The organism is Nakamurella sp. (assembly GCF_044224575.1).
In the GTDB taxonomy this organism is placed as follows: Bacteria; Actinomycetota; Actinomycetes; order Mycobacteriales; family Nakamurellaceae; genus Nakamurella.
On record NZ_JBGAKE010000003.1, the window covers coordinates 288,358 to 344,305 of the forward strand.

General features: G+C 71.7%; 55 protein-coding genes (2 of these 55 running past the window's edge). 29 read left to right on the forward strand and 26 right to left on the reverse strand.

The features are described 5' to 3' along the window. On the reverse strand, window positions 1-529 hold the 5' portion of the coding sequence (gene coaA, locus ACILSK_RS05185; protein WP_395726163.1) for a type I pantothenate kinase. It extends 443 nt beyond the left edge of the window; the window shows 529 of its 972 coding nt (coding positions 1-529); its start codon is at window positions 527-529; its stop codon lies beyond the left edge, outside the window. Between the two features lie 196 nt (window positions 530-725). On the opposite strand from coaA, the gene ACILSK_RS05190 reads away from it, so the two are divergent. The 5 genes from ACILSK_RS05190 to ACILSK_RS05210 all read left to right on the forward strand — a co-directional run bounded on the left by ACILSK_RS05190 (window position 726) and on the right by ACILSK_RS05210 (window position 4,951). Further along, on the forward strand, window positions 726-1,811 hold the full coding sequence (locus ACILSK_RS05190) for a YgfZ/GcvT domain-containing protein (protein ID WP_395726059.1): 1,086 nt from the start codon (window positions 726-728) through the stop codon (window positions 1,809-1,811). A gap of 95 nt (window positions 1,812-1,906) precedes the next feature. Next, entirely contained in the window at window positions 1,907-2,848 is a 942-nt protein-coding gene (locus ACILSK_RS05195) for a threonine/serine dehydratase (RefSeq protein WP_395726164.1), read from the forward strand. A 56-nt stretch (window positions 2,849-2,904) separates the two neighbouring features. Further along, window positions 2,905-3,498, forward strand: coding sequence for a hypothetical protein (locus ACILSK_RS05200; RefSeq protein ID WP_395726060.1), 594 nt, complete (start codon window positions 2,905-2,907; stop codon window positions 3,496-3,498). A 113-nt stretch (window positions 3,499-3,611) separates the two neighbouring features. After that, on the forward strand, window positions 3,612-4,586 hold the full coding sequence (locus tag ACILSK_RS05205) for an asparaginase (RefSeq protein WP_395726061.1): 975 nt from the start codon (window positions 3,612-3,614) through the stop codon (window positions 4,584-4,586). A gap of 122 nt (window positions 4,587-4,708) precedes the next feature. Then, the gene (locus ACILSK_RS05210) at window positions 4,709-4,951 is read left to right on the forward strand and encodes a DUF3073 domain-containing protein (protein WP_395726062.1); all 243 of its coding nucleotides are present in this window, start codon (window positions 4,709-4,711) and stop codon (window positions 4,949-4,951) included. 88 nt (window positions 4,952-5,039) lie between these two features. On the opposite strand, the gene ACILSK_RS05215 is transcribed toward ACILSK_RS05210, so the two are convergent. Then, a complete protein-coding gene (locus ACILSK_RS05215) occupies window positions 5,040-6,041 on the reverse strand; it encodes a magnesium transporter CorA family protein (RefSeq protein ID WP_395726063.1) in 1,002 nt (333 codons plus the stop codon). Window positions 6,042-6,217: 176 nt separating this feature from the next. Here ACILSK_RS05215 and ACILSK_RS05220 point away from each other — a divergent pair, with 176 nt between their 5' ends. After that, complete coding sequence (locus ACILSK_RS05220) at window positions 6,218-7,594, forward strand: MFS transporter (RefSeq protein ID WP_395726064.1); 1,377 nt, start codon at window positions 6,218-6,220, stop codon at window positions 7,592-7,594. Further along, complete coding sequence (locus tag ACILSK_RS05225) at window positions 7,591-8,829, forward strand: MFS transporter (RefSeq protein ID WP_395726065.1); 1,239 nt, start codon at window positions 7,591-7,593, stop codon at window positions 8,827-8,829. Before ACILSK_RS05220 ends, ACILSK_RS05225 begins: the two co-directional genes overlap by 4 nt. Before the next feature lie 15 nt (window positions 8,830-8,844). On the opposite strand, the gene ACILSK_RS05230 is transcribed toward ACILSK_RS05225, so the two are convergent. After that, window positions 8,845-9,441 (reverse strand): TetR family transcriptional regulator, encoded by a 597-nt coding sequence (locus ACILSK_RS05230; RefSeq protein WP_395726066.1) that lies wholly within the window; start codon window positions 9,439-9,441, stop codon window positions 8,845-8,847. Between the two features lie 95 nt (window positions 9,442-9,536). Here ACILSK_RS05230 and ACILSK_RS05235 point away from each other — a divergent pair, with 95 nt between their 5' ends. Then, the gene (locus ACILSK_RS05235; protein WP_395726067.1) at window positions 9,537-10,442 is read left to right on the forward strand and encodes an oxidoreductase; all 906 of its coding nucleotides are present in this window, start codon (window positions 9,537-9,539) and stop codon (window positions 10,440-10,442) included. Here the strand turns inward: ACILSK_RS05235 and ACILSK_RS05240 are convergent. From ACILSK_RS05240 to ACILSK_RS05255, 4 genes are all read right to left on the reverse strand, one after another. After that, the gene (locus ACILSK_RS05240) at window positions 10,416-11,534 is read right to left on the reverse strand and encodes a winged helix DNA-binding domain-containing protein (RefSeq protein WP_395726068.1); all 1,119 of its coding nucleotides are present in this window, start codon (window positions 11,532-11,534) and stop codon (window positions 10,416-10,418) included. The genes ACILSK_RS05235 and ACILSK_RS05240 overlap by 27 nt on opposite strands. Before the next feature lie 94 nt (window positions 11,535-11,628). After that, the gene (gene purM, locus ACILSK_RS05245) at window positions 11,629-12,711 is read right to left on the reverse strand and encodes a phosphoribosylformylglycinamidine cyclo-ligase (protein WP_395726069.1); all 1,083 of its coding nucleotides are present in this window, start codon (window positions 12,709-12,711) and stop codon (window positions 11,629-11,631) included. Between the two features lie 96 nt (window positions 12,712-12,807). Beyond that, window positions 12,808-14,358: an amidophosphoribosyltransferase gene (purF, locus tag ACILSK_RS05250; protein WP_395726165.1), complete on the reverse strand. Its 1,551-nt coding sequence runs from the start codon at window positions 14,356-14,358 to the stop codon at window positions 12,808-12,810. A 265-nt stretch (window positions 14,359-14,623) separates the two neighbouring features. Next, window positions 14,624-15,028, reverse strand: a complete 405-nt coding sequence (locus tag ACILSK_RS05255; RefSeq protein WP_395726070.1) for a sterol carrier family protein — start codon at window positions 15,026-15,028, stop codon at window positions 14,624-14,626. Between the two features lie 107 nt (window positions 15,029-15,135). On the opposite strand from ACILSK_RS05255, the gene ACILSK_RS05260 reads away from it, so the two are divergent. Beyond that, window positions 15,136-15,789, forward strand: a complete 654-nt coding sequence (locus ACILSK_RS05260) for an alpha/beta hydrolase (protein ID WP_395726071.1) — start codon at window positions 15,136-15,138, stop codon at window positions 15,787-15,789. A 127-nt stretch (window positions 15,790-15,916) separates the two neighbouring features. Here ACILSK_RS05260 and ACILSK_RS05265 read toward each other — a convergent pair whose 3' ends face one another. Beyond that, complete coding sequence (locus tag ACILSK_RS05265; RefSeq protein ID WP_395726072.1) at window positions 15,917-16,702, reverse strand: oxidoreductase; 786 nt, start codon at window positions 16,700-16,702, stop codon at window positions 15,917-15,919. 67 nt (window positions 16,703-16,769) lie between these two features. Continuing rightward, a complete protein-coding gene (locus ACILSK_RS05270) occupies window positions 16,770-17,570 on the reverse strand; it encodes an alpha/beta hydrolase (protein WP_395726073.1) in 801 nt (266 codons plus the stop codon). Window positions 17,571-17,806: 236 nt separating this feature from the next. Between ACILSK_RS05270 and ACILSK_RS05275 the strand changes: the two genes are divergently transcribed. Then, on the forward strand, window positions 17,807-18,796 hold the full coding sequence (locus ACILSK_RS05275; RefSeq protein WP_395726074.1) for a LysR family transcriptional regulator: 990 nt from the start codon (window positions 17,807-17,809) through the stop codon (window positions 18,794-18,796). Window positions 18,797-18,880: 84 nt separating this feature from the next. On the opposite strand, the gene purL is transcribed toward ACILSK_RS05275, so the two are convergent. The 3 genes from purL to purS are packed head-to-tail and all read right to left on the reverse strand — an operon-like array spanning window position 18,881 to window position 22,244. Next, window positions 18,881-21,307 (reverse strand): phosphoribosylformylglycinamidine synthase subunit PurL, encoded by a 2,427-nt coding sequence (purL, locus tag ACILSK_RS05280; RefSeq protein WP_395726075.1) that lies wholly within the window; start codon window positions 21,305-21,307, stop codon window positions 18,881-18,883. Next, window positions 21,304-21,999, reverse strand: coding sequence for a phosphoribosylformylglycinamidine synthase subunit PurQ (gene purQ, locus ACILSK_RS05285; RefSeq protein ID WP_395726076.1), 696 nt, complete (start codon window positions 21,997-21,999; stop codon window positions 21,304-21,306). The genes purL and purQ overlap by 4 nt, the downstream gene beginning before the upstream one ends. After that, window positions 21,996-22,244, reverse strand: a complete 249-nt coding sequence (gene purS / locus ACILSK_RS05290) for a phosphoribosylformylglycinamidine synthase subunit PurS (protein WP_395726077.1) — start codon at window positions 22,242-22,244, stop codon at window positions 21,996-21,998. The genes purQ and purS overlap by 4 nt, the downstream gene beginning before the upstream one ends. Window positions 22,245-22,516: 272 nt before the next feature. Between purS and ACILSK_RS05295 the strand changes: the two genes are divergently transcribed. Further along, complete coding sequence (locus tag ACILSK_RS05295; RefSeq protein WP_395726078.1) at window positions 22,517-23,086, forward strand: NADPH-dependent FMN reductase; 570 nt, start codon at window positions 22,517-22,519, stop codon at window positions 23,084-23,086. On the opposite strand, the gene ACILSK_RS05300 is transcribed toward ACILSK_RS05295, so the two are convergent. Further along, a complete protein-coding gene (locus tag ACILSK_RS05300) occupies window positions 23,059-24,390 on the reverse strand; it encodes an acyltransferase (protein WP_395726079.1) in 1,332 nt (443 codons plus the stop codon). The two genes, ACILSK_RS05295 and ACILSK_RS05300, sit on opposite strands and share 28 nt — an antisense overlap. A 93-nt stretch (window positions 24,391-24,483) precedes the next feature. On the opposite strand from ACILSK_RS05300, the gene ACILSK_RS05305 reads away from it, so the two are divergent. The 5 genes from ACILSK_RS05305 (at window position 24,484) to ACILSK_RS05325 (ending at window position 29,936) form a co-directional block, all read left to right on the forward strand. Then, window positions 24,484-25,230 carry a CPBP family intramembrane glutamic endopeptidase gene (locus ACILSK_RS05305; RefSeq protein WP_395726080.1) on the forward strand — a complete coding sequence of 249 codons (747 nt, stop codon included), beginning with the start codon at window positions 24,484-24,486 and terminating at the stop codon, window positions 25,228-25,230. Window positions 25,231-25,386: 156 nt separating this feature from the next. After that, the gene (locus ACILSK_RS05310) at window positions 25,387-26,019 is read left to right on the forward strand and encodes an MBL fold metallo-hydrolase (protein ID WP_395726081.1); all 633 of its coding nucleotides are present in this window, start codon (window positions 25,387-25,389) and stop codon (window positions 26,017-26,019) included. A gap of 159 nt (window positions 26,020-26,178) precedes the next feature. Then, complete coding sequence (locus tag ACILSK_RS05315) at window positions 26,179-28,275, forward strand: spermidine synthase (protein WP_395726082.1); 2,097 nt, start codon at window positions 26,179-26,181, stop codon at window positions 28,273-28,275. Window positions 28,276-28,455: 180 nt separating this feature from the next. Beyond that, window positions 28,456-29,037: a carboxymuconolactone decarboxylase family protein gene (locus tag ACILSK_RS05320; RefSeq protein WP_395726083.1), complete on the forward strand. Its 582-nt coding sequence runs from the start codon at window positions 28,456-28,458 to the stop codon at window positions 29,035-29,037. Beyond that, the gene (locus tag ACILSK_RS05325) at window positions 29,034-29,936 is read left to right on the forward strand and encodes an RNA polymerase sigma-70 factor (protein WP_395726084.1); all 903 of its coding nucleotides are present in this window, start codon (window positions 29,034-29,036) and stop codon (window positions 29,934-29,936) included. The genes ACILSK_RS05320 and ACILSK_RS05325 overlap by 4 nt, the downstream gene beginning before the upstream one ends. An 85-nt stretch (window positions 29,937-30,021) precedes the next feature. Here ACILSK_RS05325 and ACILSK_RS05330 read toward each other — a convergent pair whose 3' ends face one another. Continuing rightward, window positions 30,022-30,903 (reverse strand): alpha/beta fold hydrolase, encoded by an 882-nt coding sequence (locus ACILSK_RS05330; protein WP_395726085.1) that lies wholly within the window; start codon window positions 30,901-30,903, stop codon window positions 30,022-30,024. 148 nt (window positions 30,904-31,051) lie between these two features. Here ACILSK_RS05330 and ACILSK_RS05335 point away from each other — a divergent pair, with 148 nt between their 5' ends. Further along, window positions 31,052-31,378: a DMT family transporter gene (locus ACILSK_RS05335; RefSeq protein WP_395726086.1), complete on the forward strand. Its 327-nt coding sequence runs from the start codon at window positions 31,052-31,054 to the stop codon at window positions 31,376-31,378. Between the two features lie 142 nt (window positions 31,379-31,520). On the opposite strand, the gene ACILSK_RS05340 is transcribed toward ACILSK_RS05335, so the two are convergent. Next, entirely contained in the window at window positions 31,521-32,402 is an 882-nt protein-coding gene (locus tag ACILSK_RS05340; protein ID WP_395726087.1) for a phosphoribosylaminoimidazolesuccinocarboxamide synthase, read from the reverse strand. Between the two features lie 140 nt (window positions 32,403-32,542). Then, complete coding sequence (locus ACILSK_RS05345; protein WP_395726088.1) at window positions 32,543-33,562, reverse strand: MFS transporter; 1,020 nt, start codon at window positions 33,560-33,562, stop codon at window positions 32,543-32,545. Window positions 33,563-33,825: 263 nt separating this feature from the next. On the opposite strand from ACILSK_RS05345, the gene ACILSK_RS05350 reads away from it, so the two are divergent. After that, window positions 33,826-34,614, forward strand: a complete 789-nt coding sequence (locus tag ACILSK_RS05350; RefSeq protein WP_395726089.1) for a lysostaphin resistance A-like protein — start codon at window positions 33,826-33,828, stop codon at window positions 34,612-34,614. Window positions 34,615-34,953: 339 nt separating this feature from the next. On the opposite strand, the gene ACILSK_RS05355 is transcribed toward ACILSK_RS05350, so the two are convergent. Together ACILSK_RS05355 and ACILSK_RS05360 are read right to left on the reverse strand one after the other, a co-directional pair. Continuing rightward, a complete protein-coding gene (locus ACILSK_RS05355; RefSeq protein ID WP_395726090.1) occupies window positions 34,954-37,005 on the reverse strand; it encodes a M3 family metallopeptidase in 2,052 nt (683 codons plus the stop codon). Between the two features lie 74 nt (window positions 37,006-37,079). Continuing rightward, the gene (locus ACILSK_RS05360; RefSeq protein WP_395726091.1) at window positions 37,080-38,162 is read right to left on the reverse strand and encodes an Acg family FMN-binding oxidoreductase; all 1,083 of its coding nucleotides are present in this window, start codon (window positions 38,160-38,162) and stop codon (window positions 37,080-37,082) included. Window positions 38,163-38,690: 528 nt separating this feature from the next. Between ACILSK_RS05360 and ACILSK_RS05365 the strand changes: the two genes are divergently transcribed. Further along, window positions 38,691-40,262, forward strand: a complete 1,572-nt coding sequence (locus tag ACILSK_RS05365) for a serine/threonine-protein kinase (protein ID WP_395726092.1) — start codon at window positions 38,691-38,693, stop codon at window positions 40,260-40,262. A gap of 8 nt (window positions 40,263-40,270) precedes the next feature. Here ACILSK_RS05365 and ACILSK_RS05370 read toward each other — a convergent pair whose 3' ends face one another. After that, window positions 40,271-40,717, reverse strand: coding sequence for a universal stress protein (locus ACILSK_RS05370; protein WP_395726093.1), 447 nt, complete (start codon window positions 40,715-40,717; stop codon window positions 40,271-40,273). A gap of 282 nt (window positions 40,718-40,999) precedes the next feature. Here ACILSK_RS05370 and ACILSK_RS05375 point away from each other — a divergent pair, with 282 nt between their 5' ends. The 5 genes from ACILSK_RS05375 (at window position 41,000) to ACILSK_RS05395 (ending at window position 45,976) form a co-directional block, all read left to right on the forward strand. Then, complete coding sequence (locus tag ACILSK_RS05375; protein ID WP_395726094.1) at window positions 41,000-42,076, forward strand: histidine kinase; 1,077 nt, start codon at window positions 41,000-41,002, stop codon at window positions 42,074-42,076. Further along, window positions 42,073-42,726, forward strand: coding sequence for a response regulator (locus ACILSK_RS05380; protein ID WP_395726095.1), 654 nt, complete (start codon window positions 42,073-42,075; stop codon window positions 42,724-42,726). Before ACILSK_RS05375 ends, ACILSK_RS05380 begins: the two co-directional genes overlap by 4 nt. Window positions 42,727-42,744: 18 nt before the next feature. Next, window positions 42,745-43,065: a DUF3040 domain-containing protein gene (locus tag ACILSK_RS05385; RefSeq protein ID WP_395726096.1), complete on the forward strand. Its 321-nt coding sequence runs from the start codon at window positions 42,745-42,747 to the stop codon at window positions 43,063-43,065. A gap of 68 nt (window positions 43,066-43,133) precedes the next feature. Next, window positions 43,134-45,425, forward strand: a complete 2,292-nt coding sequence (locus ACILSK_RS05390) for a serine hydrolase (protein WP_395726097.1) — start codon at window positions 43,134-43,136, stop codon at window positions 45,423-45,425. 227 nt (window positions 45,426-45,652) lie between these two features. After that, window positions 45,653-45,976 carry an ArsR/SmtB family transcription factor gene (locus tag ACILSK_RS05395; protein WP_395726098.1) on the forward strand — a complete coding sequence of 108 codons (324 nt, stop codon included), beginning with the start codon at window positions 45,653-45,655 and terminating at the stop codon, window positions 45,974-45,976. A 165-nt stretch (window positions 45,977-46,141) separates the two neighbouring features. Here ACILSK_RS05395 and ACILSK_RS05400 read toward each other — a convergent pair whose 3' ends face one another. Further along, complete coding sequence (locus ACILSK_RS05400) at window positions 46,142-47,140, reverse strand: hypothetical protein (RefSeq protein WP_395726099.1); 999 nt, start codon at window positions 47,138-47,140, stop codon at window positions 46,142-46,144. A 557-nt stretch (window positions 47,141-47,697) separates the two neighbouring features. Between ACILSK_RS05400 and ACILSK_RS05405 the strand changes: the two genes are divergently transcribed. Continuing rightward, window positions 47,698-48,246, forward strand: coding sequence for a hypothetical protein (locus tag ACILSK_RS05405; protein WP_395726100.1), 549 nt, complete (start codon window positions 47,698-47,700; stop codon window positions 48,244-48,246). Window positions 48,247-48,327: 81 nt separating this feature from the next. Here ACILSK_RS05405 and ACILSK_RS05410 read toward each other — a convergent pair whose 3' ends face one another. The 4 genes from ACILSK_RS05410 to purB all read right to left on the reverse strand — a co-directional run bounded on the left by ACILSK_RS05410 (window position 48,328) and on the right by purB (window position 51,597). Next, window positions 48,328-48,840, reverse strand: coding sequence for a DUF6328 family protein (locus tag ACILSK_RS05410; RefSeq protein WP_395726101.1), 513 nt, complete (start codon window positions 48,838-48,840; stop codon window positions 48,328-48,330). 139 nt (window positions 48,841-48,979) lie between these two features. After that, the gene (locus ACILSK_RS05415; protein WP_395726102.1) at window positions 48,980-49,330 is read right to left on the reverse strand and encodes a hypothetical protein; all 351 of its coding nucleotides are present in this window, start codon (window positions 49,328-49,330) and stop codon (window positions 48,980-48,982) included. An 81-nt stretch (window positions 49,331-49,411) separates the two neighbouring features. Continuing rightward, entirely contained in the window at window positions 49,412-50,191 is a 780-nt protein-coding gene (locus tag ACILSK_RS05420; protein ID WP_395726103.1) for an amidohydrolase family protein, read from the reverse strand. Window positions 50,192-50,220: 29 nt separating this feature from the next. Then, the gene (purB, locus tag ACILSK_RS05425) at window positions 50,221-51,597 is read right to left on the reverse strand and encodes an adenylosuccinate lyase (protein WP_395726166.1); all 1,377 of its coding nucleotides are present in this window, start codon (window positions 51,595-51,597) and stop codon (window positions 50,221-50,223) included. A gap of 491 nt (window positions 51,598-52,088) precedes the next feature. On the opposite strand from purB, the gene ACILSK_RS05430 reads away from it, so the two are divergent. Further along, complete coding sequence (locus ACILSK_RS05430) at window positions 52,089-52,730, forward strand: LysE family transporter (RefSeq protein WP_395726104.1); 642 nt, start codon at window positions 52,089-52,091, stop codon at window positions 52,728-52,730. 197 nt (window positions 52,731-52,927) lie between these two features. Here the strand turns inward: ACILSK_RS05430 and ACILSK_RS05435 are convergent, their stop codons facing one another. Both ACILSK_RS05435 and ACILSK_RS05440 read right to left on the reverse strand, forming a co-directional pair. Further along, window positions 52,928-53,710 (reverse strand): SDR family oxidoreductase, encoded by a 783-nt coding sequence (locus tag ACILSK_RS05435; protein ID WP_395726105.1) that lies wholly within the window; start codon window positions 53,708-53,710, stop codon window positions 52,928-52,930. A 62-nt stretch (window positions 53,711-53,772) separates the two neighbouring features. After that, entirely contained in the window at window positions 53,773-54,108 is a 336-nt protein-coding gene (locus ACILSK_RS05440; RefSeq protein ID WP_395726106.1) for a helix-turn-helix domain-containing protein, read from the reverse strand. Between the two features lie 149 nt (window positions 54,109-54,257). Between ACILSK_RS05440 and ACILSK_RS05445 the strand changes: the two genes are divergently transcribed. From ACILSK_RS05445 to ACILSK_RS05455, 3 genes are all read left to right on the forward strand, one after another. Then, window positions 54,258-54,962, forward strand: a complete 705-nt coding sequence (locus ACILSK_RS05445; protein WP_395726107.1) for a GntR family transcriptional regulator — start codon at window positions 54,258-54,260, stop codon at window positions 54,960-54,962. 264 nt (window positions 54,963-55,226) lie between these two features. Further along, entirely contained in the window at window positions 55,227-55,667 is a 441-nt protein-coding gene (locus tag ACILSK_RS05450; RefSeq protein ID WP_395726108.1) for a hypothetical protein, read from the forward strand. A gap of 5 nt (window positions 55,668-55,672) precedes the next feature. After that, on the forward strand, window positions 55,673-55,948 hold the 5' portion of the coding sequence (locus ACILSK_RS05455; RefSeq protein WP_395726167.1) for a WhiB family transcriptional regulator. 78 nt of this gene lie beyond the right edge of the window; the window shows 276 of its 354 coding nt (coding positions 1-276); the start codon lies at window positions 55,673-55,675; the stop codon falls past the right edge of the window.

Genomic DNA, 55,948 nt, shown 5'->3' on the forward strand with positions numbered 1-55,948 from the left:
GCACCTCCGGGGCGCCCGACTTGACCTCGACGACGAACCGGAGCAGCGCCCGCCGGTCGTAGGACTCGGGGAATCCCTTGCGGTGCATCAGGTCGCGCTGCTCGAGCACCGCGTTCGGATACAGGAAGCCGTCGGTGGTGACCAGCTCCACCCGGGGGGTGTCCGGCCAGCGGGCGAGCATCTCCTGCAGCACCCGGGAGGTGGTCGACTTGCCGACGGCCACCGACCCGGCGACGCCGATGACGAAGGGCGTGCGTTCGGTGCGCTCCTTGAGGAAGGTGGTGGTCACCTGGTGCAGCGCATCGACGCCGCCGACATACATGGTCAGCAACCGGGACAGCGGCAGGTAGATCTGCTGGACCTCGTCGAGGTCGATGGGGTCGCCGAAGCTGCGCAGCCGCTCGATCTCGGCCGCCGTCAACGGCAACGGGGTCGACTCGGCCAGTTCGGCCCAGACCGGCCGGTCCATCTCGACGAACGGGGTCACGCCGTGCCCGTTGAACAGCGGAGCCCGCTGCCGTCGAGCCATGCGACGGGACAGCGCGGTCACCGGTGCCACCGGGACATCGCTGTCATCAGCCACGCTGCGCCATTCTGCCGGGCCGGACCGGCACCGGCCGGACTCATCGACCCCCTTCCATGTGACCTGCGCCTCATCCGGCGCTCGGCCACGAGCTGACCCGGTCGAGGCCCGCCACCGGCTCCGGGCTCCTACCATGGGCGGCATGGCGCCACCGCAGGTCCGACCCCCGTCCCCATTGCTCGCCCTCCCGGGGGCGGTCGCCGCCCAGGGCTTCGACGATGGCATCGCCTGGCACTACGGCGACCCGATCGCCGAGCAACGGGCCGCGGAATCGAGCGCGGCGCTGTTCGACCGGTCCAACCGGGAGCTGATCACGGTCACCGGCGACGATCGGCTGACCTGGCTGCACACCCTCACCAGTCAACATCTGTCCGACCTGGCGGACGGGGCGAGCACGGCCGCGCTGGTGCTGTCCCCCACCGGGCATGTCGAGCATCACGCCGTCGTCACCCATCACGACGGCACGGTCTACCTGGACACCGAGCCCGGAGCCGGAGCCGCGCTGGCCGGCTATCTGGACGGCATGCGGTTCTGGTCCAAGGTCGAGGTGGCGTCGACAGGCGACCTCGCCATCCTCACCGTCGCCGGCCCGCGGGCGGCCGCCATTGTCGACGCGGTCGACGCGGCCGCCGGCCACCCCCGGTTCACCCGGCCGACCGCGGAGGGCATCGACCTCGTGGTTCCTCGCGCGGAGCTCGGCGCGACGGCCGCGGCGCTGCGGGCGGCCGGGGCGACCCCGGCCGGCAGCTGGGCCGCGGACGCGCTGCGCATCCCGACCCGGCGCCCGCGCTGGGGCGTCGACACCGACGAGAAAACCATCCCGAACGAGGTCAGCTGGCTGCAGACGGCGGTGCACCTGAACAAGGGCTGCTACCGCGGGCAGGAGACCGTCGCCCGGGTGCACAACCTGGGCCGGCCGCCGCGCCGGCTGGTCATGCTCAACCTGGACGGCTCGGGCGGCACCCTGCCCGAGACCGGCGACCCGGTCACCACCGGCGCCGGCCGCACGGTGGGCCGCTTGGGCACCGTCGCCCAGCACCACGAGCTGGGGCCGATCGCGTTGGCCCTGGTCAAGCGGGCCGTCGAACCTGGCATGCCGCTGCTGGCCGGTGCGATCGACGCATCGGTCGATCCCGACGACACCGCCGAGGGCACCGGCGGCGCCGCGAACGAGGTGCCGCGGTCGGCGATCGACCATCGCGCCTTCAGCCAGATCCGGCGCGGGTGAGACGGGAGCCAGGCTTGCGGAGCGAACCACCGGACCGGTCAGCGGCACCGCAGCCGGGTCACCGGGACCCCGCGGCGGGCGCCGCCCCGCCCGACCTGGTCACCATCGACCTCATCGAGGACGCCGCCACTCTGATCCGGCCGTACGCGGTGCGCACCCCGTTGCTGCCGGCGCCGTGGTCCGGGCTCTGGCTCAAGCCGGAGAACCTGCAGCCGATCGGCGCGTTCAAGATCCGGGGGGCAGTGACGGCGATCGCCCGCCTCGATCCGGCCCGGCGGGCCGGCGGGGTGCTGGCCCACTCGTCGGGCAATCACGCCCAGGCCGTCGCCTACGCCGCCCGCGCGTTCGGAACCCGGGCACACATCGTCATCCCGGACAACGCCCCCCATCGCAAGGTGCAGGCCACCCGCGACCTGGGTGCGACCGTGGAGCTGGTGCCGATCGAGCAGCGGTTCAGCCGGCCGGCGGAACTCGCCACGCTGACCGGCAAGCCGATGATCCCGCCGTTCGACCATCCGGACGTCATTTCCGGGCAAGGCACCGTCGGCCTGGAGATCGCCCAGGATCTGCCCGACGTCGACGTCGTCCTGGTGCCGGTATCCGGCGGCGGGCTCATCTCCGGCGTCGCCGCGGCGATCACCGCGCTCGCCCCGCACGCGAAGGTCATCGGCGTGGAACCGGAGCTCGCCGGGGATGCCGCCGAGTCGTTCCGGGCCGGCCGGCGGATCCCGTGGACACCGGCGCAGACCGCCCGGACCATGGCCGACGGCCTGCGCACGTTCACCGTCGGCGAGCTGCCCTGGGCGCACATCCGGGCTCAGGTCCACGACATCATCACTGTCACCGAGGACGAGATCGCCGACGCCACCCGCCGCCTGATCCTGCAGGCCCGGCTGGTCGCCGAACCGAGCGGAGCCGTGTCGACCGCCGCCTTCCTGCACCACCGGGACCAGCTGCCGGCCGGCCGGACCGTCGCCGTGGTGTCCGGCGGCAACATCGACCCGGCCGTGCTGCGCCGGCTGCTGGAGCAGGCATGACCGGCCGAATCGAGGGGCCGGTTTCCGGCGTTTCCGGACGCGCGGAACGACCGGAAGTGGCCCCTCGGTCGTGGCCGGACCCGACCGGCACGCTGATCAGCGTCGCGCCGGCCGCCTGCGAGCTCGGGCACCTGCTCCGGCTGGCCATCGACGCCGAGCAGGTGGGCGCGACCCGCATCCATCTCGCCGTCGACCAGCCTGACTTCGTGGCCGCCGTCGCCGGGTTGCGCGGCCAGACCGACCTGGTGATCACGGCCGACCCCGACCACGACGGCGCGGACCTCGTCGACCGGGTGCCGCCGGACTTCACCGAGGTCGTCCTCGACGGCGACGACCCGACCACCCTCACCGCCGAGGTGGCCCGGATCGCGGCCGCGGCCCGATCCGAGATCAGCGTCGGCGGGCGTGGGCCGGCGGCGGTGCCGGTGCTGTTCGCGGCCATCGCGGTCGGCGCCGACCTGCTGGTCGGCACTGCACTGTCCCCACCGGAACCGGCCGACCCGGTCGCCGGGATTGCCAGGGCCGCCGGGCAACGGGCCGCCGGACGGGACGACGCGGCGCTGGTCGCCCGGGCCAGTGGGCTGGCCCGGATCGCCGGCCGGGCCCCGACCCAGGGCCGGGCCGCCCGATCGCGGTGGCACGTGGGCTGACCCCCTGGATGTCGGCCGGGGCGGACATGATGCCCGCGACCTGGCCACCGGCGAGAACCCGGCCACCGCCCAGAACGACCACGTCAGAGAACCGACAACCACAAGGAGAACCGTTGACCACCGCCCCGGTCGAGCTGGTCCATGTCCGCCGCTCCGGCCTGCACGAGGGCACCCACTACGGCTCGGTGGTGATCACCGCCGCCGACGGATCGGTCGAGTTCGCCCGGGGTGACGTGACCACCCCGATGTTCCCCCGGTCGTCGAACAAGCCGTTCCAGGCGGTGGCGATGCTGGCCGGTGGCGCCGACCTGCACGACGCCGATCTGGCCCTGGCCGCCGCCTCCCATTCCGGCGAACCCATGCACGTCGACCGGGTGTTCGCCATGCTCGAGCGGGCCGGGCTGACCGAGGACGACCTGGGCTGCCCGCCGGCGCTCCCCCTCAACGACACGGCGCGGGAGGCCGCGCTGCTGGCCGGGGACCGGGCCCGGCGTGTCTTCATGAACTGCTCGGGCAAGCACGCCGGCATGCTCACCGCGTGTGTGCGCAGCGGGTGGTCGACCGCGGACTACCTGGACCCGGACCATCCGCTGCAGCGCCTGGTGGTCCAGACCGTGGCCCGCCTGTGCCGGGAGGAACCCGCCGCGGTCGGCATCGACGGGTGCGGCGCGCCGCTGTTCGCGGTGTCGCTGACCGCCCTGGCCCGCGGGTTCGGCGCGGCGGCCGCGGCCGCGGCGGACACCCCGGAGCGGCGGGTCACCGACGCCATGCGGGCCTACCCGCAGATGGTCGGCGGCACCGGCCGGGACGACACCCGCCTGATGACGGCGGTACCGGGCCTGCTGGCCAAAGGGGGCGCCGAGGGCGTGCACTGCGCCGCGCTTCCGGACGGCCGCTGCGTGGCCATCAAGATCACCGACGGCGGCGACCGGGCCCGGATGCCGGTGCTGGTCGCAGCGCTGCGCACGATGGGCGTCACGCCGGCCACCCCGCAGGCGGCGGCCCAGCTCGACGAATTCGCCGTCGGCCAGGTCATGGGCGGGGGCGAGCCCGTCGGCACCATCAGCGTGCCCACCGGGCTCTTCTGATCGGAGCTGACCCGTCCGGACCCGTCGACTCGCCGGAGATGCCCTCGAGCGGGCCGGCCACACACCTGATTCCGGGGCCGCCGCTCTCGGCCGCCCCGCTTCTTACTGCAAGGGGGTCCGCCATGGGGCGAGGCCGGCAGAAGGCTAAGCAGACCAAGGTCGCGCGAGAGCTCAAGTACCACACCTCGTCGATCGACGTAAATGCCTTGCAGCGCGAACTCACCGGCGGGTCGCAGCACTATCAACCGACCCCGCCGGTCGTCGATGACGACGACGAGGACGACGATCCTTACGCTTCGTACTCCAAGTACGTGGCCGAGGAGGACGACGATCCGGTTCCGAACTACGCAAGCCGCCGTCGCTGACCACCCTGCCGTAGGACCGGGCCGACCTTCGGGTTCGTCCCGGTCCTGTCCGTTGTGGTGATGGAGCGGTTGCCGCCGATGGCGCGACCTACCACCAGCCCTTGCGCTTGGACCAGATCAGCAGGCTGACCGACATCGCCAGCATGATCGCCAGGATGACGGCGAGCTGCCCGTAGTGCGTCTCGTCGTTGACGATGACGTTCATGCCGTAGATCGACGACAGTGCGGTGATCGGCAGGGTGACCGCGGCGATCACCGCGAGCCGCTCCGCCGCGATGGTCATCTTGGTGTTGGTGCGGGCCTGGTAGAACTCGATGGTGCCGACCAGGTAGTCCTTCTGCCCGTGCGCCATGGCCCGGAGCCGAGCGAACTGGTCGACGTTGTCATCGAGCAACTCGGTCCCCCGGCCGGCCCCGAACGCCCCGATCTTGACCATCCGCGCGTAGACCTCCCGGCTCAACGAGGCCATCGTCTCGACCACCAGCAGGCCGTGCCGGGTCTGGAACATCTCCTCCAGGAACGCTTCCGCGTCCCCGAGGTGCCCGCTGGTCACCCGCTGCTCCAGCGTCCAGACCGCCTGGGTGAGCGAGGCGATAGACGCCCGCAGCCGGCCGGTGAGCGAGGACACCAGACCGTGGGACAGCTCGTAGCTGGCGGTGGGTCGCAGCCGCCCGGATTCCAGCCGGTGGATCAGCGACTGGGTCTCGACCGTCATGGCGTCCGCGGGGACCGCCGGGTTGGCCGGGCCGTGCGTGGTCACCAGGTAGTTCGGCCCGATGAACTGGTCGAGTTCGATGTAGTGCACGTGGCCGGCCGCGCCGGCATGGGGGGCGTGCAGCACCAGGAACACGTGATCGGGATACACGTGCACCTTGGGGACCTGGTTGCGCTCCCGGCAGTCCCGGATGGCCAGTGGGTGGAAGCCGAACACCTCGCCCAGGACCCGCTCGGCCTCCTCGTCCCACGAGGGGATGTCGACCCAGGTGATCCCGTCCGTACGGGTCAGCAGCTGCGGCAGCGCATCGACACCGTGCGCGGACAGCACCGTGTCCCCGTCGCCGGCCGATGTCCGCACGAATCTCACGTCCATGTACACACTCCCGATCGGGCCACGCGGATCCGGGGTCATTGCGAGCGGCCCGGACCAGTGTGCGCCGTCGCCTTGGTGACGGTCGCGCGGAACCGGGCGCGCCGATCGGGAGCCGGAGTATCAGGACGTGGCCCACCGGGATCTGCCAGTCACACGCCGAACCCGGGGAGGTGCGCATGGCGCTGTCCGGCGCCCGCCCCGACCGGGCCGCGGCCTACCGGTCCGCCCTGCGATCGAGGACGTTCCGGTTGATGGTGACCGCGCACGGCGTCGGCACCATCGGACAACTGATGCTCACCCTCGCCGTCGGCATCGAGGTGCTCGACCGGACAGGCTCGGGCGGATGGCTGTCGGTGACCATGGCGCTCGGCTTCGTGCCGTACGTGCTGGCGTCCGGCTACGCGGGGATGCTGGCCGACCGGCACTCCCGCAGTGCGGTACTCACCTGGTCGCTGGGGGTGCGCGCCGGGTGCGCGGTCGCGCTGGCGGTGGGGCTGCCGTCGGCCTGGCCCGTCCCGGTCCTGGTGGCGATCGCCGCCACGGCCGCGTTCACCGCCACTCCCGCCTATCCGGCGCTCGCCGCCGCCACCGTGCACAGCGTGCCGGACGACACGCTGCCGGCGGCGAATGCCCTGCTGACCGGGGTCGTCAACCTGACCTGGATGGCCGGTCCCGGCGTCCTGGGGCTGGTCCTGATGGTCGGGGGTGGACCCGCGACCGGGATGTCGGTCGCCGCCGGGCTGTTCGTGGTGGCCGGCCTGCTGGCCGGCCGGGTCCGGCTCGCCGGGCCGGTTCGGACCGGGCCGATCGACGGCGGCTGGTCGGCGTTGCGGGCGGGCGCCCGAGCGGTCGCCCGCGATCCGGCGATCCGGCGGCCGATGACCGTCGCGGCGCTGGACAATTTCCTGTACGGCTTCACGGTCGTGGCAATCGTGCTGCTGGCCGACGAGGCCGGGTCGGGCGCCTGGCTGGTCGGACCGGTCAACGCCGCCCTGTCGGCCGGCGGTCTGCTGGCCGTGCTGTCGGCGACCGTCGTGGCCGGGCGCCTCCGGCCGGCCACCCTGCTGCTGCTCACTGTCGGCACGTTCGCCGGATCGGTCGGTCTGCTCGCCATCTGCCCCTGGTTCGTGCCGACGATCATGCTCGCCGGCCTGGCCGGCGCGACGACGCTGCTCGCCGAGGTCACCGCGGTGACGATGGTGCAACGGGCGACCGCCCACGACTTCACGGCCCGGGTGTTCGGCGTCTACGACCAGGTCAACGTGGGTGCGATCGCCGCCGGTTCGCTGCTCGCCGGACCGCTGGCGGCCCGAATCGGGGCGGGGACGGCGATGGTGCTCGTCACATCCGGCTGCCTGGTGGCCGGAGTGCTGATGACCGCCCGCACCCGGGACGAGGGCCACCGCGGACGGCACGCCGCGGCCCCACATCGGCGGGGGCGTTGGTCCGCGCGGGCCGAGGTATCACGGCCGTCGCCGCTGCGTCCGATGGAGCACCGACCCGACCCGGGAGGACCTTTGCGACGACGCCCGGCGGTCCGGACCCGCCCATGACGACCCTGGCCGCCCGGCCCACCTACCGGTCCGCGCTCCGCTCCCGCGACTTCCGGCTGCTGCTCGCCGGTCACGGTATCGGCACGATCGCCCAGCTCGCGCTCACCCTGGCGCTGGGCATCGAGGTGCTGGAGCGGACCGGCTCGGGCTGGTGGTTGTCGGTGACGGTGGCGCTGGGCTTCGTGCCGTACGTGCTGGCCTCCGGCTACGCCGGCCTGCTCGCCGACCGGCACTCGCGCAGCGCGGTGCTGACCCTGACCTTTCTGACCCGGGCGGGCTGTGCCGCGCTGCTGGCGATCGGGCTGCCCCTGCACTGGCCGGTGCCGGTCCAGGTCGCGATCGCGGCAATCACCGCCGTGCTGGCGACCCCGTCGTATCCGGCGCTGGCCGCCGCGACCGTCCAGTGCATGCCGGACGCGCAGCTTCCACCGGCCAATGCCCTGGTCACCGGGGTGGAGAACGCGGGCTGGATGGCGGGGCCGGGTGTCCTGGGGTTGATCCTGCTGACCGGCGGCGGCCCGGCGGTGGCCGTCGGGGTGGCCGCGGCACTGTTCCTGGCCGCCGCGGCTCTGTCCGGTCGGGTTCGGCTCCCCCGACCGGACCGAACGTCCACCGACGACGACGGGCTGTGGCCCGAACTCCGCGCGGGACTGCTGTTGGTGGGCCGGGTCGCCGCGGTGCGCCGGCCGATGACCGTCGCGGTGATCGACAACTTCCTCTACGGCTACCTGGTGGTCGCGGTGGTGCTGATCGGCCAGGACGCCTTCGGCGACGAGGGGGTCGGGCTGCTGAACTCCGCCGCCGCGCTGGGCGGTCTGCTCAGCCTGGCGCCGGTCGCCCTGCTCTCCGCCCGTGTCCGGCCGGGCGGGCTGTTGCTGGCCGCCATGAGCACGTTCGGGGCGGCGGTCCTGCTGGTCGGCCTGTCCGGTTCGGCCTGGCTGTCGGCCGCTCTGGTGTTCGTCGCCGGCGGCGCATCCCTGCTCGCCGAGGTGACCGCGGTGACGCTGCTGCAGCGAGCCACGCCGGAGGCGCTGACCGCCCGGGTGTTCGGCGTCTACGACCAACTGAACGTCGGCGCGCTGGCCGCCGGGTCGCTCCTGGCCGGACCGTTGGCCGCCGCCCTGGGCGCTGGTGGCGCCATGGTCGCGGTCGCCGTGCTCAGCCTGGTCGCCGGCGTCATCGCGACCGGGCGGCTGCTGGAGCCGCGCCGCCGCGGGCGACACGCGGCGGGGTAGGAGCGCCGAACCGGGTCAGCCGTCCGGCTCGATCAGCCGGGCCACCGCCACCCGCAGGGCCTCCCGACGCCCGGTCACCTCGTCGGCGTCGACGGGGGTCGGGCCGAGCAGGATGCCGCCCTGGGCCATGCCCAGCAGCAGCGGGATCAGCCGCTGCGGGTCGATCGAGTCGCTCACCGCACCGACCCGCTGCGCCGCCACCAGCGCCTCGACCTTGCGCGCGGTCGACGCCTTCGCCTGCGGCAGGTCCTCCAACGACGACGGCCGCTCGAGGCTGTACCAGAGGCCGAGCCGGACCAGGTTCGGGTGGCTCAGGGTGAAGTCGTAGAGCCGGACGGCGTACCCGGGCAGATCGAGGGCGTCGAACGGGACCAGGTCCAACAGTTCGCCGATGATCGCCCGGACCGCCTCGTCGAACAGCCCTTCCTTGCTGCCGAAGTAGGCATAGATCCGTTCCTTGTTCGCGTCGGCGGCGGCGGCGATCCGGTCCACCCGGCCACCCGCCAGGCCCCGCTCGGCGAACTCGGCCGTGGCCGCGGCCAGGATGCGGGCCCGGGTGTCGACTGCCGAGCGGGTCGGTCGGCGGCCGGGGGCCGCGGTCGGGCTCGTCACGATTCACACGATAGTCCAACCAACTGGTTTGTTGACCGGCCCACCGAGGCCAGGCTAGGGTTGACCAACCAACCAGTTGGATTTAGGAGGTACCCATGACGGCTCCCGTCGCCCTGGTGACCGGCGCGTCGTCCGGCATCGGCGAGGCCACCGCCCTCGAGCTGCATCGCCTCGGCTACACCGTTTACGCGGCCGCTCGTCGGCTCGACCGGATGGCCGATCTGGCCGATCTCGGGGTCGTCACCGTGTGCACCGACCTCACCGACGACGGCGCGCTGGTCGATCTGGTCGATCGGATCATCGGCGAGAGCGGACGCATCGACGTGCTGGTGAACAACGCCGGCTACGGCTCTTACGGATCCCTCGAAGACGTGCCGTTGTCCGAGGCCCGCCGGCAGGTGGAGGTCAACGTCTTCGCCCTCGCGCGGTTGACCCAGCTGGTGATCCCGCACCTGCGGGACCGGCGCAGCGGGACGATCGTCAACGTCTCCTCGATGGGCGGCCGATTCGGGGAACCCCTCGGGTCCTGGTACCACGCGACCAAGTACGCCGTCGAGGGGCTCAGCGATTCGTTGCGGATCGAGCTGGCGCCGTTCGGGATCGACGTCGTGGTGATTCAGCCGGGCGCGATCCGCACCGAATGGGGCGGCATCGCCGCGGCCAGCGTGTTGGATCGCTCCGGCGACGGGCCCTACGCCGGGCAGGCCCGGTTGACCGCGAAGGTGCTGGCCGCGGGCGAGAACCAGGGGTCGTCGCCCGCCGTCGTGGCCCGGGCCATCGGTCGCGCGGTCACCGCCCGACGGGCGCGCACCCGGTACGCGGTCGGGTCCGGCGCCAAGCCGATGGTGCTGGCCGCCCGGCTGCTGCCGGCCCGCGCCATGGACCTGGTCATCACCGGGTTCTACCGGGCGGCGGCCCGGTTCGTCCCGGACCTGCCGCCGCATCGCAACCCGGCCGCAGAGCCTTCGCCGGCGTCAGACCGGCCGACCCTCCGCGGGTGACTCCGTCAACGAGGTCGGGCAGCCGAGGTACCGGCCGTAGTCCTGGACGGCCCGCTCGACCGCCCGGCGCTCGGCGGCCGACCAGTCCCGGATCGGCTCGACCTGGACGGCCGCGTCGCGGGCCATCAGCCGGTGCCGCCAGTGGCCGGCCAGCACGCCGTCGATCAGCACGGCGTGCAGGTAGTGGTCCTGGTTCAGGACGGGCAGCGCGGCGCCGTCGGGCAGGATGACCGAGCGGCTCTCGCTGTAGGACATGATCAGCTCGTCGTAGCCCTGCACCAGATCGGCCCGGGGCCGGCGCGGCACCGGCGGCACCTCCGGCGCGCCGTCTGACGGGACGAACATCGTCATCCCGTCGCGATCCTCGGGCCGGCCGCCGGCCGCCTCCAGCCCCGCCCGGGCCTGGGTGATCGTCAGGCTCGCCCAGCCGGCGAAGTCCCGGGCCGTCGCCGGAGCCCGAGCGACCATGTACCGGGCGGCCAACGCGGCCAACGCGGCCTCCGCGTCGAAAGGCCGAGCGTCCGGCGGCACCCGCTCGTCGAACGCCGCGTAGGTCTGTTGCTTGCCCGCCATCGCCCCGCTGATCAGCACCTCGTCGAACTCGGCGTGCGACAACAGATGGCCCAGCCGTTGCCCGCCGCCGGGGATCCCGGCCGCCTGAAGCGCGTCGGCCAGTTGAATCCGGGTGCGGTGCCGCCCGCCGGCAACCTCGGCCGCCAGGATGGCCTGCGAACGGTCGAGTTCGGCCCGGTCGACGGCCATTCGGCGATCGAACTGAATCATGGTCCGGCGCAGCCGCGGGCGGGTCAGCCGGAGCATCGCGCGCACGTCGCCCGGGAGCACCAGGTGCCAGGTGGGCCGCAGGACGTGCGTGCGCAGGATGTCACCGCGGTTGAACGAATCGAGCAGATCCGCCCGGTTCGGCCGGGTATCGACGCCGACCCGTTGGGCCAGCGCCCAGAGCGCGTAGGCGAACTCCTGGCCCTGCATCGCGCCGAGCCCGCGCAGCGCGGAGACGGCGTCCGACGCCCCCGTGCCCCAGAGGCCGTGCCGGTGCAGCCGGATCGGGAGGAGCGGAGCACCGGTCGACATGGATCCCATGGTGGCATCGGTTGCGGTCAGGTTCTGTCCGCTTCGACGACCGAACGCCGGGGACGGTCACTGACCGGCCGGCGCCGGCCGGTGGTCAGAACCGCGGGTGATCTCCGCACAGGGTGACCCGGTCGGTCCGGTCACCGGACTCCTCGACGGTGCCGAGCACGACGGACCACACGTGCCGGGCGGTCAGCACGGCCATCGCCCGGTCGACGTCCTCCGGGGGGAGCACGGCGACCATGCCGATGCCCATGTTGAACGCCTTCTCCATCTCGTCCCGGGGCACCCGGCCGTGGGACGCGATGTACCCGAAGACGGGCAGCGGGCTCCACGAGCGGCGGTCCAGGGCGGCGGTCAACCCGTCCGGGATGACGCGGGCCAGGTTGTTCGCCAGCCCGCCCCCGGTGATGTGCGCGTACGCATGCACGTCGGTCTCCCGCATCACCGCGAGGCAGTCCAGCGCGTAGATCCGGCAGGGCTCGAGCAGTTCCTCGCCGAGCGTGCGACCGAACTCTTCGACGTGCCCGTCCAACGGGAGGCGGGCGATGTCCAGCAGGACGTGCCGGACCATCGAATAGCCGTTGGAGTGCACCCCGGACGAGCCGAGCCCGAGCACCACGTCGCCGGCCCGGATCCGGTCGGGGCCGAGCACCTCATCGGCCTCGACCACCCCGACGCCGGTCGCGGCCAGGTCGTAGTCGTTCGGATCCATCAACCCGGGATGTTCGGCGGTCTCGCCGCCGACCAGGGCGCACCCGGCCAACACGCAGCCGTCCGCGATGCCGGACACGATCGACGCGATGCGTTGCGGTTCGAGCTTGCCGCACGCGATGTAGTCCTGCAGGAACAGGGGCTCGGCCCCGCTGGCCACCAGGTCGTCGACCACCATCGCGACCAGGTCGATGCCGATGGTGTTGTGCACGTCCATGGCCTGCGCGATCGCCACCTTGGTGCCGACACCGTCGGTGGACGAGGCCAGCAGGGGCTCGCGGTAGCGGTGCAGCGGCAGCCGGAACAGGGAGGCGAAGCCACCGATGCCGCCGACCACCTCGGGGCGGCGAGTCTTGGAGGTGAACGGCTTCATCAGGTCGACGGCGGCCTCACCCGCGGCGATGGACACCCCCGAGCCTTCGTAGGTGGCGCCGGAGCCGATCGGGTGGCGGGTGTCGGTCATGGAATTGCTCGTCTCGCTCTCGGCCCGGTGCTGCCCTCGGCCGGGTTGGTCATCCGCTCTGCTTTGAACGGTTGAGGCATGGGGTGGAACGGAGGATCACGGCCGGCTCAGTGCGTCCGCGGCCCCGTAACCCTGGGCGGCGACCGGCTCCCGGCCGTTGATGTGCGGAGGGGCGGCCACACCGCGTGCGATGCCCTCCAGGACGTGCTTGCCGATCTGGTCCGGGATGGCGATCGGGTAGTCGCCGGTGAAGCAGGCGGTGCACAGCCGGTTCTTCGGCTGCTCGGTGGCGGCGATCAGCCCTTCGAGCGAGACGTAGGACAGCGAGTCGGCGCCGATCGAGCGGCGCACCGCGTCGACGTCACCGGCGTTGGCGATCAACTCGGCCCGGGAGGCGAAGTCGATGCCGTAGAAGCAGGGCCAGCGGACCGGCGGCGAGGCGATCCGGACGTGCACCTCGACCGCGCCGGCCTCCCGGAGCATCCGGACCAGCGCCCGCTGGGTGTTGCCGCGGACGATGGAGTCGTCGACGACGATCAACCGCTTCCCGCGGATGACGTCGCGCAACGGGTTGAGCTTGAGCCGGATGCCGAGCTGCCGGATCGTCTGCGACGGTTGGATGAAGGTCCGGCCGACATAGGCGTTCTTGACCAGCCCCTGGCCGTAGGGAATGCCGGATGCCTGGGCGTAGCCGATGGCCGCGGGCGTGCCCGACTCCGGCGTCGGGATCACCAGGTCGGCCTCGACCGGGTCCTCCAGGGCGAGCCGGCGGCCGATCTCGACCCGGGAGGCCTGCACGCCGCGGCCCGAGATCGAGGTGTCCGGGCGGGCCAGGTAGACGTACTCGAAGACGCAGCCCTTGGGGGTGGGCGCGGCGAACCGCTCGCTGCGCAACCCGTCGGCGTCGATGGCCAGCAATTCCCCCGGCTCGACCTCGCGGACGAACGAGGCGCCGACGATGTCCAGGGCCGCGGTCTCCGACGCGACGACCCAGCCCCGGTCCAGCCGGCCCAGCACCAGCGGGCGGACGCCGTGCGGGTCGCGGGCCGCATACAGGGTGTGCTCGTCACAGAAGACGACGCTGAACGCGCCCTGCAGGTCGGGCAGCAGTTCCATGGCCGCGGCCTCCAGGCCGGCGTCCGCCGAGCGGCTGGCCAGCAGCCGGGTGATCACGTCGGAGTCGGTGCCGCACTTGCCCCGTCCGGCCCGCCCGGGAAGCGCGGAGACGCGTGCGGCCAGCTCCACGGTGTTCACCAGGTTGCCGTTGTGGCCCAACGCGATGCCCGACCCGACGTCGGTGATGGCGAACGTCGGCTGGGCGTTCTCCCAGGTCGTGGAGCCGGTGGTGGAGTACCGGCAGTGGCCGACCGCGATGTGCCCCACCAATGAGGACAGCGTCTGCTCGTCGAAGACCTGGGAGACCAGGCCCAGATCCTTGAACACGACGATCTGGGATCCGTCGGCGACGGCGATGCCGGCCGCCTCCTGGCCGCGGTGCTGCAGCGCGTAGAGCCCGTAGTAGGTGAGCTTGGCCACATCCTCGCCCGGCGCCCATACACCGAAGACGCCGCACTCCTCGCGGGGCGACGGGTCACGTTCGGGATCGAGCGCCGGATCGAGGGCGGCGGTGGGGTCGCCGGTTCCGATGTGCCGCACCGTCGGCAACGGCAGGGGCGTGGGTGCGGACCGGGTCGCGCGCGCAGGCGGGCCAATGACCACGTAACCGTGCTCCTCTGATGAACGCCGTGAGCGGGAACTGTTCGAGGGAATCAGCGGTACCCCACTGTACCTGGTTGGGCTGGGGGTGTTTCGCGTCGAACCACCCGCGGCGCCCCCCTTCCCGCGCGGATCAACTGCGCCGGCGCGGACGAACTCGCCGGGTGTGTGACCGGTGTGACAGGTGCGCACCACTTCAGCCGCGCGGCCCGGGCGGGTCGTCGAGCCCGACCTCGGCGGCCCGGTCGGCCAGCGGCAGCAGCAACGACAGATCGGCCCGGGTCCCGCTGGCCGTGACCCGCCCGTCGGCCAGGGCGTCGTCCCAGGTCGTCGCGCCGGTGACGAGTCCGATCCAGGTGGCCGGGTCGGTCTCCACCACGTTCGGCGGGGTGCCCCGGGTGTGGCTCAACCCGCCGACGGCCTGGACGGCGGCGAACGGGGGCACCCGGATCTCCACCGCCTTGCCCGGGTGCTGCTGGGCCAGCCACCGCAGGCTCGCGCGGACGGCCTCCGCGGTGGTGGCCCGATCCGGATCGGGCCCGGCGGCGTCGATCGCCGCGAGCGCGGCGGCGAGCTGGCGACGGGTGACGGTGCGGGCCATGGTCGGCAGCGTAGGCGGCCCGTCCGGGACCCGACCTGGACCCGAGCGGGACGCGACCGCCGGCGCACCACCCATCCGGCCCAGCCCCGGCTCCGGATACTCGTGGTGTGAAGGTTCAACGTTCGTCCGGCGCGATGCTGTTCCGTACGTCGGCGCCGCGCGACCCCCGGTTCGCGGTCCTGGTCCTGCACGGCGGTTCGGCCGACTCGACGGCAGCCGTCGGCCGCTGGAGCCTGGCCGCGCTGCGGCTGTGGCCGGTCGCCCGATCCGTCGCCCGGTCGATGCCCGGCGCCGCGGTGTACCGGCTGCGCAATTCCGTGCGCGGCTGGAACGGCGACGGCGCGGCCGTGCTGGGTGACGCACACTGGGCGCTCGACCGGATCACCGCGACGCACCCCGGCGTCCCGCTGATCGCGGTCGGGCATTCGCTGGGCGGTCGGGTGTCGGCCCACCTGGCCGAGGCGGGCGCGGTGGCCGGCCTGGTCGGGCTCGCCCCCTGGTTCAAGCCGGACGACCCGGTGACGGGGCTGCGCGGGGTACCCGTCGCCGTGGTGCAGGGCACCCGCGACCGGATGGTCCCTACCCCGTCCACCGAGCCCTGGCTGGCCCGGGCGCAGGCAGCCGGAGCGGTGGTCCGACGCTCGGTGGTGGACGGCGGCGAGCACGCGATGCTGCGGCACTATCGCCGGTGGGACCGGCTGACGGCCGAGTCCATCGGCTGGGTGTCGGACACCACGCAGCACTGCGTCCGCACCCGTTGAGCCGTCACGCGCGCACCTCCGGCCGCGGGCGCCGGCTGACGTCACTCCCCAGGAGCGAACCCGTCGCCCGGGTCGACCAGGAGTTCCGTTCGCCCGACCGGAGCTACCGGCCGCCCGTGGCCGGACGTCACAGGGTGGTGACCAGACCGCCGTCGATCGTGACGTCCGTCCCGGTCATGTTGGCGGCGCGGTCGCCGGCCAGGAACGCGACCAGCTCGGCCACCTCCTGCGGCCGGGTGAACCGCCCGGTGACGCTCCCGGCGGCGGCTTGGGCGGCGACGGCGGCCGGGTCCGCCCCGGTGGCCGCGGCGATGGTGGCCGCGACGCCGCCGCTGCCGAGCCAGAGGTCGGTCGCGACCGGACCCGGGCTCACGCTGTTGACCCGGATGCCCTGACCGCCGACCTCCTTCGACAGGGCCTTGCTGAAGTTTGTCAGGGCCGCCTTGCCGGCGCAGTAGTCGATGACGGCAGGGTCGGGCAGGAAGGCGTTGACCGAGCCGACGTTGACGATGCTGCCGCGCCCGGCGGCCAGCATGGTGGGCAGCACGACCCGGGTGACCCGCACGGCGGCCAGCAGATTCAGGGTGAGCGAGGCCAGCCACTGCTCGTCGGTCACCGAGAGGAAGCCACCCGGCCGCGGCGTGACCGCCCCGACGTTGTTCACCAGGATGTCCACGCCGCCGCGGGCCAGCGCCGCGGCCAGCAGGGGCTCGGCCGCATCGGTCCCGGCGAGGTCGACCGCGACGAACTCGACCCCACCCGCGTCCGTCAGGTCGGTCAACTCGGCCGAGGTCCGCCGGGCACCCGCGATCACGTGGGCGCCCTGGGCGGCCAGGGTCCGGGCGATCGCCACCCCGATGCCCCGGCTGGCACCGGTCACGACGGCGACGCGGCCGTCCAGGTCGCCGCTCACCCGGTCACCGGAGCCACCCGCGTTACGCCACCGGCACCGTCCCGGGGCCGGGTCGACCGGCCCGTCGTCACAGCCCGCACCCGCGCAGCCACTCCAGGACGGCGTCGGCCACGTCCTTCCAACCCCGGTCGATGGTCAGCGAGTGGCCACGACCCTCGAACTTCTGCAGGTGCGTCACCGCCGTGGAGTCGCGGTACCGCTTGAAGGTCGAGTTGGTGACGACGTCGGGCACGGTGTGGTCGGCGGTGCCCGAGATCAGCAGCAGCGGGCCGCGGGTCTGGTTGCCGGTGTCGACCGCGGCCTGCGAATGCATGACGAAGTTGGCTGCGGCGGCCTGGAACAGCGGACGAGCCGGTGACGGGATCGTCCACGCCCGGAACAGCTCCGACGACTCCTCCTCGGTCAGCGCGTTCCCGAACCCGTACCGGAACTCCTTCTCGGTCAGCGTCACCGAGCGGTGCAGGTTCGCCGGATTGCCCAGCGCCGGCAGGCCGGACCGCAACTGGGCCAGCGGGAGCGGCAGCACCCCCTTGATCTGCGCCGGATCGATGGCCACCCCGGCCGCCCCGATGCCCTGACCCAGCAGCTTCTCGGTGATCAGGCCGCCGAAGGAATGGCCGATGATCACCGGCGGGGTGGGCAGCTCCTTGATGATCTCGGCGTAGTGGTCGGTGACGTCGTCGATGCCCAGGTTCGCGACCAGGTCGGGTTGCTCGCGGGCCTCGTCGACCGTCGCCGGTTCGCCCGGCCAGCCCGGCGCGATCGGGTCGTACCCGGATTCGCGGAACAGGTCGATCCACGGTTGCCAGCTCGTGGCGTGCAGCCACAGGCCGTGGATGAACACCACCGGGGTGCCGGACGGGGTCATGGGCGTCCCTTTGCTGATGTGGGGGTGGCTTCCCGGCCGGACGGCGTGCGCGCGCGTCGAGCCGACGGCAACGCGGGTCCTCTCGTTGCCGGATTCCACCCAACACCAGGCCACCGGCGCCGTCCAAGATCCGCCGGGACCGGATTGATAACCCCGACGGCCTTTCGGCGCCGGATGGCGGGCTACCGTGGGGCGCGCGGTCGGCCGCCCGTCCCGGACGACCCCTGGAAGGCGTCATGGACCTGGACCTGCGACTGGTGCGCTACTTCGTGGCCGTCGCCGACGAGCTGCACTTCGGGCGGGCCGCCGCGAAGCTCTACATCAGCCAACCGGCCCTGTCCAAGCAGATCCGCCGGCTGGAGGAGCAGGTCGGCGCTCAACTGCTGGTCCGGGACACCCGGCACGTCACCCTCACCGCGCGCGGGCAACAGTTCCTGGCCGAGGCGCGGCGGCTGCTGGCGATCGCCCGGACCATGCAGCAACCGGCCCGGGCGAACACCGTGCGGATGGCGCACGTGTTCGAACTGGACACCAGCCGGGAGGTCGCGGACGCCTACGCCGCGCGGTTCCCGGACGTGGCCCTGACCGAGCACGCGTTGGACAGTGCCACCCAGTTGGAGGCTCTGCTCCAGTACCGCCTCGACGTCGCGATCCTGCGGATCACCCCCCGCATGCTCGTCGAGCATCCCGCCGGCTGGGAACACCGCCTGCTTCGGCTGGAGCCGTTGGTGCTGGTCGGCGGGGACGCTGACGGCAAGTCCGGGCCGGGTACCGCCTCGCTGCACGACGGCCCACTCGACGTCTTCGGTGACCCGCCCGAGTCGGGCAGCTACAACGCGCACGGGGACTTTCTGAGCGCCGCGGAACGGGACCTGGGCCTCGAATTGCGCTGGCTCGGCACGCCGGGGGCATTCAGCCACTGTCTGGCCCGGGTCACCCGGTCGGCCGGCCGCAACCGTTTCCTGGAGTTTCACAGCTACGCCAGCCGGTACGCCGAGCATGGTTTCGCCCTGCGCTGGCCGCGGGAGGCCCAGCCCTATTACCCGTGGTCGCTGGCCTGGCGGTCCGAGCCGCCGACGTCGGCACTGGCCGAGTTCCTGCGGGTGGCCCGCGCCGAGTCCGCCGGCCAGGGGTGGCTGCACCCCGCCCCGGCCGCCGCCGGCCCACCCTGGCTGCCCCCCGACGACCCGGTCCGACGCGAGGACGGGTTCGCCGGCGGCCGGTGAGGCTCATGGCTGCTCGGCCGGGACGGCCCCGGGGGACATCGGGCCGTCCGACGCGACGCGATGATCCCCGGGCGCCGGGACCGGTCAGCCGAACAGCGCCGGCAGGGTCCCCTCGAACGCCTCACGCAGCTCGGCCAGGGCGAACGTGGCCACGCCCTGGATGTCCAGCCGCTGCTCGTCCGGGGCGCCGGTGTCGCCGCGGTCGACGACGCCGATCTTGACCAGCGGCTGCTGCCGCACCGAGCACATCTCGGTGAATCGCAGCTCTTCGGTGCGCGGCACGGCGACCACCACCCGGGCGGTCGATTCGGCGAACAGCAACCGGAAGGCGTCGGCGGCTACGTCGTCGGTGGGCAACACGATCCGCGCACCGGACTCGCCGGACAGGCACATCTCGACCAGCGTCTGGATCAGGCCGCCCTCGGACACGTCGTGCGCGGCCGAGATCATGCCGTCCCGGGACCCGGCGACCAGGATCTCGCCCAGCGTCCGCTCGGCCTCCAGGTCGACCGCCGGCGGGCGGCCGCCCAGGTGCCCGTGCACCACGTCGGCCCAGGCCGAGCCGTCGAACTCGTCCCGGGTCTCGCCCAGCAGCAGCAGGGTCTCGCCGGTGTCCTGGCCGATACCCGGGATGGTCCGCCGGCGGACGTCATCGATGACGCCGAGCACGCCGACCACCGGCGTGGGCAGGATGTTCACCCCGGCGGTCTGGTTGTAGAGCGAGACGTTGCCGCCGGTGACCGGGATGCCCAGCTGCGCGCAGCCGTCGGCCAGACCGCGGACGGCCTGCTCGAACTGCCACATCACCGCCGGGTCCTCGGGCGAGCCGAAGTTCAGGCAGTCGGTGACGGCCAGCGGCACGGCGCCGGTCGTCACGACGTTGCGGTACGCCTCGGCCAGGGCCAGCTGCGCGCCCGCGTACGGGTCGAGCAGGGTGTACCGGCCGCTGCAGTCGGTGGCCATCGCCAGGCCGCGCTCGGTCTCGGTGGGGTCTTCTGACACCCGGATGATGCCGGCGTCGGCCGGCTGGGCGAGCACCGTGTTGCCCCGGACGTACCGGTCGTACTGGTTGGTCACCCAGGCCCGCGAGCACAGGTTCGGCGAGCCGATCATCCGCAGGATCAGCTCGCGCAGCTCATCGGTGGACGGCCGGGCCAGCGATGCGGTGGTGTCGGCCTGCAACGCGTCCTGCCAGTCGGGCCGCTGCACCGGCCGCCGGTAGACCGGGCCGTCGTGCGCGACGGACCGCGGCGGCACGTCCAGCACGATCTCGCCGGCGAACTCGATGGTCAGCCGGTCGCCGTCGGTGACCTCACCGATGACGTCGGCCTGCACCTCCCACTTGGCGCAGACGGCCAGGAACTCCTGCACCTTGTCCGGCGTCACGACCGCGCACATGCGCTCCTGCGACTCGCTGGACAGGATCTCGGCCGCCGTCATGCCCTCGGCGCGCAACGGCACGTCGTCGAGCACGATGTGCATCCCGCCGTCGCCGGCCGAGGCCAGCTCGGAGGTCGCGCAGGACAGCCCCGCGCCGCCGAGGTCCTGGATGCCTACCACCAGGCCGGCGTGGAACACCTCGAGGGTGCACTCGATCAGCACCTTCTCCGCGAACGGGTCGCCGACCTGGACCGACGGCAGCTTCTTGCGCGCCTTCCCGTGGCCGGAGCCGGACTCGGAGTCACCCGCGAAGGTGTCGGAGGCCAGCACGGACACCCCGCCGATGCCGTCGAGGCCGGTCCGCGAGCCGTAGAGGATGACCTTGTTGCCGGTGCCCGACGCGTGCGCGGTGTGCAGGTCCGAGGCCCGCAGCACGCCGATGCAGGCCGCGTTGACCAGCGGGTTCCCCGCGTACGACGGGTCGAAGATGACCTCGCCGCCGATGTTGGGCAGGCCGAGGGAGTTGCCGTAGCCGGAGACGCCGGCGACCACGCCCGGCACCACCCGCTGCGAATCGGCCGCGTCGGCCGGGCCGAACCGCAGCTGGTCCATCACCGCGACCGGCCGGGCGCCCATGGCCAGGATGTCGCGGACGATGCCGCCCACACCCGTCGCCGCACCCTGGTACGGCTCGACGAACGACGGGTGATTGTGCGACTCGATCTTGAAGGTGACGGCCCAGCCGTCGCCGATGTCGACGACGCCGGCGTTCTCGCCGATGCCGGCCAGCATCTTGGCCTGCATCTCCGGGGTGGTGGTCTGCCCGAAGTAGGCCAGGTGCACCTTCGAGGACTTGTACGAGCAGTGCTCGGACCACATCACCGAGTACATGGCCAGCTCGGCGTCGGTCGGCCGCCGGCCCAGGATCTCCCGGATCCGGGCGTACTCGTCGTCCTTGAGCCCGAGCGCCCGGTACGGCTGCTCGATCTCCGGCGTGGCGGCGGCCCGGGCCACGGTGTCCAGCTCGGGACCCTGGTCGACCAGGTCGACGGCGCCGACCGGGTCGGTGATGTCCAGCAGGTCGGCCTGGGTCGGACGAGCCGGGTGGGCCACCTGATCCTGACTCGTCATGCGGACACCCCGATCGCGTCCAGCACCGAGTAGAACAGCCCGAGCCCGTCGTCGGTGGGCCCGGTGAGCGGGTCGATGGCGTGCTCGGGGTGCGGCATCAGGCCGGCGATCCGGCCGTCGGCCGAGCAGATCCCGGCGATGTCGCGCATCGCGCCGTTGGGGTTGCCCTGGTGCGGACCGTCGCCGACATACCGGAACAGCACCCGGCCCTCGCCCTCGAGCTCGTCGAGCACCGCGTCGGCGGCGACGAAGCAGCCCTCGGCGTTCTTCATCGGCACCAGGATCTCCGCGCCCTGGTCGAACCGGGACGTCCAGGCGGTCGCCGAGTTCTCCACCCGCAGCCACTGATCACGGCAGATGAACCGCAGGCTGGCGTTGCGGATCAGCGCGCCGGGCAGCAGCCCCGCCTCGCACAGGATCTGGAAGCCGTTGCAGATGCCCAGCACCGGCATGCCGGACCGCGCGGCGTCGACCACGGACCGCATGACGGGCGCCTGCGCGGCGATCGCGCCGGCCCGCAGGTAATCGCCGTAGGAGAAGCCGCCGGGCACGACGACCGCATCCACCCCGCGCAGGTCGGCGTCGGCGTGCCAGAGCGCGACCGCCTCCGCGCCGGAGTAGGTCACGGCGCGCGCGGCGTCGACGTCGTCCAGGGTGCCGGGAAAGGTGATGACGCCGATCCGGGCGCTCACCCGGCCACCTCGGCCAGGCGGGTGACCGTCCACGTCTCGATCACCGGGTTGGCCAGCAACGTGCCGGCGATCTCCTCGAGCTCGGCGTCGGTGACGGAGTCGTCCACCTCGAGGTCGAAGTGCTTGCCCTGGCGGACCGCGGTGATCCCGGCGTGCCCGGACCGGCCGAGCGCGGCGAGGATCGCCTTGCCCTGCGGGTCGAGAATCTCCGGCTTGATGACGACATCGACGGCCACGCGAGCCACGACATACCCCCAAGGGTTCGGCGTTCGGGACGGCCGCACACCGGGGCCGCGGCGCTGCGGCTCGCGAACCTGACCCGGTTCGGCCGCAGTCGAGCTTAGTCGGCCCGACGGGTTCGACCGGCACCGTACGGGCAGGGGTGCGGGAGGGGACGACAGAAGGGTGAACGGGGCAGGACGGAGCGTGACCATCGCCATATGGACGGCGGAATGTTGACACGTCATCCTTAGTTGAGACTTCATATATGAGCCCCGCAAACAAACCAGGAGTTCCGATGAGCACCCTGAAGATCGTCATTGCCTCCACCCGCCCCGGTCGCCTGGGTGAGCCGATCGGGCATTGGTTGGCCGATCGGGCCCGTGAGCAGGCTGCGTTCGATCGCGTGGAGATCCTGGATCTGGCCGAGATCGATCTGCCGATGTTCAACGAGCCGCACCACCCGCGGACCGGCACCTACCTCCACCCGCACACCAAGGCCTGGTCGGCGGCGGTGGACGAGGCGGACGCCCTGATTTTCCTCTCGCCGGAGTACAACGGATTCCCACCGGCGACGCTGATCAACGCCGTCGATTACCTGCACGCCGAGTGGACCGGTACCCCGTTGGGCGTGCTGACCTACGGGGCCGGCGGCGGCGGGGCGCGCGCCCGGGCGCAGCTGGAGCTGCTCGGCAGCTACTTGAAGATGCCCGTTGCCCAGGCGAACTTCGGCCTGGCGAACGTGTTCGGGCAGGTCGTCGACGGCCACTTCACCCCGACTGCGGCCGATGACGAGGCCGCGTCCGCGCTCGTCGACGAACTGGGTGCGCTCGCCCGGGCTCAGGAACTGGTCGGCGAAGCGGCCTGACGACGCGGTCCGTCGTCGGCGTCTCCGGCCGGCCCGGCCGGCGTGCGGTGGACCGGCCGGTCGCCCCGACGGGAGCGGGCCGGCTGCGGCCGGGGGGTGTCTCCGCCGTCGCCGACCTCGTCGTCTTCGACCGGGAAGATCCGCGGCGGCGGCGCGGTGGTCTGGGTCTCCCAGCGGCGACCGAACAGATAGATCACCGGCAGGGTGGCCAGCAACGGCCCGATGACGGACACCGGCCGCAGCAGCCACCACATCAGCGTCGGCTCCACGGCCTCGGTCTGCGGGCCGAAGATGGACCATTCCACGCCGCGGGACAGCGCCATGCCGGTGGTGTGGAACAGGAACAGTGGCAACGCGAACCGGGTGAACACGGTGGTGGCCTTGGCGAAGGCGCCGCCCTTGCCCAGCGCGTGCAGGACGGCGGGCCGCAGCAGCTCGGCGACCCCGACCTGGAACACCATCAGCGCGACGATGCAGACGGTCGGCGGCGCCATGTTCGAGTCCTCGCCGGGCACGCCCACCATCGAACCCGGGTAGAGCCCCGAGAACACCAGACCGACCAGCGCGAACAGACCGGCCGCGGTCATCACCTTGGCCTGCTGGCGGAACCGCGGCGCCTGATAGGCCCAGTCCATGCGGCCGTCGGCATACCTGGGCGCTGCACCGACGCCGGAGATCCGGTCGTAGAAGTAGCCCAACTGGAAGCAGAAGCCCCAGACGAAGATCATGTTGATCCACTCGATGCCGGGGATGTCCACCCGGAAGCGCAGGATGTCCACGATCACCGCGAGGCCGGCCAGCACGACCAGCACCAGCAGGTCATAGCGCCGGTGCAGCCACACGGTGAGCGGCATCAGGCAGACCAGCAGCAGGTAGACGGCCACGAACCACAGCGGCGAGAGCACCATGAGGATCGCCTGCCAGGCCCACTGGATGTCCCAGACGCTGGTGACGATGATGCCCAGCACGATCCAGGTGCCCATCAACGCGGCGCACGGGATGGCCAGCGACTTGGCCTGCCGGAGTGCGAAGTGCACGAGGCGCTCGCCGCGCGCCGCGGCCCGCTCCCACGCCTTGAGATGCACGTAGGCACCGATGTAGAAGAACAGCGGCATGACCTGCAACAGCCAGGTCAGGATCCACAGGCCCGAGGTGAACCCGAGCGGGCTGGTCGCGTACGGACCGTTGTCGTTCCACACCAGGATCGTGAACGACCAGTGCCACAGGATGACGATGAGCAGGGAGAAGGCACGTAGGAAGTCGGCGTACGGGTTGCGTTGCACGCGCTTGACCGGACTGGCCATCGGGCACCTCCCCTCCTCGACTCACCGGTCGGTGTGACCTGCGACCGAGCTGTTTCCATGGTGCGCCTGCGGGATGAGGTCCACGATAGAAGGATGAACACCGCAGTTCAGCCGCGACCCGCGGTCCGCCACCACCGCGCGCGGCGTCGGCGGCTGATCGCCCTGGCCGTGGCGATCGTGCTGCTGGTGATCAGCAACATCGTCGCCAATCGGGTCATCCCGCAGTGGGCCTACGTGCCCTGGAACCTGTCCGTGGCGATGCTGCTGCTCTACATCTCCACCCGGGGCGGCGCCGGACCGGTGGCGATCGGACTCAGTATCCGGCACTGGCACCGACCGGTCGGCGTCGGACTGCTCCTGGTCGGCGGCACCGCGCTGGTGTTCGCGCTGGTCATGATCATCCCGGCCACCTCGGGGGCCTTTCTGGACAGCCGGATCGGCGGGGCGAGCCTGCCCATGATGCTGTACGCCGTCTTCGTCCAGATCCCGCTCGGCACCGTCGTCCTGGAGGAGATCGCGTTCCGCGGGGTGCTGCCCGCATTGATGGGCGCCGCCCCGGCGATCCGCTGGCGGTGGGGCCCGGTACTCGGCGCGTCGGTCCTGTTCGGGCTGTGGCACATCCTGCCGTCGATGGGCATCGGCCAGGCGAACGCCGCGGTCGGCGGGACGATCGGCACGAATCCATGGATCACCACCACGGCCGCGGTGGTGTCGATGATCGCCGCCGGCGTGCTGATGTGCGTGATGGCCCGGCTCGGCAAGGGCATCAAGACCACGATGCTGCTGCACTGGGCGACCAACTCCCTCGGCTTCTTCGCCGCCTGGCTGCTCCTGCAGTAGCCCCCCATCGCAGTTGATCATGGTGTCCTGGCCGTGTGGCGGGCCGGCGAAGCGGCCGGCAGGCCATGATCAACACCGGTCGCGGCGGGGGCATTCGGAGGCCGGCGGCGGTGCCGCCTCACCGGGCGGTTCCCGGGGGCATAGCCTGGCCGCACTATGCGGATCACCAAGTACGGCCACTCGTGCCTGCACATCGTGGACGAGCAGGCCAGCATCCTGACCGATCCCGGTGTCTTCTCCGGGCCGTTCGAGCGGCTCACCGAGCTGACCGCGGTGCTGCTCACGCACCAGCATCCCGATCACGTCGATCCGGAGCGGCTCACGGCGGTGCTCGCCACGAACCCCGACGCTCCGGTGTACGCCGACCCGGACACCGTTGCCGCGCTCGCCGAGCACGGCATCGAGGCGACCGCGGTGCAGACCGGCGACGTGCTGGACGACCTGGGCACCCAGGTGCAGGCCTGGGTGGTCGACCACGCCATCATCTACGGAGACCTGCCCGGCATCACCAATGCCTGTTACCTGGTCGGTGACCGCCTCTTCCTGCCCGGCGACTCGTTCACCCTGCCGGGCCGGGACGTCGACATCCTGGCACTGCCGGTCTCGGCACCGTGGATGGCCGTCAAGGAGGCCATCGACTACCTGCACGAGGTGGCGCCCGCCGTCGCGGTGCCGATCCATGAGAAGGTGCTGGCCAACCCGGCCATGGTCTACGGGTTGATCGACCGGCTGGGACCGGAGGCCACCCGCTGGGTGAACCTGGACGACGGCCAACCGCAGGAACTGTGAGCGAGGCTTGCCGAGCGAACCATCACCACCCGAACGACCGTCGTCTTCGGACCGCCGAGCGCGCGAGGCGGTCCGGAACGGGGGTCGTGCACGATCGACCACTCCTCACCCCCTGAAAGCAGCCGGCCACAGCCTTGCGGGGCCGGCGGAGGATCTCGGATGACGGACGCCGACCAGGAACCCACCGCCAACACCGGCGGCGACGCCGCCGCGGCCACCACCTCGGAGCGACCCGGACGGATGTGGCTGCGTCGACGTACCGACGAGGCCCCGGAGAAGCCCGACTACCGGGTGGTCCGGCGGCTGGTGCTCGGTTCGGCGCTGATGCTGTTCCTGGAGCTGGCGCTGATCCGCTGGCTCGGCGCCAACGTCGTGCACCTGAGCTACTTCTCCAACTTCGTGCTGCTCGGCTCGTTCCTGGGCATCGGCCTGGGCTTCCTGATCGCCCGGCACCGCTGGTCGGTGCTGCCCGCCGCGCCGATCATCCTGGCCGCGTTGGTCATCCTGGTGTTCCTCGAGCCGGTGACGATCGACCGGGCCGGCGACGACGTCATCTACTTCACCTCGCTGCACACCTCCGGGCCGCCGGCCTGGGCGGTGCTGCCGGTGATCTTCGTGCTGGTCGCGGCCTGCCTGGCCGGACCGGCCGAGGCCGTCGGCCGGTGCTTCCCGCACCTGCGCCCGTTGACCGCGTACCGCTGGGACCTGGTCGGCTCCCTCATCGGCATCCTGAGCTTCACCGCCATGTCGTTCCTGCGCGCACCGTCGGTGGTGTGGGGGATCGTGGTGACGATCGGCTTCGTCCTGCTGATCGACGGCTGGAAGCGCTGGCTGTCGGCCGCCTGCGGGCTGGCCATGGTGGCGTTCCTGCTGGTCGAGACCCTTGCCCCGGGCATCTCCTGGTCGCCGTACTACAAGGTGCACACCGAGGACCGGGTGCTGGCCGACGCGCCGATCACCGACATCTCGGTGAACGGGGTGCCCCACCAGATCATGCGACCGGCGCAGGTGCGGCTGGCCGAGGAGGCCCAGTACGGACTGCCGTACCAGCGCTCGCCGCAGAACCCGCTGCGGAACGTGCTGATCATCGGCGCCGGGTCCGGCTCGGACGTGGCGATCGCGCTGTCCAAGGGCGCCCAGCACGTGGACGCCGTCGACATCGATCCGCGGATCATGGAGATCGGTGTCGAGAAGAACCCCGACCATCCGTACGCCGACCCGCGGGTGACCCGCTACGTCAACGACGGCCGGGCGTTCCTGGAGACCACCGACAACAAGTACGACCTGATCCTGTTCGCCCTACCCGACTCGCTCGCGCTGGTCACCGGGGCGTCGCAGATCCGGCTGGAGAGCTTCCTGTTCACCGAGCAGGCGCTGACGGACGCCCGCCAGCACCTGACCGACGACGGCATGTTCGCGATGTACAACTACTACCGCGAGGACTGGCTGATCGACCGGCTGGCCGGCACCGCGGCCGCCGCGTTCGATCACACGCCCTGCGTGGACAAGGTCGGTGGCGGGCAGGCCGTGGTCAGCGCGGCGTTGAACGAGTCGAACCAGTCGTGCGGTGAGGCCTGGGTGCCGGCCGGCGCGGTGATCGCGCCGGCGACGGACGACCGGCCGTTCCTGTACTACCAGGGCGGGTCGATCCCGGCGATCTACCTGTGGACGCTGGGCGGCATCCTGCTGATCTCGCTCATCGCGGTCCGCGCCCTGGGCGGGCCGTTCCGGGCAATGCGGCCCTACGCCGACCTGTTCTTCATGGGTGCGGCATTCCTGCTGCTGGAGACCAAGAACATCGCGACGTTCGCGTTGCTGTTCGGCACCACCTGGGTGGTCAACGCCATGGTGTTCGCCGGGGTGCTGGTGATCGTGCTGGCCGCGGTGGAGACCACCCGACGATTCCGGACGCCACCCCTGCCGCTGGTGTTCGTCGGGATCGCGGCGTCGTTGGCCGTCTGCTACTTCGTCGAGCCGGACTGGCTGCTGACGCTGCCGTTCTGGCCCAGGCTGATCGTCGCGGTGCTGCTCGCGTTCATCCCGATCTACCTGGCCAACGTGGCCTTCTCCAAACGGTTCGGCGCCTCGGACGACTCCCGCGCCGCATTCGGGCTCAACCTGCTCGGCGCGATGCTCGGCGGCACCATGGAGTACCTGGCCCTGCTCACCGGCTACCGCAACCTGCTGCTGATCGTCGCCGCCCTGTACCTGTGCGCGTTCCTGCTCGCCCCCCGCAAGGGCCTGGTCACCGTCTGACCCCCGGTGCACCCACCCTCCCCTTGCCGCGCGGATCATCGACGCCGGCGCGGATGAAATCGCACTCATCCGTCCCACCCGTCACATTCGGGGTCGGATGACCCGCGCGGTTGTCCACACTGCGGCCGGTCACATCCGGCGGGCCGGTCACACTTCCCGGCCCTCCGGTGTCCCATGGGCATGACCACACCGACGCTCACCCACTCCCCCCGCGCCCGCGTCCCCCTGAACCCACCACGGGGCTGGTTCGCCAAGCAGTTCGACCGCGTGATCGCGCGCCGGTTCGGCGGCTCCGCCGACCCGCTGCGGGCGATGTGGCACAACCCGCGGGTGCTGCGCGCGGATCTGGCGCTGGAGGCGGGGGTCTCGCGGTTCCGGACACTGCCGCCGCATCTGGGCAAACTCGCGGAAATGACGGCCGCCATCCGGATCGAATGCGACTGGTGCATGGATTTCGGCTACTACCTCGCGCACGCTGACGGCATGGAACCGGCCAAGCTGGAACAGGTGCCGACCTGGCGGACGAGCGATGTCTTCAGCCCGCTGGAACGCCGGGTCATGGCGTTCGCCGAGGCGGCCACGGCCACGCCGCCCGAGGTCACCGACGCGATGGCCCAGGCGCTGCGCGCCGACCTCGGTGACGCCGGGCTGGTCGAACTGACGATGCTGGTCGCCGTGGAGAACCTGCGGTCCCGGTTCAACTCGACGCTGGGCCTGTCGTCCCAGGGGTTTTCCGAATCGTGCCGGGTGCCGACGGCGTGACTGGCACCAAGCCGGCGGTCGACGAATTCGTCCGGCACCGCGACCTGCTGTTCACCATCGCCTACGAGATCACCGGGTCGGTCGTCGACGCCGAGGACGTGGTGCAGGAGAGCTACCTGCGCTGGCAGGAGGCGGCCGGCACGACCGAGATCCGCAATCCGCGGGCATACCTGGCTCGGATCGCCACCCGCCAGGCGCTCAACCGCAATCGGGGCAACGCCCGCCGCCGCGAGGACTACGTCGGCCCCTGGCTGCCGGAGCCGCTGGTCACCGTGCCCGACGTCGCCGAGGACGCCGTGCTCGCCGACTCCGTCTCGATGGCCATGATGGTCGTGCTCGAATCGCTGACGCCCGACGAGCGGGCCGTGTTCGTGCTGCGCGAGGTCTTCGCCTTCGGGCACGACGAGATTGCCGAGGCCATCGGAAAGACGCCGGTGGCGGTCCGGCAGATCGCCCATCGGGCCCGGTCCGGGGTGCAGGCTCACCGACCGACGCTCGACGCCCCGGCCGCGTCGACCCCGCAGGCCCAACGGCTCACCGAACGCTTCCTGCGCGCGGCGACCACCGGCGACCTGCGGGATCTGCTGGACGTGCTCGCCCCCGACGTCGTGCTGACCAGCGACAGCGGCGGAAAGGTGCGGGCCAACCGGCGGCCGATCCGCTCCGCCGACAAGGTCGGCCGGTTCCTCATCGGCATCCGCGAGAACTACACCGCCGGCGACGTCCGCTTCGATCTGGCGCTGGTGAACGGCCGGCCGGGCGTGCTCGGCTACGTGGATGACGTCCTGGACACGGTGACCACCTGGGACGTCGTCGACGACCGGATCGCCGCCATCTACCTGGTGCGCAACCCGGACAAGGTCGGGGCGGCCGGGACGGTGCGCACGGTCACCCGCTGACGCTCCACGAGCAGCGATCGTGCAAGGGCGTTACGCCGATCCCGCATCAGTCGGATCGGCCCGAGGTCGACCCTTCGATCCCGGCTCAGGCGAGGAACGCGCGGATCTCGGACTCGATCTCATCCGGAAGCTCCTCGGGCAGGTAGTGGCCGCAGTCGACCGGCCGCCCGCTGACGTCGGCGGCGACGCCGCACCACAACGCCAGCGGGTCGAACAGCCGGCCGATGATTCCGCGCTCGCCCCAGAGCACGCGCAATGGCGCGGTGATCCGGCGGCCCGCGGCCCGGTCGGCCCGGTCGTGCTCCAGATCGATGGTGGCGGCGGCCCGGTAGTCCTCACACATGCCAATGACCTTGTCGGCGCCGGTCAGCGCCTCGACATAACGGTCGAGCACCTCGGGCGGGAACGGCGTCAGGCCCGCGTGCCGGCTGCCCATCACCGCCTCGACGTACGCCCGCGGGTTGGCACCGATCAACGCCTCCGGGGTCGGCGCCGGCTGGATCAGGAAGAACCAGTGCCAGTAGGCGGCGGCGAACGCCCGGGTGGTGCTCTCGTACATGTCCAGGGTCGGCGCGATGTCCATCAGCATCACCCGGCCGACCCGGTCCGGGTGATCCGCCGCGAGCCGGGCCGCGACCCGGGCGCCCCGGTCGTGCGCCACCACGTCGAAGCGGCGGTGGCCGAGGCGCGCCATCAGCTCGACGCAGTCGCGGGCCATCTCCCGCTTGCTGTACGACGAATGGTCGACGGTCGCCGGCGGGCGGCCCGAGTCGCCGTAACCGCGCAGGTCGGGCATCACCAGAAAGAAGTCCGCGGCCAACGACGGGGCCATTTTGTGCCAGATCAGGTGCGACTCCGGGTGTCCGTGCAGCAGCAACACCGGCGGCTTGGCCGGATCGGGGCCGACCCGGCCCCGCAACCGCACCCCGTTGACCGAGACGTCCAGCTCGGGGAAACCGTCGAACATGTCCCTCCTCGATCAGGCCGGCCGCCGGCCCGAGCCACCCGCCGACGGGCCGTCGAGATCATCCCCGGGCCGGGGCGCCGCGCCCTCTCACCGTGCCATGGGGCCCTACCCGCGGCGAGCGGGAATCGGCGCTGCCAGACTCGCGGGCATGGCATGGGTGATTCTGATCGTGTCCGGGCTGCTCGAGGCCGGCTGGGCGTTGTCGCTGAAGGCGTCGGACGGCCTGTCCAAGCTGTGGCCGTCGGTGGCGTTCGTCGTGCTGCTGGCGGCGTCCATGGCCGGCCTGATGATCGCCCTGAAGACGCTGCCGGTCGGTCCCGCGTACGCGGTGTGGGTCGGCATCGGCGCCGTGGTGACGGCCATCGTCGGGATGATCGCCTTCGACGACCCGGTCAACGCGCTGACCATCGGGTCGATCGTGCTCATCATCGCCGGCGTGGTCGGCCTGCAGCTCGCCGGCGGCAGCGCGCACTGACCGTCGATGAGCCCCGGCCACGGTCAGGGCCGCCCCCAGGTGAGTCGACTCGCCTCATCCGCAGGTTCCTGGGCCCGGGAAACCTGCGGATGAGGCGAGTCGGCGTGGTACTGAACGGCCCGTCCGCGGGCCCTGGGTCGGCTCAGCCGATCCAGTCGCTGAACCGGCGTCCGGAGATCAGCTCGTAGGCCTCGATGTAGCGGTTTCGGGTGGCGCCGATGACGTTGTCCGGGAGCGCCGGCGGCTCCTGCCCGGAGTGCCGGTCCCAGCCGGATGCGTCGGAGGTCAGCCAGTCCCGGACGTACTGCTTGTCGAACGAGGGCTGCACCTGGCCGGGCCGGTACCCGAACGTGGGCCAGAACCGGGACGAGTCGGGGGTGACGAGCTCGTCGCCGAGCACCACCTGGTCGCCGAGCAGGCCGAACTCCAATTTGGTGTCGGCGACCAGCACCCCGCGGGTCAGGGCATGCGCGGCCGCGCGCTCGTACAGCGTCACGGTCAGGTCGCGGATCCGCTCGGCCAGCGGCCGGCCGATCGTCTCCACGACCCGCTCGAAGGAGATGTTGTCGTCGTGCTCGCCGATGGCCGCCTTGGTGGCCGGGGTGAAGATCGGCTCCGGCAGCATCGACGCCTCGATCAGACCGTCCGGCAGCGGAATGCCGCAGACCTCGCCGGTCGCCTGGTAGTCGGTCAGGCCGGAACCGGTCAGATACCCGCGAGCCACGCACTCCACCGGCAGCATCTCCAGCCGGCGGACCAGCAGGGCCCGACCGCGGACCTCGTCCGGAATCCGCGGGTCGTCGTAGGCGACCAGGTGGTTGGGCACGACGTCGCCCAGCAGATCGAAGAAGAACGCACTCGTCGCGGTGAGCACGCGGCCCTTGTCCGGGATCGGCGACGGGAGCACATAGTCGTAGGCGCTGATCCGGTCGGTCGCGACCATCAGCAGCAGCTCGTCGTCCACCTCGTACAGTTCCCGGACCTTGCCGGTGGACAGGTGGCGGTAGTCGGAGAGAGTTGGCACGCCCGCACGTTACTGGCCCCGGGACCGGAACGCGCGACCGTCACCGCCCCGCCCGGCTGTTGGTCATGACAAACACGCCCTCATTCCGCGGAACCGAGGGCGTGTCCGTCATGATCAAACCCGATGGGGGATCCGGCCCGTCAGTGCCCGACGGTGCCGGTCACCCGGCCACCGCGGCCGCCGGGCGTCGGCCGAGCGGGCGAGGCCGCCATGGAGCGCCGTCCCAGCCGCCACGCCACGGCGATGAGCCCGGCGGCGATCCCCGCGGCCAGCGCGAACGCGATGAAGATGGAGTTGACGCCGAGCCCGGCGGCCAGCAGGAGACCGCCGACCTGCGGGGCGGCGACGGCGCCGACCCGGCCGATGCCCGGCGCCCAGCCCAGCGCGGTGCCGCGCAGGTGATCCGGGTAGTGGCCGGCGACCGCGGCGATGACCAGGCACTGGGTGCCGTGGGTGCCGATGCCGGCCAGCACCAGCGCCACATAGACGACGCCGACCGGCGGCGCGGTGACGATCGTCAGCAGGGCGGCGGCGGCGATCGCGGCCGCGACGACGCCGGTCGGCAGCGAGCCGAACCGGTCGCCCGCCCAGGCGGTCACCACGGACCCGATGACCGCGCCCAGGTTGAGGGTGAGCGCGACGGTCAGCGCCGAGCCGAGGTTGTCGCCGGCCTGCTGCATCAACCCGGGTAGCCAGGTGGCCAGGCCGTACCAGGCGAACAGGGTGGCCATGGTGGCGACCGCAAACACGATGCTGATCAGCAGGTGCGGCGCGCGCAGGATGGCCCGGAAGCCGGTGTCCTGGTGCGGCGCGGCGACGGCGCGCAGGTCGGGCAGGTACTTCAGGCCCAGCGGGACCTGGAGGATCAGCGGCAGCACGCCGACCAGGAACATGCCCGGCCACCCCCACGCGGGGATGACGACGATGCCGGTCAGCGCGGCGATCGAACCGCCGATCGGCACGCCGGACATCATCAGGGTGGCCACCGTCGCCCGCCAGCGGGCCGGCACGACGTCGGCGGCCAGCGCGTCCGGCAGACCGGTGCGATGGTGCTCGTCCGGCCCGACCGGTACATCGCCGCGGTGCTGCCGCTGCACGCGGACGAGGCGTTGACCGACTTCCTCGCCGAGATCCTGGTCGAGGCCGGCTGACGCGGTCATGACCGGCGGACGGCCGACGAGACCACGGCCCGGGGAGTCACGGCCCCGGGGCCGTTTTCGGCCGTCGATTCGCCAGACCGGCAGGTTCCAGGGCCGCCGGACGCCGCCGGTCGGGCGAGTCGGCGGATGCCCGGGCCGCGGGCCGCGGGCCGGTGGCCGGTGGCCGGTGGCCGGTTGTGGCACCATGGTCGGCTTCCAGCCGCTGCAGCGTCGCCGTGGAACCCGGGCGTCAGCACCTTCTGTCGCCGATCGAAAGGCTCACCATGACCGACTCCTCGATGCGACCGGCGCGCACCCTCCCGATCTGGGGGTACCTCCTCCTGGTCATCGGGTACCTCGCCGCTGTCCAGCTGATGCCACGGCTCACCGCCCCGGGCAGCGACGCCTATGCGTCCTTCCCCACCACCGACGCGGTTGTCCGGAGCCTGTGGGTCACGGTCGGCGTCGGCACGCTGATCGGGCTCGTCGCGGTCGCCGTACTCGGCTGGTGGCGGCCGGTCTTCGTCGACACCCGGCGGCTGCCCCGGTGGACCTGGGCGTTCCCGGCGCTGATGCTCGTCACGGTGCTCGTCGGCATCAACTACGGCAATCTTGCGGACCGGGGCCTCACGTACACCGTCCTGCTGCTCGTCGGCTGCCTGTTCATCGGCGTCAGCGAGGAGCTGATGTTCCGCGGGATCGGGGTCACCGCGTTCCGGCGGGCCGGCTTCTCCGAGGGCAAGGTGGCCCTGTGGACCTGCGTGCTGTTCGGCCTGGCCCACTCGACGAACCTGTTCACCGAAGGCATCGGCGCGTTGACCCAGGTGCTGGTCACCGCGGTCGCCGGGTACTTCTTCTACATCACGCTCCGGGTGTCCGGTCTGCTGATCGTCCCGATGATCGTGCACGGGCTCTGGGACTTCGGCGCCATCACCAACACCCTGAGCAACCCGCCCTCGCTGGGGGCGAGCGCGTTCATCATCGCCGACATCGTCCTGGCGATCCTGGCGATCGTGACCATCCGCAAGGTCTTCCCCCGCCGGACCGCGACCCCGACCCCGACGGCCGGCTGACGAGCGCCGCCCCGCCCTGCCCCCCGGGGCCGGGGCGCCCGGGCCCGCTGTTGATCATGAAGAGCGCGCCCTCGTTCCGGCGGGGAGTGAGGGCGTGTCCTTCATGATCAACTCGGCGTCTGACTTCAGTAGACATTGATGTGTCCGCGCGTGCCTTCCGGTGACAGGCGGGTCAACCCGGCCCGACGGCCGGCGCTCCCTTGAGCCGCACGCCTGGTGCTCGCTCAGCCGGCGCCGGACTTCTCGGCCGATGCAACCCGCGTCAACCGGACCCTCAGCCCGGGTACGGCGGCCTGCTCACTCCGGCCGGCTCACTCCGACCAACTCGCTCCGGCCAACTCACTCCGCCGGGAGCAGCCCGCGCCGGCGCAGCAGCGGCTCGATGTCGGCGTCCCGCCCGCGCAGGTTCCGGAACGCGTCCAGGGCGTCCACCGACCCGCCGACGGACAGCAACGTCGCCCGCAGGTGGTCGCCGTTGGCCCGGGTCAGGCCGCCGTTGTCGGTGATCATGTCGACGGTGTCGGCGTCCAGCACCTCCGACCAGATGTAGGAGTAGTAACCGGCCGAGTAGCCGCCGTCGAAGATGTGCTGGAAGTAGGTGCTGCGGTACCGGGGCGGCACGAGGGGCAGGTCGATGCCGGCGGCGGCCAGCGCGGCCGTCTCGAACGCCACGACGTCGGCCGGCACCTCGTCCGGAGCGATCCGGTGCCAGGCCTGGTCGAGCAGCGTGGCGGCCAGGTACTCCACCGTGCCGAAGCCCTCGCCCCACAGCTGCGCGGCCTGGATCCGGCCGACCACCTCGGCCGGCAACGGCTCGCCGGTGTGCACGTGCCGGGCGTAGTCGGCCAGCAGCTCCGGCCAGAACACCCACATCTCATTGACCTGGCTGGGGTACTCGACGAAGTCCCGCGGCACGCTGGTGCCGGAGAACCGCGGGTACCGCACGTCGGAGAACAGCCCGTGCAGTGCGTGCCCGAACTCGTGGAACAGGGTGCGCAGCTCGTCCAGGGTGACCAGGGCCGGCTCCCCCGCGGCGGGCCGTGGGATGTTCAGGACGTTGACGATCACCGGCCGGGTGCCGTGCAGGTGGTTCTGGTCGACGAACGAGCTCATCCAGGCGCCGCCGCGCTTGCCATCGCGGGCGAAGTAGTCGCCCAGGAACAGCCCGATCGGCTCACCCGATGCGTCGCGGACCTCCCAGATCCGCACGTCCGGGTGGTAGCCGGTCAGGTCCGCACGGGGCACCATCTCGATGCCGAACAGCCCCCGGGCCGCGGCGAACACGCCGTCGGTCAACACCCGGTCGAGCTTGAAGTAGGGCCGCAGCGCGGCGGTGTCCACCTCGTACCGGTCCCGGTAGATCCGGTCGCTGTAGTAGGCCCAGTCCCAGGGTTCGAGCTCGGTGACGCCGTCGGCCGCGGCCGCCTCGGCCAGCTGCTGCGCCTCGACCCGAGCGTTGGCCACGGCCGGCCCGACCACCCGGCCCAGGAATTCATCCATCGCGGCCAGCGATCCGACGGTCTGGTCGGCGACCGTCGCGTCGGCGTGGGTGCCGAAGCCGAGCAGCCGAGCCCGCTGCGCCCGCAGCCCAACGATCTCCAGCAGCACCGGCCGGTTGTCGTGCTCGCCGCCTTCGGCCCGGTGCACCGACGCCTCGAACAGGCGTCGCCGCACGTCCCGGTTGCGCAGCACCTTGAGCAGCGGCTGCCCGGTCGGCAGGACCAGGGTGATGAGGTACTTGCCAACCAGCCCGCGGTCGGTAGCGGCCGCGGCCGCGGCCCCGATCGCGTCGTCGGACAGGCCGTCGAGGTCGGCGACGTCGTCGATCACCACGGCCGCCGCCTCGGTGGCCTTCAGCAGGTTCTGCCCGAAGGTGGTGGTCAGCGTGGAGAGCCGTCCGTTGAGTTCGGCCAACGCGCGCCGCCCGTCGTCGTCGAGTCCGGCACCGGCCAGCACGAAGTCCAGGTGGTACCGCCCCAGCAGTTGCGCATCCTCACCGGTCAGCGTGGGCGACGCGGCTTCGGCCCGGTGCACCGCGTCGATCCGGGCGAAAAGGGCCGGATCGAGCCGGATGCGGTCGTTGTGGGCGGTCAGCGCCGGCACCACCCGCGCCTCCACCGCGCGCAGCGCCTCGGTGGACATGCTTCCCGTGAGGTTGAAGAAGGTGCTGGACACCCGGCTGAGCATCGTGCCGACCCGCTCCAGGTGCAGCACAGTGTTGTCGAATGTCGGTTCGTCCGTCCGGTCGGCGATCCACCTGACGGCGGCGAGATGCATCTGCATGCCCGTGTCGAAGGCCGGCTCGAAATCCTCGACGCCGATCTCGGCGAACGGCGGCAGCTGGAACGGCAGGGTGGACGGTTCGGTGAAGACGGACATGCCGCCGATCATCCCTGAGCCGGGCGCGGGCCGGCCGGGAGCCCGTCGGGCGCCGGCCAGGCACCGGCCGGACGCAGGAGGGGACGTCAGGCCTCGTGCGCGACCACCTGATGCGCGGCCCGGCGGGGTGAGGCCTTGCCGGGCCGGGACGGCCAGCCGACCCGGAAGACACACAGCGCACGGCCCGCGTCCGCACCGAGGATCTGGGCCAGCCGTTCGGCGATGCCGCTGGGCCGGCCCGCCGCCCGGTCGCGGTCGATCCGCTCGGTGATCTGGTTCATGTGGTGCAGGGCGAGGTCCATCGTCGTGGCGGTCAGGTGCACCCGCTGGGCCAGCCGACCGCCGGCCAATTGATCGGCCCGGGCGGCCGGGTCGTCGACCAGCACCACGCCGTAGGCGGCCGCAGTCTTGGTGTGCACGTTCTTCGTCTGCTTCACCCAGGCGGCATCGGCCATGGAACGGGAGGCCAGCGACGGGACCAGCTTCGCGGCGGCCCGCACCGGTGCGGCCAGGCCCTGGCCGTCCAGGGTGAGCCCGTCGCGGTGCGCGTCGATCGCTGCCTCGGTCGGCCGGAACCAGGAGTAGCCGTCCCGGGACATCGCGTCGTCGTCGGCGACCGCCTGCGCCGCGTCGACGAGCAACTCGCCGAGCGCCTGCCGGGCACCGGCCTCGACGACCCACCGCACGGACGCGGTGATGTCGCCGGCGTCACCGAGTTCGGCGAGCAGTTCGGGGGCGACGGCGTCGGGCCGGTACGGCCCGCGGTTGGTGCGCCGGTTCGGGATCGCCTCGGCGAGCGGGGTCAGCTCGACATGGGCCGGACGCACCTCGATGCGGGCCATCAGCGCGGACTCGGGGCCCTCGGGCAGCAGGGTGACGGTGGGCACCAACCCCTTGGCCGGTGCGGCCACGACCGCATTCTCGATCGCCGCGCCGAGCGCGATGGTGCGCTCGCGCCGGTACGGATCGACGGTCGGCATCACCCGGGCGTCGTCGGCGTACACCAGCAGCCAGTCCGGACCGGTGGAGAATCGCCACGGCTGGGTGTTGTGCGGGCTCGGCGCCAGGATCGCCGCCGCGACCAGGCCGAAGATGCCCTGCGCGTCGGCCTCGGCCTCCCACGGGTGCAGGCCCGCGCCCCGAAGTACCCCTGTGGCAGCGTTGCCCATGATGACGACCTCTCTGTCCTTGTGGCATCTCCCGATCCTGGCGTCACGCTAGGTTGACGCGCTGATCACGGAGCAGAGTCGAAGGTCCCGTGCGCCCGGCCTCACCCCACCGCCCATCGATGTCGATCACCAACCATCGCGCGGTTGGCCACTCGCCCATGGGGTGAGATCCCTGGTGGACGGCCCCGGGGGTGGTCGACCGCAAGAAAAGGGGCCGGCGCGCGCACCCGGAGGTGCTCGCGCCGGCCCATCGACAGGCGGTGCTCTCGCGAGCACCGATCCCCCTGGCCGGATCCGCACCGGGAGCTGGGCTCTGTCCCCGCCGCGGGACGTGAACCGGTGTGATCCGACGGGCATCGTTCCTGTCGAACAAGGTTAGGCTAACCTACGCTCGGCGCGATCCGCAAGCCCTCCGCCAAATTTCATCACAGATGGCGAGCGGAATTCTTCCGGGGCGATCCGGGCCGGACACTGCCGTGGGGTCGCTTCACAGGGTCCACCCATCTCGGTGCCGATAGGCTGACCCGCGTGCCGGACCAGGATCAGCCCGCAGGTGGCGGTGAGCCGCTCGATCGGACCCGGCGCATCGATCCGCCGCAAGGACCGACCGGCGAATCCCCCGGCGGGCCGCCCGGAGCAGGGCAGCCCATCGACGAGTCACCGCACGACCGCCCGGCGGACGACGGCCCGCCCACCCAGCAGGGCGCCCCGCAGGATTGGTTCGACGACGAGACCGCCGGTGACGCGACCACCGGCGATCGCACCGCCGGTGAGTTCACCCGGCCGTACGACCCGTCCGCCGATCCGACCCCCGGAGTCGTGCCCGGCATCGTGCTGGACAACCGGTACCGGCTGGAGGAACTGCTCGGCCGGGGCGCGACCGCCGAGGTCTACCGCGGCCTGGACGAGCTGCTCGGCCGCCGGGTCGCCATCAAGGTGTTCCACCGCGGGTTGAGCGACCCGACCACGGTGGCCCGGCAACGGACCGAGATGCAGGTGCTCGCCAAGCTGCATCACCCCAACCTGGTCACCGTCTACGACGCCAAGCTCGGTGTCGAGCCACCGCCCGGCGCGCCGCCGGCCGCCGACGACTCCGATCTCACCTACCTGGTGATGGAACTCGTGCAGGGCGGCACCCTCGCCAACCGGATCACGCCGACCGGGATGGCGCCGACCGACGTCGCCCGGATCGGTGCGGCCGTCGCCGGGGCCCTCGCCGCGGTGCACGCCCACGGCCTGGTGCACCGAGACGTCAAACCGGCCAACATCCTGATGTCCACCGAGGGCGACGTGAAGCTCAGCGACTTCGGGATCGCCCGGGAGCTGGCCGCGGAACGCCTCACCTCCGCCGTCGACGTCATCGGCACGGCGGCCTATCTCAGCCCGGAGCAGGCCCGGGGGGCCGAGGTCGGCCCGCCGACCGACGTCTACGCCTTGGGCCTGGTCCTGCTGGAGGCCCTGACCGGCCGACGCGAGTTCCCCGGGCAGGCCGTCGAATCCGCGGTCGCCCGGCTGCTGCGCGACCCGGTGGTGCCGGATTCGTTGCCCGGTTCGTGGCCCGCCCTGCTGCGCGCGATGACCGGCCAGGACCCGGTGCGGCGGCCGTCGGCGGCCCAGGTCGAGGCGACCCTGACCGGGCGTGGCCAGGTCCCGGTCGCGCCGGCCCCGGCCGCGACGGCGACCCTGCCGCAACGGGTGCCGCCACCCCCGGCGCCGCGGAAGTCGAGCGCGGGCAAGACGTTCGCCATCACCCTGCTGATCCTCGCGGTCGCCGCGCTCGCCGTGGTCGGAGTGATCGCCCTGATCCAGCGCAACTCCGAGACCGAGACCCCGACGGTGCCGACGCCGACCAGTTCCAGCTCGCCGCCGGCCACGGTCACCGAGACGACGACGAAGCAGGAGACCCCGACCACTCGGACGACCCCGTCGACCACGACGACGCCATCGACCACGACGACTCCGTCAACCTCCACCACCCCGACGACACCCACCACCCCGACCACACCCACCACCCCGACAACACCCACCACCCCGACGACGCCGACCACGACCGGCGAGCCGCCCCCGCCACAGACGGCGACCGGCGCCCCGACACCCTGACGGCGCGTTCAGTTCGGCGTCTCCGGCTCGTGGTCCGGCGGGCGCCAGGGCACCACCAGCACCGGGCGATGCGCGACCTTGAGCAGGTGGCCGGTGAACGAACCGGTGAACAGCCCCGCGACTGCGCCCTTCCCGTGGTTGCCGGTGACGATCAGGTCCGCGTCCTGGACCTCGGCGAGGTCGGCGATCAGTTGCGCAGGGTGACCGCCGTCGTTGGTGGTCACCATCAGGTCGGCGTCGATGCCGTCGGCGAGCAGATCGTCGACCCGCAGGCGCAGTTCCTGCTCGATCGGTCGATGGTCCTCGATCAACACAGGACGATGACCGATGTGCCAGTCGCGGTGCACGCAGGCCACCGTCACCCCGGCGCCGGTCGATGCCACCAGGTTCCTGATCACCGGCAGGGCGCGGCCGGCGGCCGGCGTTCCGTCATTTGCCCAGATGATCCGCTTCACGATGCCTCCGATCGGACCCGGCGACCGCACCGGGGGCGGTCGAGGAGTTGGCCGGCCGCGTTCGGGCGATTCGCCGTTGAATCCCCACGAACGCCGGCCGTGACTGCAGTCTGCGGAACGACCGGGTCTCGAACAATCGGGTCCAGCACCCATTTATCTGCGTCACGCACCGGGTGCTGCGGGTCGCTTTCAGGTTGCTACAGGCTGCTTCGGCGGCGGGTCGCGGCGAAATGGTGGGTGTCACCCATGGACACCCCGCCGATGCGCGGTAACCCTGGGTACATGACCGTGACCATCGATCGGCGCGCCGGCGTCGCCGGGACCGCGCTCCCGGCGGCCCGCCGGGCGACCACCCTGTATCAACGGTTGCTGCTGTTCAACGCGGCCGTGGTCGTGCTCGGCGGCCTGTTCCTGACGCTGGCGCCCGTCACCGTGTCCGACCCGGTGCTGCTCACCGAGGTCGCGGTCCTCGGCGTCGGCGCGATCATGATGGTCGCGGTCAACGCGATTCTGGTCCGGGCGACCCTCCGGCCGCTCGACCGCTTGACGGCCCTGATGGAGCAGGTCGACCTGCTCCGGCCCGGGCAGCGCCTGTCGATGCCCGCCGACCGCGACATCGGGCACCTGGTCAGCGAATTCAACCGAATGCTGGACCGGCTCGAGCACGAGCGCAGCGTGAGTAGCGCGCACGCGCTCGCCGCCCAGGAGGGCGAACGGCAGCGCATCGCACGCGAGCTGCACGACGAGATCGGGCAGAGTCTGACCGCAGTGTTGCTCCTGCTCAAACGAGCCGTGGACCGCGCCCCCGAACACCTACGGGACGAGTTGCACACGGTCCAGGAAACCATCCGGACCTGCCTGGACGAGGTCCGAATGGTCGCCCGCCGGCTGCGCCCGGGCGTGCTGGAAGACCTCGGCCTGCGCAGCGCGCTGATCGCGCTCGTCGGCGAGTTCTCCCGCGCCGGTGCGACCGAGGTGACGGTCGAGGTAGATCAGCGGCTTCCCGACCTGGGGACCGATGCCGAGCTGGTCGTCTACCGGATCGCCCAGGAGGGCCTGACCAACGTCGCCCGGCACGCCGCGGCCGATCGGGCCGAATTGGTCGTGGTCGCCGAGCCCGGCGGGGTGCGGTTGACCATCCGCGACGACGGCCATGGCATGGGCGAAGGCGCCAACGGCATCGTCGAGGGCGCCGGGATCCGCGGGATGCGGGAACGGGCGATGCTGGTCGGAGCCACGCTCTCCATCGGCCCCGAGCCGGGCGGGGGCACCCGGCTGCAGCTGCTGGTGCCCGACCGACCGAGTCCGGCGGCCGCCGCGGACGGGCCGGCGGCCGGAGCCGGCGGAGACACACGATGACTGATGCCACCCGGATCCTGCTGGCCGACGACCACACGCTGGTCCGCCGCGGATTGCGGCTGATCCTGGACGGCGAACCGGACCTGCAGGTGGTGGCCGAGGCCGGTGACGGCGCCCAGGCCGTCGACCTCGCGACCCGCGGCGACGTCGACCTGGCGATCCTGGACATCGCCATGCCACGAATGACCGGGTTGCAGGCGGCCCGCGAGCTGGACCGCCGGGGTAGTCGGGTTCGGGTGCTGATGCTGTCCATGTACGACAACGAGCAGTACTTCTTCGAGTCGCTGAAGGTCGGGGCCTGCGGGTACGTGCTGAAGTCGGTGGCCGACCGGGACCTGGTGCAGGCCTGCCGGGCGGCGGCGCGCGGCGAACCCTTCGTCTACGCCGGTGCGATGTCCGCGCTCATCCAGGACTACCTGCGCCGAGAGCGCACGGGGGAACGCATCCCGGACCGCATCCTGACCGTGAGAGAGGAAGAGGTGGTGAAGATGATCGCGGAAGGGCATTCCTCCCGGGCGATCGCCGACACGCTCGTGATCAGCGTGAAGACGGTGGAACGGCACCGGGCCAACGTGCTGCAGAAGCTCGGCCTGCACGACCGGCTGCAACTGACCCGTTTCGCGATCCGGGCCGGGCTGATCGAACCGTGAGCACCCGAGGAGATGACGATGCCGCTGTCGAACGATGAGAGACAGAAGCTGGCCGAGATCGAGCGGGAGTTGACCCGGGCGGACCCCGAACTGGCCCGGACGATCGCGTCGGGCCGCTTCCCGCTGCTGGTTCCGCTGCTCTACGCGGCGGCGTTCGTGGCCGCCGCGGCGGTCCTGGTGGGCGGACTGGTGACCACCCACGCCTTCCCGATCACCGGGGCGATCGTCGCCGTGGCCGGCGCGACGCTGATGGCGTGGTCGGCCCGCCGGCTGCTCCGGGAGGTCCGGGGAGTGCTCCCCGCGGACCCGACGGCGCCGGGCCGGTCCCGCCGGCCGTGAGAAAGGCCACGTTCCGGTGAGCGGGGATCGGCGCTGGTAGCCGGGCCGGTCGGGTCAGCATGGAGGGGATGCCTTCGCCGACCGCCCGCCCCGCCTCGGGGGACCCATCGGTTCCGCCGACCGCGCCCCGCTCGCGCGATCCGCTGGTCGACGCGCTTCGTTCCGTCGCGCTGGCCCGCGTCGTGCTCTGGCACGCGTTCGCCGCCCCGTGGCTGAGCTGGATCTTCCCGGCGATGCCGATCATGTTCTTCCTGGCCGGCGCGGTGCTGGCCGGGTCGTCGACCGGTGGCCGGTCCGCCGGCGGGGTGCGCACGCTCGGCCGGCGGCTGGTCCGGCTCCTGCTCCCCTTCTGGGTGTACTCGGCCGCCGTGGCCGCGGTGACCGTCGTCCGGCCGTCCGCCTTCGCGGTCGACGACGGCACCTGGCTCTCTCTGCTGGTGCCGCTGCCCCAGCCGACCGGCACCGACCGGGACTGGCTCACCGGCCACCTGTGGTACCTCACCGACTACCTCGTCCTGCTGACCCTGGTGCCGCTGGCCGCGCTACTGGCCCGGCGCATCGGCCTGGTCATCGGCGGCGCCCTGCTCGGACTGGCCACGCTCGAGCTGGCCCCGCTGGCCGGCCTGCCCTCCCTGGTCGGACCGGCGCGGATGGCGGTCGGCGACCTGCTCTGCTACGGCCTGTTCGCCGTGTTGGGTATCGCCTGGGCCACCCGGCGGCCGGCTAAAGGAGGTCGCGCGGACGGCGGCACGGTCGCCGGCCGGACCACAGCCGGTCTGGCCGCGGCCGGTCTGGCCCTGATCGCCGCGACCGTCCTTGCCTCGGCCGTGGTGCCGTTACCGCGCGGCTCGCTCAACGAGTCCTATCTGCTGCTGGCCGTCGCCGCACTGGGCTGGCTGCTGCTGATCGGCGCGGCGCAGCGACCGCTGCGCCGGCTCGCGCAGTCGCCCCGAGTCGCTCCGGCCGCCCGCGCGGTGAGCGCACGGGCCCTGACCATCTATCTCTGGCACCCGGCGGCGATCCTGATCGCGCTGGCCATCGCGCCCGACACCAGCCCGGCCGTCCTGCTGTTCACCGTGCTGCTCACGGGCGTCGCGGTCGTCGCCTTCGGGTGGGTCGAGGACGTCGCCGCCCGTCGTCCGGCGCGCTGGTGGCCGGGACGCTCCCGCCGTGGCGGCTCCGGGCCGGCGCGGGTTCCGTTGCGCATCGGCCTGGTGGGCGCGGCGCTGGCCGGGGTGACGCTGATCGTCGGCGGTGTCTCGGCGGTCACCGCCAACGGGACCGAGACGGCGGTCGCCGCGATTCCACCGCCGTCCGACCGCACCGCGCTGGCGGACACTGCGTTCGCCGCGGCCGCCCGTGAGCTGCGCGAACAGGCTCCGGCCAAGCAGCTCAGGGGGGAGCAGCTGCAGACGGCGCTGGAGCGGTGGATCGCCGGACAACCCGAGATCAGCGACGCCGTGGTCAGCGTGGCCGCAGGATCGGAGGTCTGGAGCGGGAGCGCCGCCCGGTCCGACGGTGAGCCGCGCGCTGCCGACTTCAGTGTCGGCATCGCCTCGATGACCAAGACGTTCACGGCATCATTGGCCGTCCAGTTGGCCGAGGAGGGGCGGCTCGACCTCGACGCGCCCGTTCCTGAGCTGGCCGACGTCGTGCCGCTGCCGGACGCCGGCACGGTCGTCACCCCGCGCCAGCTGCTGCAGCATTCCAGCGGGCTGATCCAGTACACCGACGCGCCCGGGTACGACGCCGGCCGGGTGTACACGGCCGGCGAGCTGGTGTCGCTGTCCACCCAGGCGCCGCTGCAGCATCCCCCCGACGCAGGGGTCACCTACAGCAACAGCAACTACCTGTGGCTGGGGCTGATCCTGGAGTCGCTGACCGAGTCGTCCTACGGCACCCTGCTGGCCGATCGCATCGCCGGACCGCTCGGCCTGTCCACCGTCGACCTGCCGGTCGACGAGCGCACCGGCTGGGTGGGTTCTGCCTCCGGCGGGATCTCGTCGACGCCCGCCGATGTCGCCCGGTTCTTCGACGCCCTGGTCAACCGGGCCGAGCTGCTGCCGCAGGACGCCCTGCACCGGATGACCGACCTGAACCACCTCAACGGCGGGCTCGGCATCTGGCCGTTGTGCCCATGCGGGCAGACGGACGACGGCGTCAAGTGGGCGACCGGCCTCGGACACTTCAACGGCGACGGCGCGGCCTTTGCGTTCCCCGACGACAAGCTGGCCGTCTACCTTCGGATCGGGGGCCCGGGGGACCCGCCCGTCGCGGGCGATCGGATGGTGCAGATGCGCGACGAGCTCATCGAGCTGATCCGGACGACGGCGATCCGGGCCGACGACGTCGAGCACTGACCTGCTCCCCTGCTCCCCTGCTCCCCTGCTCCCCTGCTCCCCTGCTCCCCTGCTCCCCTGCTCCCCTGCTCCCCTGCTCCCCTGCTCCCCTGAAGTTGATCATGGCGTTCTCTGCTCCGTTCTCGGCGCGTCGCCGGCGTGTCGGACAGAGTTCGCCATGATCAACTCGGAGTGGGTGGAAACGGCGGTCCCGACGGACGGTTCACTCGCGGATGTACCCTGGCCGGGTGCAGACCCTGACACAAGGGGAAGTCCTCGCCCGGTTCGGGGCGGCCCTGTCGGACCCCACCCGGGCCCGCGTCCTGCTCGCGCTGCGGGACTCGCCCGGGTATCCGGCCGAGTTGGCCGCCGACCTCGGCGTGTCCCGGCAGAGCTTGTCCAACCACCTGGCCTGCCTGCGCGGATGCGGACTCGTCGTGGCGGTGCCGGAGGGCAGACGGGTGCGCTACGAGCTCGCCGACCCACGGCTGCGGCATGCGCTCACCGACCTGCTCGGCGTAGTGCTCGCGGTGGAAGCCGGCCACGTGCCGACCCCACCGTCGGCGAGCTGAACGGGCCGCGGATCCGGCAGCACGGCCACGTTCGAGGTCGGATCTCGCCCGCTGCGGGCGCCCGGACGCCGAACCCGCACCGATTCGCGATACGGCTCCGCGACGACAAACGCCGCCCGGACCGTGGGTCCGGGCGGCGTCGGCCGTGCATGTTCTGCCGATCGTTCAGTCGGCGGCGCGCAACCGTTCCCGGAGCTCGGCGACGTTGCCGGACTTGGGCAGACCGCGGTTGACCAGCTCCTCCTGGAGCTGCACCTTGGTCCAGCCGTCGTAGGCCTCGGCCTCGTCGGCGGCGTCGTCCGCCTCGTCGGCGGCATCCTCGGCCTCGTCGGCGCCTTCGGCTACCTCGTCGGCGGCATCCTCCGCCGCCTCGGTGGCATCCTCGACGGCCTCGGTCGCCTCTTCGGCTGCCTCGTCGACGGTCTCGGTGGCTGCACCCGGCGTGACCGCGGCCAGCGCCTGCTCGCCCGCCTTGGTCATCTGTTCGGCGATGTCCGACAGCGGGGCGGAGAGCGTCTTGGCCTGCTTGCGGGCCAGCTCGAGGATCTGCTCGGCCTGCTGGCGAGCGGCCGCCAGCACCGCCTCCGCCTGATCCTTGGCCTGCTTGCTGGCCGCCTCGGCGCGCTGCTTGGCCTCCTCGAGGATGGCCTCAGCCTGCTGACGGGCAGCCTCGGAGCGAGCGGTGAAGTCCTCACGGACGGACTCGGCCGCCCGGCGGGCCGCATCGGTGCGCGCCTCGACCTGGTCACGGACCTTCTCGGTCGCCGATTCGAGCTCGTCTCGGGCGGCTTCGCCGACCTTCTCCGTCACGCCGAGCATCCGGTGGGCGAACTCGCGCTGGCCCTCGAGCATCTTCTCGGCGAAATCGAAGACCTGGTCGATCACGTCGTCGGGCTTGGGTGCCCGACCCGGCGTATCGCCGATCTTGCCGAACGCATCCTGGGTGATCTTCGTCCAGGTTTCGACGGCATCAACAGCCTGCGCCTGGGTGGAGCGCACGGCTGCCGCGAACTGTTCCTGAGGGGAGGACATCACGTTCCTTCCGGTCGACGCCGCATCGTGCACAACACCGTGGCGCGGCTGAAGAATCAAAGGTGCTGGCCCGGACAACGCTATCGAGAATTCGGCGGGGCGAAAACCATCTGAACCCACCCGGTCGACCAATTCGGCCGCAGCCCTCCGCCCGCCACCGGTGGCGAGGCGTGACGACGCGCGATCCGCCCTCGCACGCCGACCGGCCGAACCCGCCGCCGGTGCCAACCTCGAACGCACCCGAGGGAATCCGTGCGCCCCTCCGATCCGGGCCGGGCCGACCGTCCGGCCGTGGCCGGTCGCCGGCGGGTTGCCGGACCGGCACCGAAAGAGACCACTGACGAAGCCGTTTCACATTGATCGGCGATCGACCGGCGATGGACCGCCGGCCGACGCCGGGCCGGCGGCCGGGCGGCCCGGCCGACTGCACCACCGGCCCGCCGAATTCGGCGCGAAATCGACTCCGATCTGCGCGCCACGTTGCCGCGACGCCGGGGCAACGAACGTCGTCGCTCGTCGAGGGTGGTGCGCGTCACGATTCCGAAAAGCCGCACCCGGGAATGGCGTGTCCGTCGCGCCGGTGTCCGGTGTCACAAGCCCGTTTGTTAGCTAGTTAGCTGGGTATCAGCTAACGTTGCTAACGAGGGCGCCGGGCTGGCCGGTGTCTGCACAACGTTGAGGAGTGCCCAATGGCTACCGCCACCAAGGCTGCGGCCGAGAAGGCCGAGAACGCCGTCGCGCAGGTCACCGAGACCGTGTCGTCCACCGTCTCCAAGGCCACCGCCGTCGCGAACGACCTGGTCACCAAGACCACCGATGCCTTCGCGCCGATCGTCAAGTCCGCCGAGGAGAAGACCCAGGAGCTGACCGCCGCCTTCGCCGACGAGGTGAAGAAGGCCGAGGCCAAGGGCCAGGAGCTGACCGAGCAGGTCGCCGCCGAGTACAAGAAGGCGGAGGCCAAGGCGCAGGAGCTGGCCGAGGCGTGGACCGAGGAGTACAAGAAGGCCGAGGCCAAGGCCAAGGAGTACACCGAGAACTTCACCGCCGAGGTCAAGAAGGTTGTCGTCATCTCCGTCGACACCTACGCCGAGGCCGTGCAGAAGTACCTCGACCTGACCGTCGAGTTCGTCGAGACCTTCAAGAACGACGCGGTGCTCGACCTGACCAAGAAGAACGCCCAGGCCATCACCGACCTGGTCGAGGCTTCCGTCAGCCAGACCAAGGACCTGCTCAAGTAAGCAGTCCGACAAGTCCCTGAAGGGGCGGGTGGCATCAGCCACCCGCCCCTTTCGGCACGTCCCAGGACCGCCGGCCGGCGATCAGCCCGGCGGACCCGGCGACCGCTCCCGGATCACCAGGGGAAGTGCGCCCCACAACACGAACAGCACGAGCGCAGCGCTGCCACCCGCGATCGCTCCGGCACTGCCACCCAGCACGAGATCGAAGATCAGCAGGACAACCCCGACGATCGACGTGCCCAGCAGCACGATGCCGATCTGCGCCAGCCGGTGGGCGACGTCGACCGTGACCTGCCGCGCGTGCCGCCGGAACAGCAGCCGGTGCAGGCTGACCGGGGCGATCAGGAACCCCATCGCGAGCACGGCCAGGCACAGCGTGATCAGGTAGATCGTCGTTTGGGCGGCCGTCAGTTGCTCGAACCGCGCCTGGAACGGCAGCACGACCAGGAACCCGGTGAGGATCTGCACCCCGGTCTGCACCACCCGCAGCTCCTGCAGCAGATCGACCCAGTTGCGGTCCAACCGCTGCAGCGGAGTTTCCTGACGCTGGTCGTCAACACTTTCCGGCTCCGGTGTCGCGTCCGCGCCGACCATCTCGCCATTGTGCGCCCCGGCCGGCGTCACGCGCATGAGCCGCCGAGAGGCATGCGGACACCCGCTCGGTCCGGGACGGGCGGCCGTCGCCGCCCACGGGGCAGCCGGCCGATCGTTGCGGACGTGGCTCGGGCCCCACTCAGGCCAGATGGAGCGAAGCCTCCTCGGCCAGCGAGGCGAGCGGCCGGGTCGGCAGGAAGCCCTGATCGCCGACGACCCGGCGCTCCGCCCGGGCCGCGGGCCGGCCGAAGTCGTCGCGACGCCACTCGCCCGTCCGGGTCCAGCCGGCGGCGTGCAGCGCGTCGTCCGCGGCTCGGTCGCCGGGCACCGTCATCGCCCTGTCGGCGACCCGGGCCCCGGTCCGATCGAGCACGAAAACTCTTCCTCGGTAGTGCGCGTCGGAGGACGGCTGGTCGAACACCGGCCAGTCCATGGCAAACGACGCGGGGTCGTCCTGCACCGCCGTGAAACGGCAACTCGCACGACTCATCTCGGCTCCCTTCCGACCTGACACCACCCCACCCGCTCGCCCCGGCAAGCAGCAGCTTTCGCCCATTTCAGGCGGTGACGGTCACAGTACCCTCGGTGATTCCGCCGAAGGAAGACGGTCGGCCCGATACCACTCGAAGGCGTTGGCGAAGAGCACCCGATCAAGGTCCTCGCCCACCGCATCCGCGACGAGATCGACGTCGCCGGGCGTGAACGGCCGGGGCGCCCGGGTGCCGGGTAGATCGGTACCGAACATGAGCGCGGCCGGATCGATCCGGTGGACGCGCCGCATGACGTCCACCACCTGCGTCGCCCCACCGGCCCACCGGCCGAAGCCGGTGGCCTTGATCCGGACACCGCCGGCGGCCAGGCGCAGCAGGTCAGCCAGGCCGTCCGTGGTCAACCCGAGATGATCGATGCTCGCCCGCGGGAGCCGCTCGATCACCGGGCCGACGGTCGCGAGATCGTCACTGCGGACATAGAACTCGCTGGACCAGCCGGCGGTGTCGTAGGCCAGCCGGCCGAGCGTGTCGACGTCGTCCGGTCCGGCGGAGCCGCCGCGGACCAGATTGAACCGGACCGCCCGCACCCCCGCGGCATCAAGACCGGCGATCGTCTCCGCAGTCGTGTCGACCGGCAGCTGGGTGACGCCGACGAAGCCCGGACCCAGCGACGCCAGGGCGTCCAGCAGGTAGGTCTGATCGAAACCCTGGAAGGACCCGGACACCACGGCGCCACCCCGCACCCCCAGACCGTCCACCGCGGCCCGGTAGTCGGCGACGGTGAACGCCTCGGGCAGGTACCCCTGATTGGGGATCAGCGGGAACCGCGGATCGACGATGTGCAGGTGGCTGTCGAACACGGCGAGTCCTCCCGGCCGGAACGGGCGGGCTACAGGATGTCGCCGGGCCGGTAGCTCGCGGCCTCCGGGTGCTCGCCGCGCAGCTCCCCGATGCGGCGGATCATGGCGGCGGTCTGCCGACCGGCCAGCCCGGTGAACGACAGCGGGTCGGCCAGCAACTCGTCCAGCTCGGTCCGGTTCAGCGGAAGCCTGGTGTCCGCGGCCAGCCGGTCGAGGAGATCGTTGTCCACCTGGCCCTTCTCGCGCATGGCCAGGGCGACGGCGACCGCGTGCTCCTTGATCGCCTCGTGCGCGGTCTCCCGGCCGACCCCGGCCCGGATTGCGGCCATCAACACCTTGGTGGTGGCCAGGAACGGCAGGTACCGTTCCAGTTCGCGTTCGATGACGGCCGGGTAGGCGCCGAAGTCGTCGAGGATCGTCAGGAACGTCTCGATCAACCCGTCGATGGCGTAGAAGGCGTCCGGCAGGGCGACCCGGCGGACCACCGAGCAGAACACGTCGCCCTCGTTCCACTGCGCGCCGGCCAGCTCCCCGGCCATCGACGCGTAGCCCCGCAGGATCACTGCCAGACCGCAGACCCGTTCACAGGAGCGGGCGTTCATCTTGTGCGGCATCGCCGACGAGCCGACCTGACCCGGCCGGAAACCTTCCGTGGCCAACTCGGCGCCGGCCATCAGCCGGATGGTGGTGGCCAGGGACGCCGGACCGGCGGCCAGCTGCACGAGCAGTGAGACCACTTCGTAGTCCAGCGACCTCGGATACACCTGCCCGACGCTGATGAGGGCCCGCCCGGACGGCGAGATCTGCCGCACCACCTTGGCTTCCAGCAGGTCGACATCCTCGGGCTCGCCGAGCAGGTCGAGCATGTCCTGGGCGGTGCCGACCGGACCCTTGATGCCGCGCAGTGGGTATCGCTCCAGCAGTTCGTCGACCCGCTCGTAGGCCAGCACCATCTCCTGGGCGGCCGAGGCGAACCGCTTGCCCAGGGTGGTCGCCTGCGCCGGGACGTTGTGCGATCGGCCGGCCATCACCACGTCGGTGAACTCCGCGGCCCGCCGGCCGAGCCGGTCGAGCACGGCGACCGTGCGGTCCCGGATCAGCGCGAGCGACCGGACGATCTGCCCCTGCTCGACGTTCTCGGTGAGGTCGCGGCTGGTCAGGCCCTTGTGCACCTGCTCGTGCCCGGCCAGCGCGTTGAACTCCTCGATCCGCGCCTTCACGTCGTGCCGGGTCACCCGCTCCCGGTCCGCGATGGAGGCCAGGTCGACGTCCTCGATCACCCGCTCGTAATCGGCCAGCACGTCGTCGGCGACGTCCAGACCGGCCGCCCGCTGCGCCCGCAGGACCGAGATCCAGAACCGACGCTCGGCGATGATCTTGTTCTCCGGCGACCAGATCGCCACCATCTCCGGTGACGCGTAACGCTGGGCCAGCACGTTCTCGACGGCGGATGCACTCACGTCTACCCATCCTTCCAGCACCCGCCCCGGTCGTTCCAAGCCCCCGCCCCGGCCCCCGTCACCCCCCGCGCGCCCTACCCCCCGGTGCCGCTTCCCGCGCGGATCAACTGGGCAGGCGCGGACGAAATGCCCTCGTGTGTGGCTGGTGTGACAGGAGTCGCCTGCTTCGTCCGCGCAGTTGCCCACACCGCCACCCCACCGATCCACCTGCCACATTCCGCCTATTCTGTATCGGTATAGAAGGGTCAAAGGTGGCAAGTCGATCGACGAACGTGCGGCGACCCGCCCCGCGGGTGACCGGAATCGGCTTGCTCCCCGACGCGACCGCCCGTCATGCTCGCCGTCATGACGACCCGCCCGACGTCCGCTGCCCGTCCCGCCGCCGTCGCGGCGCGGCAGCAGCCACGCCCGATGTCCAGGGCGGACACCCCTCGGCGATGAACTCCGCGCTGGTGGCCGGCCTGCTGGCCGGCTGGGGCATCGCCGTACCCGTCGGCGCGGTCGCGGCCTACCTGGTGGGCCTGACCGCGCGATCCGGTCCCCGGGTCGGGGCCGCCGCCGCATTGGGGGTCGCCAGCGCCGACGGCGTCTACGCGCTGATCGCCGTGGTCGGCGGGGTCGCGTTGACCGGGGTGATCTCGGCGATCGCGACGCCGCTGCGCTGGGTGTCGGTGGTCGTCCTGGTGCTCCTGGGCGCCCGCATCATTTGGTCCGCCGTCAGCGACCACCGCACCCGAACCGAACTGACCGGCCCCGAATCGGTGGCACGGCCCGGTCGGGCATACGTGACGCTGCTCGGGATCACGCTGCTCAATCCGCAGACGATCCTGTACTTCGCGGCGCTCGTCGTGGGCAGCACCGCGACGGCCGCGCTCGACGGGTCCGGCCCGGTCTGGCTGAGCGGAGCAGTCTTCGTGCTGGCCGCCTTCTGCGCCTCGGCGAGTTGGCAGCTGGTGCTCGTCGGTGGCGGTGTCGCGCTCGGCCACGCCCTCACCGGGCACTCCGGCCGGCTGATCACCGGTCTGGTCTCGGGCGCTCTGATCATCGCCTTCGCCGCGGCCCTCCTCCTGGCCGGCTGACGGACGCAACCGGGCCCGGCCGGGTGGTCGTCGAGGGTCCGGAGCGGCCGGACCCACTCCCGGCCACGGCCTTCGCCCGGCCACGGGCACGGCCACGGCCACGGCCACGGCCACGGCCACGGCCACGGCCACGGCCACGGCACCACGGTCCCCCGCAGCCGTCCGGACGACCGATCAGTCGGGCCGCGCGCCCGAGATCACCCGCCCCGGCGGATGACCCGAGCCAGAAACTCCTCGAAGGTGACGGTGCCCACCTCGTTGTCCGGCGTCAGGTTCCATCCCTGCCGGTAGGCCCGCATGACCTTGCCGGGCACGGGAACGCCGACGATCCGACGCTTCTTGCCCGCGGCCGCCGACCACTGCTGGGCCAGGTCCTCAACCGTCTGCACCAGCGGCCCACCCGCGTCCGGCGCCCGACCGCTCGGCGCTGCGATGGCCAGGTCGACCAGCCGGCGGGCGGCGTCGGGGGTGTCGATCGGTTGGAACTGCAGCCCGGACGGCAACGGCATCAGCGGGAATCGGCCGGCGTTGCGCACGATGGTCAGCACCAGATCGTGGAACTGGGTGAGCCGTTGCACCGACCACGGCAGGCCGCCCCGCTGCACCAGCTCCTCGATGCCGACCTTGAACCGGTACATCTTCAGCGGGATCCGGTCGACCCCGACGATGGACGGGTAGACCAGGTGCGGCGATCCGCCGAGCAGGGCCGTGTCGATCAGCCGCCGGGTGCCCCGCACGTCGTTGTCCATGTGCCGGTAGTCGGTCGCGCAATGGATGATCGAGTCGACATCGGCGACCGCGTCGGCCACGAATTCGCCACTGACCAGATCACCGGTCACCCACTGGGCCGACGTGGGATCGGCGGAATTCCGCGGACGCCGGCTGAGCACCCGGGGCTGCCGGTGCCGGTCGAGTAGCTCGGCCACCACGGCGCGGCCGAGCGTGCCCGTGCCGCCGGTCACCAGGATCGGTCGAGTCACTTCACCGCCACCTCTCCGAACGCCCCGGCCGATAGCTCCTGGGCGGGCCCGCCGGCTCGGGGTCAGGCTCTCACGGGCACCCGGGCCGGGGTGCGCGGACGCTCGGATCGCGGCATGGACGACCGACGGGCCAGTTGCGGGCCGGCCGGGTGGGTGCCGAGCGCGGGCGCCGGTTCGGTTTCCAGATCGAAGAGGTCGTTCGGCGTGCACCGCAGCGCGGTGCACAGCGCGAGCAGGGTGGAGAGCCGGACCTGACTGGGTTCGCCGGTGAGCAGGGCACCCACCGACGGCGCGGAGAGCGGGTAGTCCGCCTCGTCCGCCAGTAGCCGGCGCAACTGCGTCGCCGTCCACACACCGCGTTCGGCGGCCGCCATTCTCAGCCTCCACTGAATCATCAACGCTCGCGCAACCCCTTTCCATGATGCTTCGACCGTGCCGGGAGGCAGCGAACGTACCATCGCGGCCCGGTTTTGTCCTACAGTTTCGAACAAATTGTTCGACATTGTTCAGCTTATTGTCGGACAATTATGCCGACTAGGCTGCTCGCATGGACCCCAGTCCCGCAGGCGCACCGACCGAGAGGGCGGTGGCGGGTCGCGGGCACGCGGGAACGGCCGGCCAGTCCACCCCGGCCCGGGTGGCCCAACAACTGCGGGACCAGATCACCACCGGTGGCTTCCCGCCCGGGGCCCGGCTGCGCGAGGAGGCCCTGGCCGAATCGCTGCGCGTGTCACGCAGCACCGTCCGGGAGGCCTTCGCCGAACTCACCGCGGACCGACTCGTGGTGCGCGAACCGAATCGCGGGGTGTGTGTCGCCACGCTGACCGCCGGCGACGTGGTGGACATTTTCGCCGCCCGCCGAGCGATCGAACTGGGGGCGGTCCGCGGCGGCGGGTCGCCGGTGATCATCGCCAACACCCGGCTGGCCGTGACCGACGGACTGGACGCGGCGCGGCACGGCGACGGCGTCGCGGCCGGTCGGGCCGATCAGTATTTCCACCGCGCTCTGGTCGCCCTGGCCGCCAGCGCCCGCCTCAACCTTTTCATTCGGCAATTGACCTCGGAATTGCACTGGGCAATGAATGCGAACGGCGTCGGCCCGTCGCTCTTTCTCGCTTTTGTGCAGGACAATCGGCGAATCCATGAGATTCTGGCGGACGGGGACTTCGACGCCGCCGCGCAGGCATTGGACGAGTTACTCACCCGGGCGGAGCGGGACGTCGTCACCGCCGTGCTCCGGGCCGCCGGCTGACTACCGCGCCTGTCTGAGTTTCCTTTGACAGCAGGCTTTCCTGAACGTACTGCATCGCCACATAAGGCCGCACCTGCATCCGCCAGGTATCACCTCACGCTGGCAGGTGCGACTTGAGAAAGGCATCCGGAGCCTGGCAATCAGTAGAGAAACTCTTGACGCCCCGACTGTGCGGCTTATTGTTCCAAGTGCGTTCCTTTGCCGCCCACCCTTTCCACCGGGCGATCCGACGGACAAGGCCGGGCGACGCCGACAGGAGAGACGATGACCAACGACGTCGATGAATTCTCGGAAGGCGACAATGATCAGCAGGACCCCCGGGGCGGCGCGGGCGCGAATCTCGCCGAGCTGACCGACCTCGGCGGGCCCGTCCCGCCCGGCTTCACCGTCACCACCCGGGCATGCCGGGAGTACCTGCGGGACCGGCGCTTTCCCGAGGTGGACGCGGACGACTCGTCGTCAGGGCTGGCGGTGGCCCGGCTGGAGGCCGGACGCGGCGGTCATCGCACGAACGCCGGGCGAGCGGGCGGGCCGGACGGGCGAGCGGGTCGTCGACTCCCCCGCTTCGCCCACACGGCCGTGCCGGCGAAGCGTGGCCGAGCGTGCGAGGCCACCATCGAACACAGAATGACGACCCGGAAAGCCATCCGACGACGCGGGAGCCGGATTGTTCAGGATCGTCCCTCCGGGAGGGCGGCGCGATGAGTGGTCTGCCGGACGTGTCCGCGCTGCCCGGCCCGAACGCCGACCTGTGGGACTGGCAGATGGGCGCCCGCTGCCGCGAACTACCCAGCGCCGTGTTCTTCCACCCGTGGGGCGAACGGGGTGATCGGCGACACCGCCGGGAGTCCGCGGCCAAGGAGATCTGCGCCAGCTGCCCCGTCATCGACGAATGCGCCCGGCACGCCCTCGCCGCGCGCGAGCAGTACGGCGTCTGGGGCGGTATGGGCGAGGACGAACGCCGCGTGATGCTGCGTGGTTCGGGC

Excerpts from the sequence above, each read along its gene's own strand:
- ACILSK_RS05355 (WP_395726090.1), bottom strand. The coding sequence starts at position 37,005 with ATGATCGGCGGCATGTCCGTCTTCACCGAACCGTCCACCCTGCCGTTC.
- ACILSK_RS05360 (WP_395726091.1), bottom strand. The coding sequence starts at position 38,162 with ATGGGCAACGCTGCCACAGGGGTACTTCGGGGCGCGGGCCTGCACCCG.
- ACILSK_RS05315 (WP_395726082.1), top strand. The coding sequence starts at position 26,179 with ATGACGGACGCCGACCAGGAACCCACCGCCAACACCGGCGGCGACGCC.
- ACILSK_RS05225 (WP_395726065.1), top strand. The coding sequence starts at position 7,591 with ATGACGACCCTGGCCGCCCGGCCCACCTACCGGTCCGCGCTCCGCTCC.
- ACILSK_RS05300 (WP_395726079.1), bottom strand. The coding sequence starts at position 24,390 with ATGGCCAGTCCGGTCAAGCGCGTGCAACGCAACCCGTACGCCGACTTC.
- ACILSK_RS05190 (WP_395726059.1), top strand. The coding sequence starts at position 726 with ATGGCGCCACCGCAGGTCCGACCCCCGTCCCCATTGCTCGCCCTCCCG.
- purL (WP_395726075.1), bottom strand. The coding sequence starts at position 21,307 with ATGACGAGTCAGGATCAGGTGGCCCACCCGGCTCGTCCGACCCAGGCC.
- ACILSK_RS05255 (WP_395726070.1), bottom strand. The coding sequence starts at position 15,028 with ATGGCCCGCACCGTCACCCGTCGCCAGCTCGCCGCCGCGCTCGCGGCG.
- ACILSK_RS05390 (WP_395726097.1), top strand. The coding sequence starts at position 43,134 with ATGCCTTCGCCGACCGCCCGCCCCGCCTCGGGGGACCCATCGGTTCCG.
- ACILSK_RS05270 (WP_395726073.1), bottom strand. The coding sequence starts at position 17,570 with ATGACCCCGTCCGGCACCCCGGTGGTGTTCATCCACGGCCTGTGGCTG.
- purB (WP_395726166.1), bottom strand. The coding sequence starts at position 51,597 with ATGGTGGCGATCTGGTCGCCGGAGAACAAGATCATCGCCGAGCGTCGG.
- ACILSK_RS05410 (WP_395726101.1), bottom strand. The coding sequence starts at position 48,840 with ATGGTCGGCGCGGACGCGACACCGGAGCCGGAAAGTGTTGACGACCAG.
- ACILSK_RS05380 (WP_395726095.1), top strand. The coding sequence starts at position 42,073 with ATGACTGATGCCACCCGGATCCTGCTGGCCGACGACCACACGCTGGTC.
- ACILSK_RS05295 (WP_395726078.1), top strand. The coding sequence starts at position 22,517 with ATGAGCACCCTGAAGATCGTCATTGCCTCCACCCGCCCCGGTCGCCTG.
- ACILSK_RS05210 (WP_395726062.1), top strand. The coding sequence starts at position 4,709 with ATGGGGCGAGGCCGGCAGAAGGCTAAGCAGACCAAGGTCGCGCGAGAG.
- ACILSK_RS05350 (WP_395726089.1), top strand. The coding sequence starts at position 33,826 with ATGACCGACTCCTCGATGCGACCGGCGCGCACCCTCCCGATCTGGGGG.
- ACILSK_RS05235 (WP_395726067.1), top strand. The coding sequence starts at position 9,537 with ATGACGGCTCCCGTCGCCCTGGTGACCGGCGCGTCGTCCGGCATCGGC.
- ACILSK_RS05415 (WP_395726102.1), bottom strand. The coding sequence starts at position 49,330 with ATGAGTCGTGCGAGTTGCCGTTTCACGGCGGTGCAGGACGACCCCGCG.
- ACILSK_RS05335 (WP_395726086.1), top strand. The coding sequence starts at position 31,052 with ATGGCATGGGTGATTCTGATCGTGTCCGGGCTGCTCGAGGCCGGCTGG.
- ACILSK_RS05450 (WP_395726108.1), top strand. The coding sequence starts at position 55,227 with ATGACCAACGACGTCGATGAATTCTCGGAAGGCGACAATGATCAGCAG.
- ACILSK_RS05375 (WP_395726094.1), top strand. The coding sequence starts at position 41,000 with ATGACCGTGACCATCGATCGGCGCGCCGGCGTCGCCGGGACCGCGCTC.
- ACILSK_RS05275 (WP_395726074.1), top strand. The coding sequence starts at position 17,807 with ATGGACCTGGACCTGCGACTGGTGCGCTACTTCGTGGCCGTCGCCGAC.
- ACILSK_RS05220 (WP_395726064.1), top strand. The coding sequence starts at position 6,218 with ATGGCGCTGTCCGGCGCCCGCCCCGACCGGGCCGCGGCCTACCGGTCC.
- ACILSK_RS05215 (WP_395726063.1), bottom strand. The coding sequence starts at position 6,041 with ATGGACGTGAGATTCGTGCGGACATCGGCCGGCGACGGGGACACGGTG.
- purM (WP_395726069.1), bottom strand. The coding sequence starts at position 12,711 with ATGACCGACACCCGCCACCCGATCGGCTCCGGCGCCACCTACGAAGGC.
- ACILSK_RS05305 (WP_395726080.1), top strand. The coding sequence starts at position 24,484 with ATGAACACCGCAGTTCAGCCGCGACCCGCGGTCCGCCACCACCGCGCG.
- ACILSK_RS05240 (WP_395726068.1), bottom strand. The coding sequence starts at position 11,534 with ATGTCGACCGGTGCTCCGCTCCTCCCGATCCGGCTGCACCGGCACGGC.
- ACILSK_RS05385 (WP_395726096.1), top strand. The coding sequence starts at position 42,745 with ATGCCGCTGTCGAACGATGAGAGACAGAAGCTGGCCGAGATCGAGCGG.
- ACILSK_RS05320 (WP_395726083.1), top strand. The coding sequence starts at position 28,456 with ATGACCACACCGACGCTCACCCACTCCCCCCGCGCCCGCGTCCCCCTG.
- ACILSK_RS05445 (WP_395726107.1), top strand. The coding sequence starts at position 54,258 with ATGGACCCCAGTCCCGCAGGCGCACCGACCGAGAGGGCGGTGGCGGGT.
- ACILSK_RS05405 (WP_395726100.1), top strand. The coding sequence starts at position 47,698 with ATGGCTACCGCCACCAAGGCTGCGGCCGAGAAGGCCGAGAACGCCGTC.
- ACILSK_RS05310 (WP_395726081.1), top strand. The coding sequence starts at position 25,387 with ATGCGGATCACCAAGTACGGCCACTCGTGCCTGCACATCGTGGACGAG.
- ACILSK_RS05330 (WP_395726085.1), bottom strand. The coding sequence starts at position 30,903 with ATGTTCGACGGTTTCCCCGAGCTGGACGTCTCGGTCAACGGGGTGCGG.
- ACILSK_RS05345 (WP_395726088.1), bottom strand. The coding sequence starts at position 33,562 with ATGACCGCGTCAGCCGGCCTCGACCAGGATCTCGGCGAGGAAGTCGGT.
- ACILSK_RS05430 (WP_395726104.1), top strand. The coding sequence starts at position 52,089 with ATGAACTCCGCGCTGGTGGCCGGCCTGCTGGCCGGCTGGGGCATCGCC.